The sequence below is a fragment of the Sphingobium sp. genome (assembly GCF_041987595.1).
GTDB lineage: Bacteria > Pseudomonadota > Alphaproteobacteria > Sphingomonadales > Sphingomonadaceae > Sphingobium.
The window spans coordinates 1-49,672 of record NZ_JBHIWJ010000026.1 but is presented as its reverse complement, the minus strand read 5'-3'; the positions used below and the strand labels follow the sequence as shown (position 1 = coordinate 49,672).

Here is a 49,672-nt window from a genome sequence, read left to right as displayed (position 1 = left end):
GGTTCGTCGCGCAGGCGACGGGCATAATCCGCCGTTACGGCGGTGGAGGAGACGATGGCGCCTGTCAGCGCCACCAGCAGAATTCCCCGGTCACGGCCGAAGCGGCGCGAAATGGCGTAACCGGCGAAGGACAGCCCCATCACGAACACGACCACCATCCAGATGGTGCGGGGATTCCAGGCGTCATAGGGGCCATAGGCGGCATCGGGCAGCAGCGGCAGGATGATGAGCGCCACCAGCAGGAAGCGGGATACGCTCTCTATCTCGCTTTCGTCCATGCCGCGCAGCAGGGCGTGCATCGATTGCCGCGCGCTCAGGATAGCGAAGATGGCTGCCCCCATTGCAAGGCCGAGGGTGGGCGAGACCCTCGTGGCGCAGAAGCCCGCCCCGAACGTCAGAAGGCCGGCCAGCGTGGTGGTCGCGGACAGATGGTCCTGGTCCGCGCTTCGGGAATAGCCGACCGTCAGAACGGCTGCGACCCCGGCCCCGAGGGCGGCGGCGACGATGTCCGGCGACAGCCCGCCCATCCCGCCGAGCAGGCCGATCAGCCCGAAAGTGCGGAAGCCGGCCACCCGGCGACCCTTGCCGAAATCCCGCTGGGCCCAGCCGCGCTCCAGCCCGACCAGCAGGCCAACTGCAATCGAGGCGATGAGGGACAGGTAGGGAAGGGCGACGTCAGGCATGGAGCGATTAACCTACAACGCCTCTTGGGGGACCGTCATAGGTATAAGCCACAATCAGGACAATCGTTTGAGAAGCGCGGTCTCGACCGGCTTTATTCTGCGGCCAAGCCGTGCGGGCCTGCCCGTCTATCGCAGATGGAGTGACGCTTCCGCTTCCCGGCGCAGGACGGAAATGATCTTGGCATAGGCGCGTGCCTGCTCCTCATGCCTGTTCTTCTCGACAGGGCAGATGGCGAGAGCGGCATGGTTGAGTTCGGCCTGTCTGCGGCGGGTGAGGGTATCGAAGCGGCCCATGGTCATTTCCGATGGTGGGAGGGAGCCCATTGCCGGGCCATGTGGGACGCGGATCGCTTGACGGTGCCCTCGATCAGCTTGCCCTTCATCAACGTGCGAAAGGCTTCGGCATCCCGCGGATCGAGCATCACCACCCTTGTGCCACCGGAAACCAGCGTTTCCACGGCGGATATGCGGAATGCATGTTTCGCGCACATCGCCTGGATGACATCCATGGCGGCCTGGACGTTGACGACCCTGCTCATGCGGCCCCTCCTTCAACATTGAAGGGGAAGGGGTTGAACGAGGCTGAACCGTCCGGCCGCCGGGAACGATAGGGATGCGGGTGACGGGAGATGCGGCCTGCATATCCCTGCGCCAGCCGTTGATGGGCGCTGCGCGCCGCGGGGCTGGGCGCGATCCGGGCGCGCAGCAATTCTTCCTGCTCGCGCTTCAGCAGGTAATTCAGGTCTTCCATGATGCGCTCCTTGGCTGGCAAGCGGGAGCACGATGGTCTCTCTGTCACGGCGAATGCTTGCAGCAAATTTCGCGCAATGCTGGCTCAGTAGCACAGATGACCCTTCCCGTCTCGCGGGAAAGAGCTTTGGGCCATGGAAAATTCCAATCCGGCCAATGCAAGCCTGACATCGAATATCACCGGATCCTGTTTGTACGACCTGTCGCGGATCGACTTGAACCCGGCTGAAAAGATGCTTGCCCGTCATGCAGGAGGACTGCCATCTTATCATATATGCACCGACCACAAGCGATGCAGCGACTGCTGAACCGACGCATATTCGGGAAAGCGCAGCCCAAAAGCAGCCTCGAAAACCGATCGCTCCAGATCATGATCGAAGATCATGACGATCCAGCCTCAACTCCAGCGGCGCCTTCACCTGCATATTGAAGGCGAAAGGCGTGAACGATCAGGGGATCATTCGGTCTTCCAGGCGCTGCCCCGCGGCGCGCAGGCCCTCGACACTCTCTATCGCCAGATCGAGCGGGCGGCCGCCGAGTTTCTCGTCATTGCCGTTGAGAAAGGCAATGGCGTCCTGCGCACCCAGCCGGGCGATCGCCAGCTGCGTGATGCGGCCTTGCCGCGCCGCCTGCTCCTGAGAAAGGCGGGGACCGTTTGAATGCCTGCCGGATTGTCTAGCCAAAGGGTCGCTCCTGATGGGCAGCCTTGTCGGCGGCCTGCTGCTTTCGGTCGGCCTCGCCCTTCAAGACTCTGTCGGCCATGGTTTGCCATGCCGCTTTCGCGCGTAGACAACGATCCCGGACATTGGTCAGATCGGTCTCGTTAGCCTCCCAGTCGCATTGGGCGACACGCGCCAGATAGAAATCGCTGGTGACGGACATGGACGGTCTCCGGAATGGAAATCGGGCGCGGCTGTTTCAGCCGAGCATTTCAGCGACGATGCGGCGCAGATCCGGGGCCGACAATGTGCCCGCGGACATGGGGCGATTTGCCTGACGACGCATCCGTCGCGCCAGATGAGACCCGTTATAAGGGTTGGAGATGTTCGGAAATTTAAAGTTCATGATGATCCTGTTGAGCGCCTATGGCGCATGATGATGGGGAGCGGGGCGCAAAGCCGCGCGCCTGCGCCGGCCCTGATGGGGCCGGGCCATGCTGCGAACAACTCTCGGTCATTCGGCACAGGGAATCCTCGGACCGGAACGGCCCGACAGACCGGAGGCCTTCATCGCCTCCTCTTCTTTGAACATTCCCGCCCCGAGCCATTCACTGGCAGGGCGGAGAATGTTCCCGGCATCGACAAGGTCGTGCCGGGAAATACCGGCTAAGGGCTGAAAATCAGCCCCGACCAGCTGTCAGACGGCTTCAAGATTGACAGCGGACTGCTTGCCGCGACGATCGGCTTCGACCTCGTAGCTCAGCCGCTGGTCCTGACGCAGCGTGACCATACCAGCGCGTTCGACCGCGGAGATATGCACGAAGCTGTCGCTGCCACCATCTTCGGGTGCGATGAAGCCATAGCCTTTGTCGGCGTTGAAGAATTTGACGGTGCCGATGGGCATGGGATGTTTCCTTTCACGAAAACAGAATATCCGCCCGCAAAAGCACGAGCGGAGCTGATAGCGCGAGAAGGGAAGGAGCACCCAATGGGGCAAATTCCGTCGCAAGCGACGTTAAGCCCCTCTTATATGGCAGGCGGGGGCGCAAAAGTCAATCTACCTTCTTTCGGCGATCTGAAGACCCCTAATTCAGGCGCCAGTCAGGCAGATTCATTAGAAAACTGCATGCTATTATTATGTGAGATGCCCAGCGCTTCGTTAAGCTGGCAGGCTTACTCAGCGGAAAGATCAAAGCCGTTTTCCAGTTTTTCTTTCGCAATTCTCAACAGAGCGGCAAGTCGATCAAGTTTCAGGAGCGAGCCGGCGTCGTCCGGTCCCAACGGCTGGGTTGAGCCGATCAGAACTTTCGTAAGGTCGATGCCTTTTGCGGCAGAAGCCATTATGCCCTCCCGCTTGATGAGGGAGCGCCCATGTCTCTCAGTCGCGCAACATGCGGCGATAGCTCAGCCTTACATGCGGCTGCCGCGACTTCCATTTGGGTGGCTATTTAATGTCGCCTATCCGCCTGACCCTGGCGCCGCCGGCTGTGCGTCGAAGGGCATCGATCGCATCACGGCAATCCTTCGCGTTGCTGTAGCTGCCGCTGGAAGCGCGGACATGACCATCCGCCGTGCAGAAGCGCCATCTCCAATCCTCGGATCCGGCGCGGTTGGTCAGCATATGCGCGGGTTTGACCCGATAATTTCAAAATAGGGTTCTGCGCGATCGTTGGAAACCCATAATAGGATGGAACGCCACGGAGCAGATCCCATCAGACCGACGTCATCTCGGGCCGATGAAGCGCGATCCGGTCCAGACTGTTGATCGGCCATATCCTGTCCGACGGACTTTTTGGAGAGAACCGCCAGGGCATCAAGAAATGGATGCAGATAAGCCGGCATAGTCATCCTCCTGCCGTTGCAAGCAAGCGGGAGCACAAAGTCTCTCTGTCACAGGAAGCTTGCGGAGAAAATCGCGTGATCATCTTCCATAACATGGTTTGCCATGAACCGTGCATCGAATCGCGACACGCCCGAGTCTCGGGCTGGCTTCATGTGCGCCGGTCCTGTATCGTCCCTGCATCGTTCGCGCGTTCCTGCAGGCTGCGAGCGGCTGAGAGACATGCTTGTGCTCCCGCTTGCCGGCGGGAGCATGAAAATGGCCGAACCTTCGTTCCATCAGAATATCATAGGAAGCTGGCACGAGTGGGAGATCGACGGACGCGAAAGATGTCTCATCCTGGTGATTGAAACCGATGTTGAGATGCGACCTGAAGCTGAGAACTATGACGCGGCCTTGCTGGAGGAGGTGCGGGCGGCAGCGGTTGCCATGCTGCGCGCAACGCCAAGCGCAATCGACAGGATACGGATCGTTCCGCCGCGCTCCTGATGCGCCGCAGCCCCCTCGTCACGGACGGGTTCGCAATCGGGCGGCATCGACCGTCCTTCAGGATCGAGACGATCTCGATCCATCCCTTCCCGTGCGATCGATCAGGCCTTCACCGGCTTGACCTTCCAGTAGGTCGCGTAGCGTTCATGCGCGATACGATGATAAGGGATCAGGCGCACCGCCGAGCCATCCTCGGCCCCAATGCTGAACTCCAGCGGCGCGCCGCCCGGTTTCACCTGCTGCGCCAGTTTCTCGGCATCGCCCGCGAGCATCGGCACGGCAACATCGGCCATGTTATATTCGCCATATTTGCGCTCGCTGACGACGATGTCCGCCCCCGGCACGAGCCCCTGGCGGCCCAGAGCGCCTGCCAGCACGATGGGACCATATGTAAAGGCGACAATGTCGGGCGCGGCGGGCGCACTCTCGACCGCCGGTTCCATGACAAGGCGCAGTTCGACGCGATCTCCGTCCCTCCACAGCCGCTCGACCTCGATATAGCGACCCGGCGCCGACGACCGGGCCACCTGCTCTCCATTCACCAGCACCTGCGCTGTCCGGCTCCAGCGCGGATGCCGCAATTGGAGTGCGACTTGCGTTGGCACGCGCAGTTTCCATTGCAGGCTGGTCGTCGGCGTTTCGGGGAAAGAAGTGGTCTGCACAAGTTCCGCGCCCCTTTCGCGCCAAACCACGGAAGACGGCAGGAACAGGTTCACATAAAGTGACCGGTCATCGTGGAAATAGATGGAGTCCCGATATTTGACATGATTTTCCATCCCCGTTCCGGTGCAGCACCAGAAACTGTCTTCCGGCGTGTGATAGAGCTTCATGTAACCTGGCCGCGCGCCCTGAAAGTAAGTCGCCATCCCGCTATCGGGATCCTGTGAGGCGAGAATACCGTTGTAGAGCGTCCGCTCATAATAGTCCGCATAGTCAGCCTGCGGGTCCTGCATGAACAGCAGGCGGGCGAGCTTCAGCATATTATGCTGGCAGCAGGTTTCCGACCCTTTCGCCGAAAAGACATGCTTGCCAAAATCGGCCATGGCGAAGAAATGCTCGTTGTCGCCGTGCCCGCCCGTTGCGAAGGAACGGGTATGCGCCACCGTACGGAAAAAGAAGTTGGCGGCCTGTGCATAGCGATCGTCCCCCGTGACTTCGTAGACGCGCTGGAAGCCGACGATCTTGGGTACCTGCGTGTTGGCGTGCATTCCGTCCAGCACATCGCGCGCCTTGACCAGCGGCTCCATCAACGCCTTGTGGGAAAAGCGCTGCGCGAGGATGCGATAATCCTCCTTGCCGGTCATGTCGTAGAGGTCGGCATAGACCTCGTTCATCCCGCCATGCTCCGTGACAAGCATCGCCTCGAACTGCGCGTCGTCGATCGGCCGCGTCGCCACCACGCCCCAGTCGGCGAGGCGTATCAGCACTTCCCGCGCTGCCACGCTGTCGGCAAGCAGCGCCCCGTCACGCAACCCGGCATAGATTTTGTGCAGCGCATACCAGGGGACCCCGGTGATCTTCTCGCCCCGTATATGGGCCGCGACCAGCGCCGGTCCATCGGGAAAGGCACAGACAAGACCGGAACCGGCAGCCTTCTGGCAAGCCGCCAGCTCGCTGGCGATATAGTCCACCCGCTGCCTGTAGCGCTTGTCCCGAGTCGACCGATATGCCAGCGCACACGCCGACAGATAGTGGCCCAGCGTGTGGCCATGGCAGTTGATTTCGGCCCATGTCGGCTCGGATTCCCAGCCGCCATAGACGGCCGCCTTGGGCTTCAGTCCTGCGTTGACGCGAAAATTATGCAACATCCGGTCCGGCTGGAGCCGCAGGAGATAGGCTTCCGTCATGCGCTGGGCATGGAGAAAGGGGCCATCGCGCAGGGTCACGTCCGCCATGTCGAATGGCTTGAGCCGCGCGCCCTTCGCAGGCGCCGCCGTCTGCGCGAAAGCCGTAGAGGAAGGCGATGTGGCACCGGCACCCGTCATGACAACCGCGACGCCGGCGCTGGCGAGAATATCCCTGCGGGAATGTCCGGTGCAGGGGCCTGTATGGGTCACGTCACTCTCCTCATGCTGGCGCCGAACGCCTTGTTGCTCCCGCCAGCCTAATGCTTTACTCCGACAAATGACAAGTCTGTTTCCGCCTCTCGGCCTTTCTTTTCAAGGTTCCATGAAGACGATCACCCGCGCCATGCGTGTGACGACGGCGTGTACCAGCAATGGTACGGCTTCGGTTGATGACATGCGCGGGAACGTGTGGACATCGACCGGATTTGCAAAAGCGGGCAAACCCGGCGGCGACCGGAAACCGGCTGCCTGCCGGAAGTTCCAGTCAAGCTTACCGGTCATGTGCCACCCGGCCTGATCCATCAGCACCACCGCATGGGCGCCCGGTGCGACGGCGAGCGCGATCTCGGCGAGGTACAGGGTCATGGCCTCGGTGTTGCAGAACGGCAGGACCAGCCCGGCGGCCTTCCCATGCTCCGGGCAGATTGCGCCGAAGATGTAGGCCGATTTCGTCCGCTGGTCCTTCGGCGCTGATGGATGTGATACGCGTCGCGCCCAACGCCGCGTGATCTTGTTCTTCTGGCCGACGCGGGCTTCGTTCTGGAACCAGATTTCTATGCGCCTGCCCTTCGGGAGGGGGCTCTGACCTTTGCCGGCTCGGCAGCAAAGCCCCCTTTTTGAAGGCCTCCTTCGCAAGCTCGTTCTGGGCGTGATGCCGCGGCCGGGCCGTGAGTTTGACGTAGCCAAGCTCCTTCAGCTCACGGCTGATGGTGGTCTCATCGAACGAGTCCGCAAACTCGTCATGGAGCCATTGCGCCAGATCGAAAAGACGCCAGCGCACCACCCCGTGGATCGCCGGAATCGGGCCGCTCTCGACAATATCGACCAGCGCCCGACGCTGCGCATCGTTCAGCCGCGAACGGGGGAGCGGGCGCCTTGCCGTCCAGAAGTCCATCGGGGCCGAGGGCATTGAACCGGATCACCCAGTCCCGCACGATCTAAAGCCCGACGCCGCCGATCCGAGCCACCACGCTCCGACTACCGCCGTCGTAAATCTCGGCCAAGGCCAGCCTGGTTCGCGCTCTTCGTGCTCCCTGACGCCAGGACAGAGCCACGACATTCAGGGTTATGACAAAGACCCCGCCAACTTCCTCGCTGCCATCAAACTCATCTGCGTACGCCTGTGGTGCACCTCGTAATGAGTCTAAGCACCATTCATCTGAATCCGAAGTTCGGTTCATTGTTTTTTGGCAGAAGCGTTTGACCGAGGCGAGGATCTCGTCGGCTGACTTCACCCATTTGTATGGCTTGGGATTTTCATTGTGGGCCGCAATGAATGCCGTGATGTCGGCTTCTAGTTCCGCCGTTGATCGGTGGACACCGCGCTGCAATCGCTTGCGCGTCAATTCGGCGAACCAGCGTTCGACCTGATTGATCCAGGAGGCCGATGTCGGTGTGAAGTGGACAGGAAGGCGGGCGGCTCGCGCGCCGTGGATCGGCGACGTGCGCAAGTAGGCGTAGGTCAATTTTAGAAAAAACCATCTGAAAATAGGGATTTATTTTTTCCATCGCATGTCAGGTGCACCGATCGTTTTTTTGCATATCGTTAACCATTTGCGCTGCACTTGCCCCCCCTCCACACAACAGGGGTGACGATCTTTGTCTCGTAATTTCAAGCATGTCGCTGCTATGGCAGGGGCACTTCTTCTCGGTTCAGTATCCACGCATGCCATTGCCGCCGATCAGGTTATCATCCTCAGCGAAACGGGGTGGCCAGCGACGGCCGCTACCGGGCTGCAGGACAGGCTTGTCGCTGCCGGCTATGATGTGACGATCACCAATGACGCATCCACTCTGACCGGCAATCTGGGCGGCATATCTCAGATTTGGGACGTGCGTCCCAATGTGGTGCTGTCGACCGCCGACAGAAGCAACTACCTGACCTACCTCAACGATGCCGGCGGCCTCTTCCTTCTTGGCGAGAATTCGGGCTTTGCGGCCCGCAACAATTCCCTGGTCGACTTCATCGTCGAAGCAGGTGGCGGGAGCATCACCTATGGCGGCCAGATGGTCCAGAACCAGTATGTAACCGACATCTTCAACGGCAGCGCGCTGATAACGGCGGACGCAGCGACCAGCTTCTACGTTCCGGCATCGGGCACCTTTTCCGATCCAGGAACCGGAACCTTCATCACGACGACCGGCCCCAATGGTACGGGCGAAGGCACTGGCGTTGCCTTTGGCGTCGGATCACTCGCCAATGCCGCCAACGGTCGTTTGCTGACTTACCTCGACGTGAACACGTTTCAGGCTGAATATTATGACGCGACGCCTGCATTGCGGTCGCTGGTCGACCGTATGATCAGCTTTGTCGCTGGCAGCTTCCAGGTCGATCCCAGTCTGCCAACTCCAGGTGGCTCCACCATCATCGACGGCAGCCAGCCCAGCTTCAACCTTGGAGATAGCGCAGCCACCGGGAGCACGATCAGCTTCGATGGCGGCATGCTCGACATGACGGGCGGCAATGTCCCGGACAATCTGGTTACGGCCGACATTTCCGTTAGCGACAACGGCGCCTTCATCAACACGGCGGGCGACAACAGCACCCTTTCCGGCGCGATCAGCGGCGATGGTGGCCTGGTCCTGTCCGGACAGGGGACGATCGCCCTCACGGGTGCCAATAGCTATGCGGGCGGCACGGTCGTCACCGACAGCACGACCCTTCAGATTAACGATGGCAGCGGTCTGGGCACTGGCGGTCTCGTTTTGATGGGCGGGCAGTTGCAGGTCCTGAACGATGCAGCAATCGGCGCTCCCGTCACGCTGATGAGCGGTCTCAATGCCGTCGACACGGGAAGCAATGATGTCACCCTTTCCGGGGGTCTTTCCGGATCCGGCGGCTTCGTCAAGACAGGCAGCGGAACCCTCTTCCTCACCGGATCCAGCAGCTATGCGGGCGATACGGTCATCGCGGCCGGTACACTTCAGGGCGATAGCAGCAGCATCGGCGGCAATGTTCTGAACGGCGGCATGCTGGTGATCGATCAGTCCACCGACGGCGCTTTTGCGGGCAGCATTTCTGGCACCGGATCGTTCACCAAAACCGGCGAAGGCCGGCTGAACCTTACCGGAACCAGCTCTTACACCGGCAATACGATTGTCGAGGCGGGCCGCCTTGCGGTCAACGGCTCGATCGCCAATTCGGGCGTCATCGTGGAAAGCGGCGGCTCGATCGGCGGCAATGGCGTCATCGGCGGCCTGATCGTACGCACCAACGCCACTGCGGCGCCGGGCAATTCGATCGGGCAGTTGCAGGCCGCAACGACCGTGCTGTTCGAAGCGGGGTCCATCTATGAGGTGGAGGCTGATGCCTCCGGTTCCAGCGACCGCATCCTTGCCTCGGGCACGGCAACCCTTCAGGGTGGCACGGTCGAGGTTTTGGCCGAAGCCGGCAATTATCGCCCCCAGACCAGCTACATGATCCTGTCCGCCGATGGCGGTGTCAGCGGCCAGTTTGCCGATGTGACGAGCAACCTCGCATTTCTGATGCCGACGCTCTCCTATGGCGCCAATAGCGTCACTCTGACGCTGACGCGTAACGATGTGCGCTTTGCCGATGTGGCGGTCACCGCCAACCAGCGCGCGACGGCAACGGCCCTAAACGCCAGCTTCGCTGCAACCAGCGATGTCTATTATGCCTTGGTGGGGCAGTCGGCGGAAGGGGCGCGCTTCGCCTTTGACCGACTTTCGGGCGAGGTTCACCCCTCGACCATGAGCGTCGCGGCGCAGCAGTCGGACGAGCTTCGGCGCGCCCTGCTCGACCGTCTCGCAGCACCCGGCAGCGACCGCCTGACGCTGTGGACGGATATCGTCGGCGGATCGAATACACTGGACGGCGACCGCAATGCGGGGCGCGTTTCCAACGACGCCCGCGGTTTCCGGGTCGGCCTGGAAACCGGCATTGGCCCCGTTCGTCTCGGCGTCGCTGGCGGCTATACCGATGGCGACCTGACCCTCAACGCCCGCGCGTCCAGCGGGGATATCGAAACGGTCAGCGGCGCTCTCTATGCCGGTGGCGACTTTGGCCGCCTTAGCCTGCGCGCAGGGGCGAGCTACAGCGACTTCGACATCAAGACGAACCGCACTGCGTCTGCGGGCGAGATGTCGCAGCAGTTGCAGGCCAGCTATGGTGGTCGCGCGATACAGGCCTTTGGCGAAGCGGGAATCAGCTTGCCGCTTGGCATCGGTGCGGTGCAGCCCTTCGCCGGGGTCAACGCAATCTGGCTGAAGAATGAGGCGTTCGTCGAGCAGGGCGGTTCGCTGGCCCTTCGCAGCCAGAAGGAAGATCGGGCACGCACCTGGTCGACGCTCGGCCTGAAAGCCAGCATCCCTCTGGGCGCAGGCTCACCCGCGAGCGCGAGCGTCAAGGCGGGCTGGCAGCATGCTCTGACGAAACGGTCAGTGAACTCGACGCTCGCCTTTGCAGCAGGTGGCCCCTCCTTTGTCGTAGAGGGCGCTCCCCTCGCCAAGGACGCCGCGCTGGTCGATGCAGGCGTGAACTGGGCCATATCGAAGGGCTTCAGCCTGGGCGTTGCCTATATGGGCAGCCTTGCCGATCAGGGCCAGTCCCATTCGGCAAAGGCCGTATTGGCGGTCCGCTTCTAAGGTCCAGGATTGGAGGCGCCCGCGTTCCAACCGGGAGCGCGGGCGCCTTGATCGACGGCAACCTGCAGAGGCCGCTTGCAACATAGCATAGGGACCCGCCGGACATAATCCTTCTGGGTGGGGGACCGCGACCCGCATCATCATGTCGTGCTGCATCCGTTGACGCAGCGGGCTGATCGGGGCGGTGTTGATCGAGACGGTCATGACAAGTGCCTCTTCACTCAAGGAACTGCCAGCCTCAGAGGGCAACCTCGCCCCGCTAAAGGCCCATATTTACCGCACTACCGCGCCCCAAGCGACCCTCCCGCGGAGCGGGTTCGTGCAAGGGCCGACGCCAGGCGCTGGGCATGGGGTGGGAGGTTAGCGCCAGTTGCCGATATTAAGAAGTCCAATTGCTTCGCCGCAAAATACCCTCGTTCAGGACTTCTTATGCTGGCTGTGGCGGGCAAGCGGCCGTTCGACCTATCGACAAGCCCGCTGGTCAGGAAACTCACTTACTGCTTTTGTGGCCTGGAAAGATGGGTTTTGACCGCCGCATAAGCCGCCCGCGCCTTTATCAAGGCGTCAAAATGCAACCGTTGCCATGTCGAGCCGATCGCCACGGCCCCATCGATGATCCTCCTATTGCTTCGCCACAGCCGATGACAATGGTTTGCGTCGCGTGGCACACAAGTGTCGAAGGACAGTGTGGGTCTGCGCCTGATCCCCTCGCTGATTTCCCGCATTAATAGCTGGCCGGGGGCATAGGCGCGATAGTCTTCATCGAAGCTCATCTTGAACCCGTGCCCCCAGGTCGCGGATTCAAACCAGCACGACATGGCGATCACGCGGCCGCCGGCTGACAAGCTGGACAGTCGCGCGCTACCATTGGCATGGCCGCGCGCGATGACAGTGCGAAACAGGGCCGCAGTGGCCGCGCTGCTGCCGAGCGCACTGCCCATGCGGCCCTTCCAGCCGGACGCTTCCATCACCAGAAAAGCGTCGATCCAGGACGCGCATGGCGCAACCGGATCGAGCATCGTGACCGCAACCGGCCCATGATCACTCTCCAGCCGCCGCGACAAGCTGCGCAGCCGGCTTTGCGTCTTGGCATCGCTGCGCGCTTCGGCCTCGTCGCCAGCGCGATGTGCCGGGCGCTCAACGCACTGGATGGCGTGAACCGCTCGCCCTGTCCGCCTGCAATGGTCGAACAGCGCGATGCTGATAGGATCATCTGCGTCGAATTTCTCGAAATGCAGCAATATCGCGCGATCAGCGCACGTATCGAGAAAGGCGAGCAAGGTTTCCCAGAAAATGTCGGCGGATTGCGTCGCCACCAATGGCGTACCCAAAAATTGGTTGGTTGCCGACCAACTGTGCCAGATGCGGGCAGGCCAGCGTCCGAATCGCCATTCGGCCATCAGCGGCATCACACCCAGCCACGGTCCATGCTCATGGCTGACGACCGCCAGCAACACGTCACAGCCATCGTGGGAATGACTTAACGCGGCCGTCATGAACCAGTCCTGCGCAAAGATGTTGGCATCCCCGGCCTGTGCGGACAGCACCGCCCAGCATGCCCGATCAAGTGCGGTCAGATCAGCGAAACGCAGCATGCGAACGGTTGGCCGGCTGGCACCTGCCACCGGCCATTCATGCCTGTTGCCCGCATGGAATGCGCTGGCCGGGGATAGACGGCTCATAACAGCCCCGCCCTGCGGGCGACACGGCAACCCAGCGACCGCCATTTCGGCGCCTTTGGCCATGCGGGCATGTCCCTGGCCGGCAATCCGAAGCGGCGCAGCAGCGGATTGATCTGCATGGCGGCTCCGACCGACTGGCTCCATGCACTTTGCCAGGTTATCGACAGCGAGATGGTCGGCTCCGCGCCTGCCTTCACCCAATGCGGCGACGCATAAGGAATGAAGAGCGCGTCGCCGGGCCGCAGCGGGTGAATATTCGCCTCTGCCTCATAGGCGTCGTTCCAGGGCAGCATATTGTCGCCCGCTCCATAATAGGCTTCATGCCGGTCGAAAGGCAGCCAGGGCGGCAGAGGCGGGTAGGTCGCGAACTGTTTGTCGCCCACGATCTGAAACAGGATATTATATTCGCAGTCGAAATGAAACGGCGTCAAAGTGCCTGGCGACGAAATGAAGATAAACCCTCTGACCGTCATGCCCTGACCAGTGGCTGGAAATATCGCAGGCCCGATCTCGTCCATCACACCGTCCAACAAGGTACGATAGGCCGGCAATTGCTCGACAAAGCGGAGCATGACCCAGTTGCCGCTTGTATGGATGGCGCGAATGACGCTTGCGGCATCGGCGTCGTCCGATCGGTCCATCGCGAAATCGCCGCCATTGGCGGCGTTCGAAATCCGGCGTTCGACATATTCCGATGGCAGTTCGAGCGCCGCCTTCGCCAGCGCCTCGATTGACAGGAGCGGTTGATCCATGAGGCTGTGCCGGAGCATCGCAGGCGACAGGGGATAGGCGCTGGCGAACGGGCCTAAACTGGACGAGGCGAGGAAGGTCATGGCAATTCTTCTGTGACGACGGAGCGATGGCCTCAGCGTTGCCGATGAAGGTTGAAAATCCAGTTAAATAGCCCGTGTTTGTTCTGGCGCACGCGTCAAACAAAACACCCCAAGCAGAATATTCGCATCTGGACAGTAGATCCTCGTAACTGATGATGGAGAAGAGGAGGCACCGACTCATGTGCCTTTACGACATCATGTCATGCCGACTCGGAGCCTGTCTTGAATCTCATGCGTGACGAGCGATTCGCCTGCTGAGGACGATGTCAGCAGCGGCATAGAGTAGTGCAGTTGCGGATTTGATGGTTCGCTCGAAAGTCCTTGTCCAAGCGGCGATTTCGATTGAGCCATGTGAAGGTCCGTTCGACCACCCACCGTCTGGGATGGACGACGAACCCGGTCTGGTCGGCAATTTTCCGGACGATCTCTGTCGTGATGGAGGTAGCGTCCCGGACGCGATCGCTGTTGTAGGCGCTGTCGGCGTAGGCGTGCTCGACCAAGGGGTGCCGCTGGCGTGATTGCCTGAGCAAAGGCACTGCGCCGTCTCGATCCTGCACATCAGCGCCATGGACCAGCAGTTCAAGCGCACGGCCATCGGTATCGGCCATGGCGTGGCGCTAGCGGCCCATGAATACGTAGAGCTACATCCGAATAAACGGTTTGCCGGCCCGTCTCAATCTTGACCTGCTGATCCGAAAGGAGAAGGCGGATCGGTGATTCATCTGATTTGTCGGGTAACGGGGGCAGTGCATTTGGCTTTACCCAATCCGGGACAGGCGCAATCACCGGTTTGTCGGCGGCGGCAACAGGGCAACAATCCCAGTAATTCGAGCTTTCGCATTCGTGGCATTGGCACCGCTGTCTTTGGCCAGGGTAATGAACCGTCGGTGTCGGCGGTTCTGGACGGCGTCGTTTTTGCTCGTCAGGCTCAGGGCTTTACCGATCTCGCCGACATCGAGCGGATCGAGGTGCTTCGCGGGCCGCAGGGGACACTCTTCGGAAAGAACGCGACAGGCGGCGTCATCAGCGTTGTGACAGCGCGCCCTTCCAAGCAGCTGACCGGTCGGATCAATGCGACGATCGCCGAGAAAGGTGAGTATCACCTCAATGGCACAGTCTCATCGCCTGTGACGGATACGCTGGGCGTACGTTTGACCGGCTTCTATAACAAGGACGATGGTTATATTCGTAACATTGTCCTTGATCGGAAAACGAACGGGTATGAATCCTGGGGTGTCAGAGGCAAGGCCGAATGGGACATCGGCGACCTCAACCTTCTTGCGACAGCGTCCTACAACAAGAACAACGCTTTCTGCTGCCAGCAGGTGCTGATCCGATCTGACAATCCCGATCTCACCAGCCTCGTTTCTCCAGTGGTTCCTGGACCACGAAACGAGCAGGTAGGCTCCAACCTCGACACGACCAGCGTCACCTCGCAGCAGCTCTATTCCCTCGAAGCCAATTACAAGCTGGGCGGTGCGACCGTCACTTCGATCACTGCCTATCAGAGATACAAGTTCAACAATAATGTCGATGTGGACGGGCTTTACACGCCACGCCCGATTTTCGCCGGGCTCAATGGCGAGGGGGCGGCCTATGGGCAGTTTGATGTCAACGGCGGTCCGATCGATCTCAAGCAGTTTTCACAGGAACTGCGCATTGCATCGTCGGGTGAGCATCGTTTCAATTATGTCGTGGGCGGATATTATTCGACCCTTGACCTCGACCGCGATTTCATAAGGCGGATTGCCACCTGCCCCACCACGGTCGCAGCCAATCAGGGGCTGGTCGTCGGCGCTGTTTGTCCTTCCCCAGTGTTCAGGTCAGGTCGGCATCACGCGCAGCTTGAGAATGAGCATTATGCCGCATTTGGGCAGGTCGACTATCGCCTGATCGGCGGCCTGAAGCTGATCGGTGGCTTGCGCGTGCAGCATGAATCGATCTCGGTGGAGGGCTATCAGGCGACTACGACGCCATTTGCTGGCGATAGCTTCCTCGCGGGCTTCCCGCAAACCAGTGGCCGCGCAACCGCCAAGGATACCGCTGTGACCGGCAAGGCAGGGCTGCAATATGAGTTCAGCCGCAACGCCCAGATCTACGGATCCTATACCAAGGGCTATAAGGGTCAGGGCTTCGGCACTGAATTCACGCAGACGTTCAACAACAATCCGGTAATCGAACCCGAGACGGTCAATGCCTATGAGTTTGGAGTCAAGGGCAGCACCGCTGACCAGACATTGTCGCTCTCCATCGCCTTCTTCCTGTCGAACTATAAGAATCTTCAGGTGCAGGCGAACCGGACGGACACCGTCACGGGCAACATTCTCTTCGTTACGACGAACGCTGGCAAAGCCCAAACAAAGGGCTTTGAAATCGAAGGTGTCGTGCGACCGGATGATCATTTTTCAATCGGTTTTGGAGCTGCTTACACCCATGCCCGGTTTGACAGCGATGGCATTGCCTGCCCGGTGCAGACCCAGGCGGCAGCGCCAACCATTGGCTTCGGCGGGACGCCCCCGATCAACAGCTGCTTCCGGGCGACGTCGGCAGGCGGCGTGGTCTCTGGCTTTAATCAGAATGTGCGTGGCGGCATCATGCCTAACACGCCGGAGTGGCGCATTACGCTGAGCCCTCGCTATGAGCGGGAAATCGGAAGGTTCGTCGGCTATGCGGAAGTCAATGTCGCTTTCCAGAGCGACGTGAACTTCTCGCTGGAGCAGGATCCAGTCCTGATTCAGGATGCCTATACCACAGTCGATGCCCGTATCGGTATCCGCCCTGCGGGGACAGGCCTGAGCGCCTCGCTCTGGGTTAAGAACCTGGGCGATCAACGCTACTACACGAACATGGGTCACAACAGCACGCTGACCACTCAGGCGGTTACGCCGAACAATCTGACGGCATTCCTTCCAAAGGGCGCATTCCGCTATTTCGGTGCGACCCTCGGCTACAGCTTTTGACGGAGAAGGTGGTGGGAACGCGATACGTTCGTTTGAAAGCCGCATCTCGCCGGTCGTTGATCCGGCGATGGATGGGAACGGTTCTGGGTTGCGCCCTGGCGGTCCAGCCCATGACAGCTGCCATCGCCGGGACGCCGGGCAAAATGAGAAGAGATCAGCGCCCTAATATCATCGTCATTCTGCTGGACGATTTGGGCTTTTCGGATTTCGGCTCTTACGGGTCTGAAATCCGGACGCCGAACATTGATGCGCTCGCCCAGGCTGGCTTACGGTATAATCGCTTCGACACCAAAGCCATATGTTCCGCGACGAGGGCAGCCTTGCTCACGGGGCGTAATAATCAGGCAGTAAGGATGGCGCGACTGCCGTCCCGATTGTTAAAGCCCGATCATGCGGACCAGAGCAAAGACAAGGGCGAACTACCCGCCAATGTCGAGTTGCTGCCCGCAGCCCTCGCCAAAACGGGATATGCGACATTCGCGGTCGGCAAGTGGCATCTCAGCCCGGCCTATGAGGGTGGGCCCGGTGGTCCAGCCGATCCCGGCGGCGCCAAAGCTTCCTGGCCTCTCCAACGCGGATTCCAGCATTATTACGGGTTTCTGGGCGGCTGGACTGATCAATATGCTCCTAAACTCATCGCGGACAACGCGCCGATAGCAACGCCTGTCCGGGCGGGTTATCATGTCACTGAGGATCTGGTCGATCATGCTATCGCCGATCTGAAGACCAATGAGGCAAGCGGCAAACCGGCCTTTCTCTATCTGGCCTTCGGGGCGACCCATACCCCCGTTCAGGTTCCGAAATCCTACATCGATGCTTATGCCGGCACATATGAAAAGGGGTGGGACAGTGTCCGCGCTGCGCGTTTTGAACGAATGAAGGCGATGGGCGTAATCCCTCGGAACACCGTCCTTCCGCCACGCGCAAAATCCGATCCCGCCTGGAATACGCTTAGTGCCGAGCAGCAGCAGGTCTATTCTCGTTTTATGGCGGCCTATGCAGGCTTCTTGACCCATACCGACGAACATATCGGCCGTCTGTTTGAGTATCTGCGGCGGAGCGGACAATATGATAACAGCCTGATCGTCATCATGTCTGACAACGGCGCCGCCGGAGAAGGCGGCCTCAAAGGTTTCTTCCGCAAAGCCTATTTCGATACGGCCACCTTCGAGGAGGCGCGCGATCATCTGGACGAACTGGGCGGCCCGACCACCCAGCCAATCTATCAGCGTCCATGGGCGATGAGCAGCAACACGCCATTCCGGCGCTACAAGAGCTGGCCCTATGCAGGTGGATCCCGCGTGCCATTGATCATAAGCTGGCCCGCGAAAATTCGCGATCCCGGCGCAATCCGGAGCAGCCATGTCGATGTCATAGACGTGGCGCCGACGTTGCTCGATGCCGCTGGAACCAGTTTCTTGAAAAAGATCGATGGCGCTGTGCAACTGCCGGTCGCAGGCCGATCCATTCTCCGCGGTGTTCTGGATCGTAGCGCAAAAGTCGGTCGTGCCCGGCAATATTTCGAACTGGACGGCAATCGGGCGATCCGGATCGGTGACTGGAAAGCGGTAGCCATTCACAGGAATGGAATGCCGTTCGAACAGGACGAATGGCGCCTGTTCGATCTGAACACCGACTTTGCCGAGGCGCATGATGTGGCCTCCAGCCATCCCGCGCTTCTCCAGAAGCTCAAGGCAGCGTGGGCGAGGGAGGCCAAGGCCAACGGTGGCTTGCCGCTGACCAAATATGGCGGGCCGTTCAGCAAGAGCGATGAATTCGACGAAGACTAAGTTGTCGACCCAAGCCCACATGAGAGGCGGGAGAGGCTCTACTGCCGCCCTCCGCGTCGATAGAGGACCAAATGCCTAACGAACCGCTCCATACCGTTTCGCGCCGCCGACTATTAGGCGGCGCAGCGGGACTTACAGCTGCCCTTACCACATCACGCTTGAGTGCTGCCTTGCCTGCACAAGGCAGAAGGCCCAATATCCTATGGCTTGTCAGCGAAGACAATAATCCCTTTATCGGCGCCTACGGTGACAAACTGGCTCATACACCCAATATCGACCGGCTGGCACGCGAAGGTGTGCTGTTCCGCAATGCCTATTCCAACGCACCGGTCTGTTCGCCCACACGCTTCACCATCCTGACCGGGGTCCATTCGCAAAGCTGCGCACCGGCGAATCAGATGCGCGCTATCGGCAAAGCTGCGGGCATCCTGCAGACATATCCGGAGGTGATGCGGGCGGCCGGCTATTACTGCACGAATAGCGGAAAGACCGACTACAACTGCGACATAGACGCGAACGCCATATGGGATGCCAATGGCAAGGATGCCCATTGGCGCAATCGCCCGGAAGGCAAACCCTTCCTTTCGGTCTTCAACTTCGGCATTACGCATGAATCCTCAATTTTCCAGCCGACCGCCGGAAAAGTGTCGCCAGCGGATGTGCGCGTTCCAGCATATCTCCCCGACACACCGGGCATCCGGCAGGATTGCGCCAGCTATTATAATCTCATCGAAAAAATGGATGGGCAGATTGGCGAAAAGCTCGCTGAGCTGGCCGATGCCGGTCTGGCCGACGATACGATCATCTTCTATTATTCGGACAATGGCGGCGTCTTGCCGAGATCGAAACGCTATTGCACGGACGAAGGGCTGCGCTGCGCCCTTGTCGTCTACCTGCCGCCCAAATGGGCGCATCTTGCGCCGGCAAAACCGGGGAGTGCGTTTGAGGCACCCGTCAGCTATGTCGACCTTGCCCCCACTATCATCGCAATCGCTGGTGCGCGTGCACCGGCGACCATGCAGGGCAAGCCTTTTCTCGGGCCATCTGTCGTCCGCCAGACCTACGCATTCGGAATGCGCAACCGAATGGATGAGCGCACCGACTTCGTGCGTAGCGTAACCGATGGCCGCTACCGCTACATCCGCAATTACATGCCGCATCTGCCGCTGGTACAGAATCAGGCGTTTGCCTGGCTCGCACGCGGCTATCAGGACTGGGATGCGCTCAACCGGCAAGGCAAATTGTCGCCTGTTCAGGCGAAAGCCTTTCAACCGCGCGTTTACGAGGAGTTCTACGATCTCCAGGTCGATCCGGATGGAGTTGACAATCTGATCGCCAATCAGGACCATTCGGGACGGATCGCCGCGATGCGCCGTGCCCTCGATACTGAAATACTGCGTATTGTCGACAATGGCTTCATTCCGGAGGGAGCCCCGCTGGAAGGCTATCTGCCGAGCCGGGCTGCCGGAGCCTATCCTCTGAAACGCATCATGGCGCTAGCTCAGGCTGCGGGTCGCCGCGACCAACGGAAAATCGCCCTGTTCGAGAGGGCTTTGGGTGACCCCAATGATGTCGTGCGCTATTGGGGCGCGATGGGTCTGCTCCTGCTGGGGGACGGTGCGCAGAAGGCGAGACCGGCGCTGGAGAACGTGATGCGTGCCGATCCGCTCAAGCAGGTCCGTATCGTCGCGGCGGAGGCATTGATCGCGTCGGGGCAGCCGGGTCACGGCATCGCCACACTCGGCGATCTCCTTGGTGAAACGGAGACTGTTCCCGTGCGCGTGCAGGCATTGAACGCTCTGACCCGCATCGGAGAGCCCGCGCGGGCAGTCCTGCCGCAGATTCGCGCCGCCTGTCGTGCTGAGGTGCGCTATGTCGCGGACATGGCGACCTATCTTGTTCAGGAACTTGAAGGGACGTTCGATCCACATAAGCCGGTGTTCGATCTGGAGAAACTGATGCAGGCAGTGCGGACCAGTGGTATGATATCCTGAGCCACATAAAACCGCTTCACCCTGATAGAATGGACCTCTCGACCTGAATGCCGAGCGACGACCCGACTGCGATGCGTTTCATTCCCGGCGGTGCATTCACCATGGGATCGAACCACCAATATCCGGAAGAGGCGCCTGCGCGCCGAGTGAAGGTCGACGCTTTCTGGATGGACGAAGCCCCGGTCACGAACCAGCAGTTCGCGCTGTTCGTCGATCAGACCGGCTATGTAACTGAGGCGGAGAAGGTTTCGGATCTTTTGCTTTATCCCGGCATGGCGGAAGAGGACGCTCGGGCCGGATCGCTCGTATTCTTCAAAACAAATGGCCCGGTCGACATGTTTGATCCCAGCCAGTGGCGGCGTTTCGCGGCTGGCGCGGACTGGAGGCATCCGATTGGGCCGGACAGTTCGACGGATGGCATCGACGATCATCCCGTCGTGCATGTCACGCACGGAGACGCGCTCGCCTATGCCAAGTGGGCTGGGAAAGCGCTTCCGACAGAGGCGGAATGGGAATTTGCAGCGTTTTTGATACCCAGAACGGCAGCTATGTTGGCAATACGGCGTTCGTTTGACTGGCATCCGAGCAGGCAGCGCTTGACCAGAATCGGCCGTTGCTGTCCGCACCGATGAACCTCCGGTCACGCCGGAAGCGGTCGATCGTATTGGTCGAAGCGGATGATCGGTAAAGCGCCATTTGTCGCCGGTTGATTGCAATTTCCTCGTGCTTGGAAGCGAACGTCCTCTTGCCGACATGACCACAGGATTGCCCGTTCAACGGCCAACGTATCGTGTGCAATTGATCTCAGCCACTAATCCAATTAGCTTCGAGGAAATGGGGGTGGCTGATGCAATTTCACGCGCATGACGATAACCGTTCGGATGAGGCCCTTCGCCATGTTCTCGATGGAACGGCCATGCTGTTCGTTGGCTCGGGCGTAGGGTTCTTATCGAAGACTGCGGATCAAAGCACCCTCCCAAACGGCAAGGCGCTAGCTGACATACTTCACCGGGAAGTCGATATCCCGCCAGGTCGTCACAGTCTGCAACGTATCGCGCAGCACGCCATAAAAAAGCTTGGACCCGATCACATTCTTGCGCTGTTGAAAAAAACGCTCTCGGTAAATGAGGTCGATACACGTTTGCAGTCAATATATCGTGCGCCGTGGCAACGAATTTATACCACTAACTACGACGACGCTATCGAATTGTCCCGTCGCGGAGAAGCTATCGTATCAACTTTCACATTGGACGATGATCCAATTTCGGCCCCACGGGGCGCGATATGCCATCTCAACGGATATATTGGCTCCATCAAGCCTTCATCTTTTGATGAAGATGCTGTTCTAACCGACACTAGCTATTCGATTAATGAGTTCTCTAACTCGCCTTGGGCGAGACAATTCTTGGTTGATATCAGGACTTCAAGAAGTATAGTTTTTCTCGGCTATAGCATGTCTGATCTTGATATCGTCAAGATTCTCCTTTCCGATCCTGACGTGCGCAATCGCACTCTTATATACGTTTCACCCGACACCGATGAAGTTGATATCGATACACTTTCATCATACGGAGCGGTAAGAACTGGAGGCTTCGACGATCTTTATGAGCGATTTAAATTGGTATCTGATACCTATACTCCGGTAACTAATGCGGTTTTCAACGAGCTTCGTCAGGTTGTCGTCGATGACTTCACGCATGAATTCTCATCTGCTACGTCTGTGTTTCGGCAATTGGTCTACGGGCAGGTCGCAGAGAGGGAGTTCTTGCTTTCCGAAGAGCCAATTGAAGGCGTTCAATATCTAGGCGCCCGGTCGCAACTGTCGTCAGCGTTAAACTTTATTAATGCTGGCAGAGGTAGAGACCTATTTATTCACGGAGAGCTAGCTTCAGGAAAGAGTTGCGCTTGTCTTTTGGCAGCCAAAAGCCTCATCGGGTCGGGACACGAAGTGTATATAGCGAGCCATGGTCCTCAACTCATTATGGACTTAGAAAGACTAGCCTACCTCGAGAAACCGGTATGTGTTATTTTCGATGGTTATGGATCGTTCATAGACGAGGTCAAAGCGTACGCCAGTCGTCGGCAGCCCACGCATAAGATGATCCTGACAGAGAAGACGATATCTCACGATCTGCTTGCGGGCGTTATAGAAAGCGCAGCGGGCTTCGGCCCGTCCGTTGAGTGCCATTTGCACCGCATTGAAGAGGCAGACTTAGCAAATTTTGCCGACCTAATAAACTTTGCCGGCCTGTGGGGTGAGAGAGCTGGCCTTAGCAAGGTCGGCAAGATTTCTTCGTTGCGTACTGATCTGAACGGATCTCTGTACCGAGCGCTCCTAGAAGTAATAAAGTCCGAGAAAGTTCAAGTTGAAATTAAGAGGTTATTGACACCTATTACGTTAGATAGAAAGGCGCTACTAGTTTTCGTAAGCGCATTCATAGTAAACGCACTTGGATTCAAGTTTGAGATAAATGATTGGCAAAATTTCTATAAGATAGACTCAATACGGAGGATTTTCCGGGTCTATGAAGAGCAGTTTGTAAACTTCATAAGCGTAAGGGGTGATGAGCTAGCGCCACGATCGGGTTTGCTTAGCTCGCACATACTTAAAGCTTTTGTAAGCGACACCGACATCGTGGATTGCCTACACTCCATGTACAAGGCGGCATATGAGGGAGAAAACTACGATCCCCATCTTGCCGACCTACGCATTGAATTGATGCGCTTTCGCTCCGTTGATCAAATGCTTAGTGGAAATAGCAATCACCGGATGATTATCGACTACTATAATAAAATCAGATCCGTCGGCAATACGGTCAATAATTCGGACTACTGGCTACAACTCGGTATTGCGAGCACTTCTTATAATGACCTTGGCGAGGCACAGAGAGCATTTGACAACGCCTACGAGAGGGAAAAGAAGAAAAAGAATCCGATGCTAAAGAGAATAGATAACTATTATTCTAGGTTCGAGATGAAGAAAGCCGTTGCGGAAACTGACAGCAGCAAAGCCTTTGATCTTTTTTATGCGGCCAACGATCGTCTTTCCAAGCAAATGCTAGCCGACAATAATAGGCATTACCCATTTAAAACGAGTCGAGAATATGTAGGCGTTGCAGCGCGGCACTTCGATAAGTGGAATGAGGATCAGCAATCATTATTTTTAGATATGTTGAAAGATGTGCGTCGCCGAGCGATCTCTTTCAGAGAGAGTAAGGGGGATGTGAGCCCAGACGTAGCATTTCTCATCAAAGAGTCCGCTGCGATCCTGAGTAAGCTCTCTGAAGGTTAGGACGCCGTGCTGGGTGGGGCGCATCTCAATGATGCTGTGATCGATGCTGCCCAATCGGCCATCAACGACCGCCGCTGTTTGAGGGGGGTGTGCGGGTGGTAGGGCGCGTCCACCTTCATGTCTGAACGCGCGCCAAGGCTTCCTCGGGGTAATAGATTTTAGCGACCGGCGCTGGTCGGGAGCCGACACCTCGCGAACGGCAGCTTTCCTCAAATCCCAACTCCGAACCGAACAGTCAGCTATCGGCCAGAGGCCGCCATCATCAGCCAATGAATGAAGGGTTGCTTCCGACGAATTGATCTGGGGCCGGAACGGCAGCTCTGTCGGCGACAGCGGACCCAGTTTCGGTGTCTTCCCAAGCCGGTCGCTTGCGACCAAAGCCGGTCAGCCTTTAGGCAAGCCATGAACATCGGCTTTCGCAGCCTAACTTGCCCCTACATGCGCATGCCATCATTGATTGGCCCGAACCCGCCAGTCTTGGCGGCATAGTCCTCATCCTCGATGACCATGCCGTGCATGTCGCCCATCTGACTTTCCAGGCTCTGGAGGCGCTTCCAGTTCACGACGAACGGGATCTGTTCCATGGCGATCCGCTCGATTTCGTCGACTGGTGCGTGGGCCTGCGGGTTGGGGATGATATGCTCTGGCTGACGCTGGACGATCACCAACTCGCCCACTTTGTCGGCGATGGCGGTCGCGACCTGCACGCCAGAACAGCCGGTGCCCACCAGCATCACCTTCTTTCCCTTCATATCCGCCGAATGGTTCCAGGCGACCGAATGGATTACCGGCCCCTTGAAGGCAGCAAGATTCTTCACATTCGGGTAGTTGGGGTTGTTGTTCGGACCGACCGCCCGCTTCGGAGCGCCATCATTTCGATAGCGGACAACAATCAACGCCTGATTGGGCCGTCCGTAGCCGTCCTGATGCCGAACATCGATCCCGAGGATTGCCATTGCCCATGAAAGAGCCATTTATGCGAGCGATAATCGCAACGGTTCGCTTCCACGCCGCCATGACGCTGCGGCTATCGGCGTTAGAACTCATTTACGTCATAGTTTTAAGCTCGGCAGATCCAAAGTCCTTCTCCATCTGCAATCCGGATTTTTTCAACGCGGCTATGAAGCGCAGTCCTAGTGTTGATAACGATACGCCCTTTCTCACCTTATACCCGATCTTGCGATAGCTTCCGTTTTCAAGCTTTATGACTTTGAATTGAGTAAGCGGCAGGCGCAATTGCACGGGTGAGACGAAAGTGATGTATTCGTTCGACGCAACCATCGCTTCGAGTAATTGCAGAGAGTTCACATAGAGCGCCTTTTTGGGCCAAGCCACGCCGCTTGTAAGAAACATGGATTCGATATGTCTCCTGTAGGTGCTACCGATGCGGGGAAGGAGCCAGGCGTCCTCGACAAGCTCTTCCAGGTTAACAGCATCCCGGGCGCCCAGTCGACTATGATGGCCGGCAGCAATGCAGAAACGGTCACGCAATAGCTCGTACTCGATAATATCCGGCGTTTGCGTGAAAGGCTCGTTCACCGGGGCAACGATGATATCGAGTTCTCCATTCCGCAGTTTGGGTCCCAGTGCCTGGTCGAGATCTTCAATCACTTCGATCAGATCGTTCCGGCCCTCCGACTGAAGACGGACCAGGGTACTCGACAATAGCGCAGGCAGTACGCTGGGCGTCGCACCGATCCGAAGCGGCCCGTTGATCGCCGCATCGAGGTTGCGCACTTCGAGTTCCGCGTCCTCCAGCATCGTGTGCAGGCCTTCTGCGCGCCGCACGAGTATCTCCCCATGGGGCGTCAACACCGACCCGCGCTTGCTGCGTTCGAGGACGCGGACGCCCAGACGACGTTCAAGCAACGCTATGTTGTTGGACAGCGTGGGCTGTGACTGGCCGAGTTCCAATGCAGCCCGGCTGAACGATCCCGTACGCGCAATGGCCAACAGGCACGAAAGTTGGTGAGCGTTCAATGTCATCGAGATTCTTTTGCACCTTGCCAAATTCCATTATTTGACTTGGGATCACGGCGAGTGTCAAGCAACAGCGCGCCCAACCGATGAAAAGCATAATGAAACGGGGCGCATCGCACATGGGAGAGTTTCAGAGCATGGACATTGAAGCGGAACTGCGTGGAGCGAAGCTGTCGTGGTTTCACATCCGTCTCGCGCTGGTCCTTGGCTGCGTTCTGTTCGTCGATGGCTATGACCTCTTCAACGGTGGCTATATCGCGCCCTATATTCGGCATGAATGGGGGCTGGGCGATCGACAGATCGGCTTCATGCTGTCGATAGGTATCGCCGGTCTGGCGATCGGCGCTTATCTTCAGGCACCGCTGGCCCGCCGGATCGGGCGGCGGGCCGCGGTTGCGGTTGGATGTATCATATTAGCACTGGCCAGCCTGACCATGGCGACGATCGTGAACGATTTCACCAGTTTTCTCGCGGTGCGGCTGGTCCTGGGGATCAGCCTTGGGATGCTGTCCCCGCTTGTGTTCGTCTATGTCAATGAATGGGCGCCGGGCCATTCGGCGAATCTGTTCGCGACGATCAGCTTCGTGTTGCCCTTCTCCCTCGGCGGCATAGCGGCGGGCGTGGCGGCGATGACGCTGGGTCCTGCCTATGGGTGGCGCGCGCTCTATATGGTCGCCGGCATTGGCCTGCCCATTGCGCTGCTGGCCTTTCTGGTCTTGCCGGAATCGCTGGTCCGCATCCTCAAACAGGGGCGGATGGACCAGGTCCGCTGCTATCTGAACGCCATTCGCCCCGACCGGCGGGCCATTTATGATGCGACCGCGCATTTCACCATGCCCGAACCCAGCCATGGCGCGACGGGGCTGGCACCGCTTTTCAGCGCCAGTTACCGGGTGCGCACGATCTGCATCTGGCTGGCCAGTGCGCTCAGCCTCGTTTGCCTGCATGGCATATCCGGCTGGCTACCCAGCCTGCTCGTAGCGAAGGGCACGGCTTTTTCGTCCGCATTTGGCTATGGCACCTTGTTGATGGCGATGCAGATCGTGGGTGGCGGCGTGGCCGGTGGACTGGCCGACCGCTATGGTCGCGCCCGCGTCATGACATGGGGCTTCTTTGGCAGCGCGATCGTCATGATCGGCATGATCTTCGCGCTGGACAATAGCTGGATGGCCCTCATGGTCGCCGGCGCGGGCTTCACCATCTTTGGCACGCAGGCGGTCATGAACAATTTCACCGCCCTGTCCTATGAGCCGGCCCTGCGCGGCACCGGCACTGGGGCGGCAGTGGCGTTCAGCCGCGTCGGCGGCTTTTTGGGACCATTGCTCATCGGTTGGTCGCAGTCGCTCGGCGAAGACCTGTGGGTAACATTCACCATGCTGGCGGCCACCCAATTGACGGCCGCAGGCATCATGATCGCTCTGCGGCGGCACCTCCTCTCGCACGAAAGACCCTATTGATGAAGTCTCGTCTCGTCCTTGCGGGTCTGCTGTCCTGCACCACCATCGCCCAGCCTTTGACGGCGGGTACGCCCACGGGCCAGCCTGTGATCGGGCATCGGGCCAAGGGCATCGTCACGGTCAAAGGCCTGCGTTTCCACGACCTGAACGGCGATGGGCAGCTGACCCCCTATGAGGATTGGCGTCTGTCGCCCCAAGCGCGCGCGACCGATCTGGTGGGACGGATGACGCTGCCGGAAAAGGCGGGGCTGTTGATGCATGCGATGCCGCGCACGGTCGATGGCAAGTTGACCAGCGGATGGGATCTGAACGCCACCGCCCCGCTGATCAAGGACCGGCACATCCGCTTCTTCATCAGCCGGTTGAGCGGCGACCCGGTCAAGCAGGCGACGGTCGCCAACAGCGTGCAGGAACTCGCCGAGCAAAGTCGGCTGGGCATCCCCATCGTCATCAGTTCCGACCCGCGCAACCAGGCCAATGCCGCGCTGGGCCTGAGTTCGGAAGCGGGCCGCTTCTCGCTTTGGCCCGAATTTCCCGGTTTCGGCGCGATCCGCGATACCGTGCTGATGGAGCAGGCCGCCCGCATCATGGCGCGCGAATATCGGGCCGTGGGCATCCGCATGGCGCTTTCGCCGATGGCGGATCTGGCGACCGAGCCGCAATGGCCACGCACCAACGGTACATTCGGCGATGATCCCAAAATCGTAGGCAGTCTGGCGGCCGCCTATGTCGTGGGCATGCAGGGCGGTCGATCCGGCGTCACGACGCAGGGCGTCGCGTCGGTGGTCAAACATTGGGTAGGCTATGGCGCCGAACCGGACGGGCTGGACGCGCATAATCCCTATGGACGCCATCTCAGCTTCTCCTCCAACGCTTCGCTGGCGACGCATATCGCGCCGTTCCTGCCGAGTTTCGCCGTCCATGCCGCGGGGGTGATGCCGACCTATGGCATATTGCCGGCCAATGTCACGATAGCGGGCAAGCCCGCCGAACCGGTTGGCGCAGGCTTCAACAAGCCGCTGCTGACGACATTGTTGCGCGGCCGATACCGGTTCGACGGCATCGTCCTGTCGGACTGGAAGATCACCGACAATTGCGATCGATCCTGCGAAGAGGGCACATTGGATCATGAGGCGGTGGGGATGCCGTGGGGTGTCGAAACGCTCAGCCCCGATGCGCGCTTCGCCAAAGCGATCGATGCCGGGGTGGATCAGTTCGGTGGCGTGACCGATGCCGACATCGTGATCCGGCTGGTACAATCGGGGCAGGTGACGCCGGCACGGCTGGATCGATCGGTCGAACGTCTGGCGATGCTGATGTTTCGTCTTGGCCTGTTTGAAAATGCCTATGTCAGTCCCGAAGACGCATCGCGCATCGTCGGCGCACCCGAAGCGCGTGCCGCCGGGCTGGCTGCGCAGAAGCGGTCGCTGACGCTGCTGGTCAACAAGCAGGCGACCCTGCCATTGTCCACAACGCGGCGGTACAAGGTCTGGCTGTCGAAGATTTCCGATGAGGCGGCCAGAGCGGCGGGCCTTGATCCGGTCGATCGTCCCGAAGATGCCGACATATCGATCCTGCGGATCAGCACGCCCTTTACGCAGCATAAAAATTTCTTCTTCGGCGCGCGCCATCATGAAGGCATGCCCGAATTTCTGGCCGACAATGCCGATGCGCAGGCCGTCGCCCGCGCTGCACGCGTCGGCAAGCCCGTGATCGTCAGCGTCTATCTGGACCGGCCGGCGATCCTGACGTCGATCATGCCCCATGTTTCCGCATTGATCGGTGATTATGGGGTCGAGGACACAGCCTTGCTGGATGTCATTACCGGCAGGGGCGCGCCGCAAGGCCGCCTGCCATTCGAACTGCCGCGTTCGGCGGAGGCGGTCGCAGCGCAAAAGCCCGACCTTCCTTCGGACTCCCGCAATCCGTTGTTCCCGCGCGGGTTCGGCCTGTCGTGGCCGACGCGTGGTCCGGTGAAATGACCGAAAATAATCTTATGACCATAGCAAGTATCATTATTTGACTGATAACTGACCAAGCGGCAGAGACGGCACGTCAAAATGAACGGCCGTCATCACGCGCGGCCGACAGTGGGAGGGAAAACACCATGAGTTCTGCCAACATCGTCCGGCTTCTTTCGGGCGCCGCCACCGCTGCGCTTTTGCTGCCCACCGCGACAGCTTTGGCGCAGGAATCGCCGCAGGATGTCGGCGAAATCGTCGTGACGGCCCAGAAGCGCTCCGAACGCCTGCAAGACGTGCCCGTCGCGGTCAGCGCCGTGGGCGGCGACGTCCTTTCCTCCGCCCAGGTGAACGGGTCAAGCGGCATCGCTGCCCTTGTGCCGTCGTTGACGTTCACGCAGAATACAAGCCCGCTCAACAACAATGTCCGCGTCCGCGGCATCGGCACCGTGCTCTTTTCGGCCGGTATCGAATCGTCGGTATCCTTCGTGATCGACGGCGTCGTCATGGCGCGTCAGGGCCAGGGCTTCAGCGACCTGATCGACGTCGAGCGCGTGGAAGTTCTGCGCGGCCCGCAAGGCACCCTGTTCGGCAAGAACGCGACGGCCGGCGTGGTCAACGTCGTCACCAAAGCACCGTCCAACACACTGGAAGGCAAGGTCGAGGCCACCGTCGCGGAAATGGGTGAATATCGCCTGCGCGGCACGGTATCCGGTCCCCTGAGCGACAGCATCCGCGCGCGACTGACCGGCTTTTACACTAATGACGATGGCTGGGCGCGCGACGCCTATAGCAAGAAGAGTATCTTCGGGTCCGAAGAATATGGCGTTCGCGGTAAGGTTGCGATCGACGTAGCCCCCGGCTTCGATTTGATGATCACCGGCGACTACAAGAAATCGGACAGCAGCTGCTGCCAGCCGCTGCCCTTCAAGACTACCAACACGCTGCTGCAACAGCTGCGCAGCCCGGTCGTCGCTTCGATCAGCAATCGCACGGTCAACACCACCACAGATACCTTCGCAAACGTGAAGACCGGCGGCGTTTCAGTCGAAGGCAACCTCGATCTGGGTCAGCACAAGCTGACGTCCATCACCGCCTGGCGCGAATGGAACTTCAAGAACAACGTCGATGTGGATGGCTACAATATCGCTGCGCCCGTCCGCGTTCCCTTTGGCTTCGGCTATTTTGGGATCAATGGCGGCGGCGTGGATGTGAAGCAGTTCAGCGAAGAACTGCGCCTCACCTCACCCACCGGCGGCCTGTTCGAATATACGATCGGCGGCATGTATTATAAGCTGGACCTGGATCGCGACTTCCAGCGCCGGGTCGGCGGCTGCACCGGCGATACATCGGTCGCCTTCGGAGCAGCATGCCCCAATCCGACCTACCAGTCGTCCGCCAGCACGGCCAATATGAAGACGGAGAATATCGCGCTCTTCGGCCAGGCTCAGGTGAACCTGACCGATAGCCTTTCGGCGCTGGGCGGTTTCCGCCTGCAACATGAAAAGAACGCCTATTCCGGCACGCGCAGCGGAACGGCCCCCTTTGCGGGCGACACCGCTTTGCTGGCGGGATCGACAGGCAGCAATTCGGTGTCGGACGACGATTTCTCAGGCAAGATCGGCCTCCAGTACAAGTTCAGCCGTCATGCGCAGATTTACGCCAACTGGTCGCGCGGCTATAAGGGCTATGGCTGGGACGTCGAATTCTCGGCGGATTTCGCAGGCCAGAAGCCCGTTCAGCCCGAGACGGTCAAGGCCTGGGAAGTCGGCTTCAAGGGACAGGCCCTGGACAACCGCCTGAACTTCAGTCTCGCGGCATTTCACGCCAAATATAACAACCTCCAAGTGCAGGCCACGCAGCAGGTAAACGGCGCGCCGTTGTCGATCCCGACCAACGCCGGTTCGTCGGTGACGAAGGGCATCGAAATGGAGTTCAACTATCGCCCCACCGATCAGCTGACGATCTTCGGCGGTGCGACCTATATGAAGGCCCGCTTCGACGCCGATGGTCTGCCGTGCCAGCTGGCCGCGCAGGCGACCGCCGTCACCGTGGGGGCAGGCGCAGCCGCGCCGACCAACACATGCTTCATTCTGAGCGGGTCGCGGGTCCAGAATATCCGTGGTGGGGCGCTGCCCAACTCGCCGGACTGGAAGGCCAACGCCAGCATCCGCTATGAAGACGATCTGACGCCCTCCTATGTCGGCTTTGTCCAGCTGAACGGCAATGTGCAGAGCCGCGTCCTGTTCGATCTGAACCAGGATCAGGCACTCGACCAGAAGGGCTATGGCACGATCGATTTCTCGTTCGGCGTGAAGACGGCGGACGACAAATATCAGCTCACCTTCTTCATCCGCAACCTGACCGACAAGCAATATGTGTCGGGCAAGCAGCGCGACAACATGCTGACCAATGCGGCGAACCCGGAGAACATCCTGTTCTTCACGTCGAAGGATGCGTCGCGCTATGTCGGCGCCACGGCGCGCGCCAGCTTCTAAGCCCTGCCCGATAGCCGTCCCTTGTCGGGGACGGCCATCGCTCCAACGGAAGATGACATGACCGATCCGACCGGGACTATATTCGATACCGTGATCGTTGGGTGCGGACCGGTCGGTGCGTTTGCGGCCAATCTTTTGGGCAAGGCCGGCTTGTCCGTCTTGGTCGTAGAAAAGGCCGCACACCCCTATCCCCTGCCCCGCGCTGTCCATCTCGACCATGAAATGATGCGTTTGTTTCAGTCGGTCGGCCTTGCCGACCGTGTCGCCACCGACATGCGCGATACCGAAGGCCATCTGCATGTCGGCGCGGATCATGGCGTGATCCGCTATATGGGCACAGTTGGTCGCCCCCGGCCGTTCAGCTGGTCGAACGACTATTTCTTTTACCAGCCCGAGTTGGAAAACCATCTGCGTGATGCGCTGAAAGCCTATCCCAACGTTACCCTTTCCCTCGGCACTGCATTGGAAGAGCTGGACCAGAGTGACGACGAAGCCGTCCTGACGCTTCGGTCCGGCGATGGGCAGGTCTGTCAGATGCGCGCCCGTTACGTCATCGGGTGCGACGGCGCGCGCAGTGTCGTGCGCAAGGCGCTGGACATCCAACTGGATGATCTCGATTTCGAAGAACCCTGGCTGGTGGTCGATGCGGAGGTCGATGGCCCGGTCAGCTTCCCCGATCTTTGGGGCGTCCCCCAAGGCGCCGATCTGCAAAAACTGTCCGTCATGATGTGCGATCCCGCGCGCCCCGCTACCGTGGTGCCGGGACGCGGCAATCATCGGCGCTGGGAATTCATGCTGCTGCCCGGTGAAGACGATCAGGCGATGATGGCCCCGGACGTCGTCGCACGCCTTGTCGAACCCTATCTGGCCGACGTGCCGCACAGGATCGTGCGCGCAGCCACTTACCGCTTCCACGGGCTGATCGCCAAACAATGGCGCGATGGCCGTATATTCCTGGCCGGAGATACCGCGCACCAGACGCCGCCATTCTTCGGACAAGGCATGTGCCATGGCCTGCGCGACGTCGCCAATCTGGCGTGGAAGCTCGAAGCCGTGCTGAAAGATCGCGCGCCCGACGCGCTGCTCGACAGCTATCAGCTCGAACGCGACGCCCATGTCCGCGCTGTGATCACTGCCGCGGTGAATGCGGGTCGCTATATCTGCGTCCTCGATGCCAACGCTGCGGCGCAGCGGGACGCCGGGATGCGCGAAGCCGCGAAAAATGCGCAGCACGGGACAGCCGCCGATCTCATTCCGGCGATCGCGGCGGGCATCGTCGCCGTAGGATCGCCGGGCGCAGGCGAGCGGTTCATCCAGCCCCGCGTCGACGGACGCTTGCTGGACGACGTGACCGGCGGTGGCTGGCGTCTCTTCACCCGCGAACCGATAGACAGCGACGGCGTGACGATAGTCCTGCTGGACCAACTGGCCGATGGCGGCGCGATCGGCGACTGGCTTGAAGCCAGACAAGCCGACGCGGTATTGGTGCGGCCCGATCATTATGTCTTTGGCACGGGCTGTGGCGAGGATCTGATCGCCGCGCGCGAGCGTCTGATCGCCGGGATCGATCTTCATGAGGATATTATGCTGTGACCCTGACGCTCTTGCATGCCCGCACCATCATCGAAAGCGCACTGGATCACGCACGGGCGCAGAGCGCGCAATCGCTTGCCGTCGTCGTGCTTGATGCGGGCGCGCATCCGGTCGCGTTTGCACGGGAAGACGGGGCCAGCCTGTACCGGTTCGAGATCGCCAAGGCCAAGGCGGCCGGTGCCCTTGGCATGGGCGCAGACACGCGCATCATCGCGGCTCGCGCGGCCAAGAACCCGCTGTTTTTCCAGAGCGTTGCGGCCGCAACCGGCGGCCAGCTGGCGCTGTCGCCCGGCGGCGTTCTGATCCTGGATCGGGACGGCCGGACGATCGGCGCGGTGGGTATCAGCGGCGACACCGGCGATATGGACGAAATCTGCGCCCAGGCCGGCATCGTCGCCGCAGGGCTGTTGCATGGAGACGCAAAATGAAGCTGCGTAGCATCGAACTGGCCGTGACTGGCGCGGAACAGGCCGCGACCTTCCTGACCGACATCTGGGGCATGGCCCCCGCACAGGTGCGCGACGGCATCCACTATCTGCGTGGTTCGGGTCGCTTCCCTTATCTGATAGCGCTGGAAGAATCGGCTGAAGCGTTCGTGCGCTCAACCACATTCATCTGTTCGGCCGATCGGCTCGCTGCCCTGAAACAGTCGGTGGCGGCCGCCGGGCTTGTGGCGGCGCCCACGGTATCCCAGGATCCCGGTGGTGGCCATGGCATCGTTGTCGAACTGGCCGAAGGCGAACTGTTGCGCTTCCTGGTCGACGCTGAAGAGGTTGCTCCGATCGAGGGCGCCGACCTGCCGGTTAAGCTGACCCATGTGGTGTTCAATTCGGCCGATGCCGAAGCCACTGGCCATCTGGTGGAAGACGCGCTCGGCTTTCGCGTGTCCGACCGGACGAAAGGCATGGTTTTCGTTCGCTGCAACGATTCCCACCATTCCACCGCCTTCGCCCGCGCAGGCTTCCCATCGCTCAACCATATCGCTTTCGAAATGCAGGATATCGACGCGGTGATGCGCGGCATTGGCCGACTGCGCGATCATGGCATGGTTCCCGCCTGGGGCCCGGGCCGCCATGGGCCGGGTGCGAACATCTTTGCCTATTTCATAGCGCCCTTCGGCCCGGTGATCGAATTTTCGACCGCCGTGGAGAAGGTTGCCGACGATTATAAGGCTGGCGCGCCAGAAGACTGGACATGGCCAGACGGCCGGATCGATCAGTGGGGCATGTCCGACAAGGATATGGCCGGCCTGCGTAAAGCAGAAGAGCGGTTCCGGCATCGCCGCCAATGGGAACCGGCATCGATCGATATGTAAGACTGGTCGGGGCGGATCCAAACGATATGCCCTGTCCGATCAGCAATAATCAATGTCGCCACGGCGGCACAGGAGACAGACAGATGACACAATATGTAAGCTTCCGTCGCGCGGACGGCGTCGCCAGCTTCGGTCGCCTGGAGGGTGCGAATATCGTCGAACTAGCCGCAGCGGGTCAGCCTTCCAGCCTGAAGGACGCGATCGCCGCCGATGTTCTGGCGACCCTGCCGGATGGTGCGGTCCACGCGGTTGCGGACGTCACCTTGTTGCCTGTCATTCCCGATCCGGCGAAGATCCTGTGCGTGGGCCTGAACTATGCCGAGCATGTCAAGGAAACCGGTCGCGAGCAGAAAGAGCATCCGGCCATTTTCGTGCGCTACGCCGACAGCCTAGTCGCGGATGGCGAAGCGATGCGCAAGCCGGCCGTCACCGAACGATTTGACTATGAAGGCGAACTGGCGGTCATCATCGGCAAGCCATGCTACAAGGTCGAACGCGCCGATGCGCTAAACTATATTGCCGGCTATGCCTGCTTCAACGATGGGTCGGCGCGCGACTGGCAACGGCATAATATCCAGTTCACGCCCGGCAAGACCTTTCCAGGCACTGGCGGCTTCGGTCCTGCCATGGTCACGCCTGATTCAATCGCCGATCTGGGCGCGCTACATGTCGTCACGCGCCTCAATGGAGAAGTTATGCAGGACCAGCCGATTTCGGACATGATCTGGGACATTCCCGCCGTCATCGAATATATCTCTGCATTTACGCCGCTGGCACCCGGCGACGTTATCGCAACCGGCACCCCTGGGGGCGTAGGCGACAAGCGCAAGCCACCGGTTTATATGTGGCCGGGCGATATCGTGGAGGTTGAGATTGGCAACATCGGCATTCTGACAAATGCCATAGTGAACGAATGATTTAAGCCTGTCTCCCGCCGCATCGCCATTCGTTACGACAAGCCCGCCAGGGACTTCCTCTCAACCGTGAGCCTCGCGGCTGCCGTCGTCTTCTGGCTCTGAAAGTGTTTCGACTCTAACACTACTTGGCAGGTTGAAGGAACCAGCTTGAAGCGTCGTTGATTCCTGTTTGTCAGTGTAAGCTGACGGACTTACGACGATGGCGGTGGACGAGAGCTGGCGGACCGATCTGTAGCGAAAGCTTGAGCCGTTTTTGGCGGGGCTGTCGCATCCAGCGCGGCGCAAGATGTGCCCGCAGTACATCGCCGGTCTGATTGGTCTTGGCGACCGCAAAAGCGTGCAGCCGATGGCTGCCCGTGGCGGCGAAGCCGGCTACGATCAGCTTCATCATTCCGTCGCAGCAGGCCAAGCTGCGTTGCTAAAGGAGGCCGACCGGCCGGTTGGTGGCACCGGTGCGTTTCTCGTCATCGATGACACGGCGATGCCGAAGAAGGGCCGTCACTCCGTCGGCGGGGCACCGCATATAGCGCACGCCGCCCCGCAAACTTTCACGTCGCAATTGGGCCAGTCTTGGCCTTCCACTTAAGGAAAGCGGACCGACCGCACTCTGACTGGCGGAAGAAGCGCCGCACCATAGCTTTGGTCATGACCTGATCAGACAGACCTGGTCGCTGACGCTGTGACGCCGGCTTCTGATTGCATGGGAACCCTCAATGCCCAATAAAAGGCATATGGGGGATGTTCATAAATTCAGGAAGCCGCCGAACGGCCGGCACCATACTTCCCAATCCAGGCAGTCGTACCTGTACAGGCCGAAACGCAGGCGGTGGACGCGCGGCCAAAGCATCCTCGTCGTCATCGGCCTGTTGCTTGGTGCGTCCCTGGGGTTGAAGCTGATTGGCGAGACCGGTTTCGCTTCGAAAGAAGTGAGCTTTCATTGTGGCAGCATTCACGTGATCGACGGGGACACGTTCGATTGCGGATCGACACGCATTCGCCTGTCAGGGATCGACGCGTCAGAACTGCCCGGACATTGCCGCCAAGGACGCCAATGCACGCCGGGCGATCCCTATGCGGCCACGCAAAATCTCCAAAACCTCGTTGCGGCCGGTGCGGTGCAGTGCCGCAAGACCGACACCGACAGATATGGCCGAACGGTCGCCAGATGCACGTCGAAGGGCGTGGACCTGTCCTGTGGCCAATTGAGCGCCGGACAGGCGGTGCGTCGCTACGGTTTTATCCTCTGCTTGTAAAAGCCGCCGTCTCAAAGGCATAGGGCGAGGATGTATCGGCCATTCAACATGCTAATCCTTGTCGCCGCTGGATTGACCGCGCCGTCGATTGCAGACCCCGGCATCGCGACCGCGCGCCCAGCCGCTAACCCGCAATCCGTCGCCGAGATCAGCACACTGCGGTACGAGATCAGAGAGGCCGCATCCGCGACCCAGGTGCTGGACCGCTGGTGCACCTCCCATCATATGGCGCCAGCAGGCGCAGTCATTGCCGAGAAAATCGCGAACAAGCCGGTCCCGGCCACCGCGCAATTGCGCCGCGCGTTGCAGCTCAAGGCGTCGGACCGCATTCAATTTCGGCACGTCCGCTTGCGCTGCAACGGGCATATCCTCTCCGTTGCACGGCTCTGGTATGTCCCTTCCCGCTTGCCCGCTTCGATGGAGGCAAGCCTTCAGCAGACCGGTACGCCGTTCGGCAAGGTGGTCGCGCCTTTGCATCTCGACCGGAAATCGGCAGGGTCGTCGTCAGCATGGTTGCCAAAGGAAGACGGGCCAATGGCCAAAACACCGCCGCGAATCCTGTTCTCCCAGCGCGCACTCATGAGCCGGGCAGATGGTCTGCCGATCGCCTATGTCGTCGAGGACTATCAACGCGGACTGCTCGGCTTCGCGCCCGATTGACGCTCAAGCCACTCGGTCCGGTATGAAGAAGCCGACGGCGCGGGATGCGGAAACTTCGGCCGGCAATCCGCTGTCCGCTCCCGAGCCGCACGCCCATCAGCGGTCGGCTAGACGCTTCATCGCATGATGCTGGCCCGTCGGAGAGCCTGTTCTATGATCGCTCCCACATCCAGCCGCCCGGACGCCTGGCGCGATTGGGTCGTACCGTTTTGCAATGGAAATGGGATAAGGTCTCGCACGCGCGCGATGGGGTCGCTCTGTACGCCAGCCTGAACTTCCACCGGCATAGACGCTTCTTCTTCGGCGAGACTCCAGAATGCCGCGATATGCCGGATCGCTTTTACAGTTACCGGCGCTGCTGCCATCGGGGCGAGGCGGATTATGGACGGCAGATATCAATGATTGCCTTGAGCCAATAGGACTTTGCCGTCAGGGGGTGTCTCGCTGGACTTTCAAGGCTGGTTGGCGAGTGCAATAAAAAACCCGGCGTGAAGCCGGGTTATTGTTGGTTGCGGGAGCAGGATTCCAAAAGCGCACGCACATCGCTGGATATTCAAAACAAGTTAATAACAGTAAGTGTCGAGACCAACAAAATAGCCAACAACTATATTGGACTCTTAACGACCTTATGAAGCCGCATGATACCAAAGTCAATATTTTCTCGTTCAGCGTTTTTCACGAATGGATTTTTGATATCCACCGATACTCAAAATCCGTCTCCCAATTTCTTTGATCGATTGCAAACCTCTGGATCGCAACGGCGCCCGGTTTGGAGATTTCAAGAGATCGCCTCGCCGGCACCCGCATGATCAGATGGCTTCCCACGACCCGCAGTTCGCCGCGATCCACACGCGACAATGTATCAAACCGCGAAAATTCGCCATGGCTCATCGCCACCACCGTCATAAGCGCGTCCTCCCGAACTGCCAGGAGGACCATGCCACCAAGCCCTGCTAAGGACGCCTCAGGATGTCATTTCTATCGGGGACAGAAAGTGTCTTTTCTAACCGGCCTTCAATGACAGCTGATACATCCCATGCTCAATGGCAGCCAGAATCCCACCAATGGCACGCTCAATCTTATCGAGACTCCGGCGATCAAGGTCTACCTACGCCCTATGCTCCCGCGTGGACGCGTTGATCTGCTCAATATAGGCCGCCACCGCCGTCTTGACCGCCTCTGCCGAAACCAGACGTTTCGAGATATCTTGTAGTGCTCGACGCTCCAAATCTACGCGACGGATTGTCCAACGGTTGGTGCACGTACCCTTGCGGAAATAGCTCGTGCATCTATAGCGATCATTCACGACGATGGCACAGTTTGCACCGCAGATACCGCATCACCATACACGACTCATCGGGCAAGGAGAGGAATGAGTAGCCGTTTTGGGGGCAGCATCGATCCACGCAGGGGTAGCTTTGGGTTGATCCTTGATGTTCCATTGCCTGAGGCTGTCGAAGCCGAGCCGGAACCATGATTTTTGGCGTCGACCATGGGTTTTGCGCGGAATTGCTTTCATGCCCATGGCGCGGGTGGCGCATCGATATGCCCAGATTATAGCGAGGATGACGACGACGAGCAGACAATCGAGCTTGCGTGGGTTTCTGATGCGGGTGCCTTCCAGATTGAGGCCGCGGGTTTTGGCGTCACCGAAGAGACAGTTGGCTCGATGCCAAGCTGCGCCGTACAGAGGATAACATCCATGACGAGCATCACGCTGTGACCACTCCAACCGGTAGCCAGCTTTTTTGGCGCTTTCGAGACAGCCTGTCATGCTGAAATATATTGTCGCGATTTACGGCTTATCGGGCACAATCTATGATCTGCGTGAGGCAGCAACGACGTTTCCCAGTTTGCATTTCCCACTTTGTCTCGTGATAGATATTGAGGCAAAGGTGACATTGGAGAAAATGGTAGCGTTAGCTCTATATTGAAAATAATCTGATAAAATAATATATATTCAATTATAATCAAAGAGGTAAATTCAATGTCAACTTGCGACTATGATCTCATTCCTCCCCATGTCCCCGAAGAAACGGCAATATCCCTTCGACTATTCGATCGGGTCACAATTTCGGAATGTCCGCAGGAAACCCTTATTCCCCAGATACATGAAACTTTAGGTCCTATTACTTGGGTAACCAATATCTTCATGGCCCATCAAGGGGGCTGGCTGCTGACCCGCATGGAGGACATACAGACAATTTTGCGGGATGGAGAGAATTTCACAAAGCGTGGGATGGGCAAGTTCGCGCAATCCATTGGCGAAGACTGGCTGGTCATCCCTACCGAGACAGACCCGCCCGCTCACGGGCAGTATCGCGAAGCGCTCAATCCCTATTTCGCGCCCCAACGCATGGCCGCGATGCGCGACAATCTGCACGAGCGTGCCATCACGCTGATCAACAGCTTCAAGGATCGCGGCCATTGCGATTTCGTGCATGAATTTTCCGAAAAATTTCCGATTTACATCGTGCTCGATTTACTCGGCTTGCCTCAAGAAAGATTGGAGGAGTTCCTTCAATGGGAGAAGGAGATTCTGCACACCAAAACGCTGGAAGCCCGTGCGAGCGGCGTGCGTAAGGTAAAGGCCTATCTTGAAGAACAAATCGCCGACCGGCGCGCTAATCCGCGCGATGATTATATCAGTCGCATTTTCGACTATGAGATAGACGGCCGGAAATGGAATGATGCCGAAATTTTCGGCCATTGTTTCAACCTTTTTATCGGTGGACTCGACACGGTTACCTCGATGCTCGGCAATATCTTCACCTTTCTTGCCCGTTATCCGGACCGGCAGGAAGAACTGCGTGAAAATCCAGGCAAGATCGTGCTCGCCGTCGAGGAGTTTTTCCGCGCCTTCGCACCGGTCAGCGTTTTCCGGATCGCGGCGCGCGAAATGGAAATCCACGGGCAAAAGATCATGCCGGGCGATTATGTGGCGGTTTCTACGCCCGTCGCGGGACGCGATCCAAACTTCTACGACAATCCCAATGAAATCCGCTTCGATCGCCGTGGTCAGCATATTTCATTGGGCTATGGCATCCACAAATGCCTGGGCATGCACCTCGCACGACTGGAGCTTCAAACCGCCCTTGAGGAATTTCTCAAGGCGATCCCACCATTCCGTATCAAGGACGGCTTCGAGGTCGGCTATTTCGTCGGAAACATTCTTCATGTCCCCGAGCTTCATCTTCAGTGGGACTGAAAGTGAGATAGCGATCATTCAAAATGAATAAAACGCTGCCGGCTTCATGGCCGGCAGCGTTTTATTCATTGAACGAAAACTCTCTAAATTCGCGGCCGATTTTGGTAAAATCTAGCTCTCGCAGATTGCAAGCAGCGTCTTCTTGAGCAGCGTCTTGGTATGGCTGGTGATCGGCGATACCGCATCGGCGCCCGCCGCCAGTTCTTCAGCCAGCGCGAGGTCCTTTTCGCCGATGCCGGCTTGGCTGGCGAAGAAGGCACGCCGGGCTGCATCCCCCGGATTATTGCGGAAGTCGACGAAACCCGCCATCGGCGGGGTGAGATTGCCGTTGCGCTTCATCACGGTGAGCAGCTTGTCCATCGGCACGCCCGACGCCTCCGCCACATTGGCAACCTCTATACCCAACATGATGCCGCCCCAGGAAACGAGGTTGTTGCAGATCTTGAGGGCCATTGCCGATCCGAGCGGACCGATATGCATCGTGTTCGTCGAAAAGGCGTTGAGCACCACCTGGACGCGGGCGGCGACGGATTCCTCGCCACCAGTCATGCAGAAGACGAAGGGACCGTCCTTGCTCATTTCGGTGCGCGTAACCGGAGCATCGATGACGTCGATACGCAGGGGGGCAGCGCGCTCGGCGATATGCTGCGCGGTCTTCGGCTTGATCGTGCTGTGGATGAGCAGGATCGCTCCCCGCTTCATCGCGGGCAGCAGTGCATCGACGCATTCCAGTACCTGCGTGTCGTCCCGCACGCAGATGCCGACGGCGTCGGCATCCTCGCCGACCTCCGCCATGGAAGCGGCGAGCTTCGCGCGGCCCTCGAATTTCGCCAGTGCCGCGGGAAACACGTCGTAAACGGTAAGGTCAAGCGGCAGTTTGGCAAGTTCCCGCGCCTGATCGCCGCCCATGCTGCCCAGACCGATGAAACCAATTTTCCTGATAGTATCTGTCATGAAATATCCCTCAGGCCTTCTCCAAGTTCGCGAATGAGGTAACCACTCCGAACGACCTTCGTAAATCCCAAACGGGGGCTGCATGAATGCCAAACCATTGCGGAAGCGCCAAAGCCGGTCGCTCCGGGACTAGCTTTTCGGTCCGAAACGAAAGGTCGCGCCGATACCCCACGTAAAGGGATCACCGATATAATCGATCGCCGTGCCCAGTGTCGGCAACTGATCGGCGAAGGCACGGGTTACATATTTCTTTCCGCCAATATTGCGGCCGAAGATCGACAGCTCAAGATTGGGATCTTCGATCTGCAAGGCGATGCGCCCACTCAAAAGCCCATATCCCGGAATGCTATTGATCCGGTTGGCAATGGCAACCGCATCACGATAGGCTTGCGGACGCCGCGGATCGGCGGTGAACAGACCGAAATTCTGTTTGCCGATATAGGCGTAGTTTGCGTAGATCGAGAGTTCGCCAAATGGGGTCGGCACCTTCTGCGTGGCCGATATGCCGAACTGCTTCTTGGGCATTTGCGGCAGAGCCTCGCCGCTGCGATCGACCGAACAGCGGACCGAACCTGCGGCGGTGCCGGCGACGCAATCCGACACGTTGGCGCCGGCGACGGGAACGAACTGCTGCTGTTCGACGAAAGTGCCGGAGACATATTTGCCGTCGAGCAGGGCGAGATTGCCGGAGAGCAGCATCCCTTCCCAGGGAACGGCGCTTATTTCAAGTTCGCCGCCATAGACACGCGCATCGCCCGAGTTGCGGAGGAATTGCGTGGTTGCACAGGCAAGCGCGCCCGGTGGGGTGATGCAGTCGGAAGCATTGCGCTGAACGTCCGACTGCCAGGAATGGAAAGCGGCGGCATTGATGCGCAACCGGTTATCCAATGTGCTGAACTTGACGCCGAGTTCAACGTCCCTGACCTTCTCCGGCTTGAACGGCGGTGTCGCGGCCGAACCATTGCGCATATTGAAGCCGCCGGCCTTGGATGCGGCGCTCGTCTTTACATAAGCAAAAAGGCTGTCGGTGATTTCCACATCGATACCCGCCGTCCAGGCGGGGTAATTATATTTGACCGAACGTGGCAGGCTGCAAGGCGCAACGAAGTCGGGATTCGAGACCAGTTCGGGCGCGCAGGTGTTGGCGGCAAGGTTCGTTCTGTTCATCAGAACAACCTCTCGCTTATCCCATGTCCAGCGGACGCCGCCGGTGAGACGGATCTTGTCGGTCAGACGGTAATAGCCCTGGCTGAACAGGCCGACCGAGACATTCTTCACTGTGCCGTAATTCAGGCCGAAACCGAAATTGGGTGCGGGGGCTGCGGGCGCAAACGACCCGAAGGTCTGCGATACGGACGATTCACGGCCGCTTTCCGTCGAATAATAGCCACCGAGAATATAGCTGAAGCGGTCGCCCAATTCCCCAGAGAACTGAAGTTCCTGCGAATATTGATCGGACTTGTAGGCGCTTTCGGCCGCCAGAATCTGGGCAGGAGTGCCATCAAGTTCGTTCAGGCCGATCGCATTGCTGTAGCGATAGGCAGAGATCGATTTCACGGTGACGGAACCGATTTCGCCATCGATCGTGAGATTGCCGCCATAGGCTTCCAGCCTGTTATAGGCGTTTCGGCCGCCTGCGGTCAGAAAACCGTAATTGGACCCGACCGGCGGATTGGTGCTGAATGGAATGCCATAGGCATCGTACCAATGGGCTTTGCTGTGCAGATAGGGCGCGAGGGGGGTTGCGGCGTTGATGGCGCTGATCGCCGCGCTCGCGCCCGGATTGACCGCTGCAAGACCGACGAACTGGCCATGATCCTTGATGATATTATAATCGCCGCTGAGCGTGGCGGACCAGTTGCTGCCGGCGGGCGCCCAACGTAATTTGGCGCGGGCATAATGGCTGTTGCGGTCCTTAAGTTCGCTGTTCGAGGTCAAATTCCGGGCATAGCCGTCGTGATCCACGAAATCATAGACGAAGCGCGCCGCCAGCTCCTCGCCCATCAATGGCACGTTGAGAACCGCGTCGACATTGCGATAATCATAGTTGCCGCCCTGAATGCGGAACTGCCCTTCAAAATCGCCCGTAGGATTGGCCGTGACGATGTTGAGCGCGCCTCCGGTGGTGTTGCGGCCGAACAACGTGCCTTGGGGGCCACGCAGAACCTCGACCCGCTGCAGGTCGATGAGATCGGCCGAACCCTGCGAGGGACGCGGAATATAAACGCCGTCGACATAGGTTGCGACGGAAGGATCGTTGGCGACGCCCGGATTCAATGCCGGCATGCCGCGGATGGAGATATAGACGAAGCCCGAACCGCCCGGGGCGCCGGTCGCGATCGACAGGCTCGGCGCGGTGCGCTGCAGGCCCGCCACATCGCCGACCTGCGCCTGTTTGATCATTTCGGTCGACAGTGCGGTGACGGCGACCGGCGTGGTCTGAATATTTTCTTCGGTCCGCCTGGCGGTGACCACAATGTCCTCGATTCCCACAGGTCCGGTCTGGTCCGCCGCCATTGCCGGCACGCTAGCCGCGAAAACCGACAAGCTCGCCAATGCGGTCGTCTGGAACCATTTACCTGAAGCCATTTCATCCCCTCCCTGAGCGTTGAATTCGGGCAGGATGCTTTTCACCTCATGCCCATGCGACAGAGCGCTAACATCAGGAACCGGCGCGGAGAACGGGCTTGAGCGCCATGTCATGCCGGCGATCAAACTAATGTCCTCTTCGCGATGTTTTGGAGATTTTCCGACCGGTCGGCCATGAACGCAATGACGGTTTCGCGATGGGATGTCCGGTTTGCGCGATATGATTGCGAGTCGACGTGCTGCGGACAAGGCCCCATAATGTCCGCTCATGACCGGGGTCAATGACCAGCATGGAAGGCAAGCTCTGAACGCAGGCGCGACACACATGGATCGGGTGCAGTCGCCTTTGCATGCTCCGTGTTCGAACCTGCCGATTTTGTCATATCCTGCTTTGCGGCGCAAACAGGCGCGAATGGAAAGGGACGGAAGGTGCAATGGCAGGCGGGCGACCTATGATGCAGTCAACGGGCACCATCCTTCCATGCCAGCCGCTCACCGTCTCCTATTTCCATGTCGAGAACAGCATCATCGCGAACGGCATTCGTGCCGATATCCGGCATTTTGCGTGGGAACGCAGCTGTGACGCCAGGTTCGAGCCGAACAGTCACTATCTCGACTATTCGCTCGGCCCGCGCGCGCGCGGGGCGCGTCTGCTGCCCGACGGCAAGCGCCATGCGCCACCCTTTGGCGAGGTTTCCTACCTGCCAAAGGGGAGCCAGTTTGAAGCGCGCTGCGAACCCAGCGAATATCGCATATTCTGTTTGACCTTCGAAAGCCTGACAGCCGATCAGCTCTTTCAGAATGAGGTAATGCCTTCGTCATTGCCCCCCTGTTTCGACGTCAAGGCGCCGTGGGTCCGTCAGGGCCTCGCCCGCCTCGCCCAGGAAGTGCGCAATCCCGGTTTCGCGCCCGACATCATGGTCGAAACCATTGCGTTGTCGCTGGTCATCGACCTGTCTCGTCATCTTCAGATCGCTCACAAATGCGATGACACCGCCGATCCGCGCATGGCGGGCTGGCGCCTGCGCCGCCTTCAGGAGCGTATCGAGGCGGGACTGGCGGGACCATTGTCGATCGTCGATCTGGCCGAAGAATGCGGCGTCAGTTCACGGCATCTGATGCGGACCTTCAAGAACACGGTCGGGAAGACCCTGGGCAGTTACATTGCCGATGCGCGGATTGCGCAGGCCAAGCGAGAACTGGTTCAGGATGGCGCCCTTATCAAGGTCGTCGCGGGCAATTGCGGTTTCCAAAGCGTCGCGGCCTTCAGTGCCGCCTTCCGCAAGGCGACCGGCCTCAGCCCCCGGGGTTTCCGGAACGAGATGATGCGCGGCTGACGCTGGAGCGGTTATCCGATGCAATCAGATAACCGCTCCAGAACCAATTTGACCGGTCAGACCTCATGCGCCCACAGATCACAGTCCCGGGCCATGGGAATATTCAGTCCCATTGCAGGTGGAGATCCGGCACATGCAGAATATTGCCCACGAAATACGGCACTTTGAAGCCGTCCTTGATCCGGAATTCCGGCAAAGTCGTGACGAATTCCTCGACCGCGATTTGCAGTTCCAGCCGCGCGAGATGCATCCCCAGACATTTGTGAATACCGCTGCCCAGCGACATATGCGGCGCCTTACGGTCGAAGCGAATGGCCTGAGGATCATCGTAGAAGGCCGGATCGCGACCAACCACGGGTGAGCTGAAGGCCACATAATCCCCAGGCATAATCTTCTGCCCCTGAATTTCGATGACCTTCGTCGCGATGCGGAAGGCCGTGACCGGCGCGAAGGCGCGGAGGAATTCTTCGACCGCGAGGACGATCAGCGACGGATCAGCGCGCAGTTCGTTCTGCTTGTCCGGGTGAGACGCCAGATAGTTGAAGATATTGCCGAGCAGCGACGTAACCGTGTCCAGTCCACCGATATACAGGTTGAAACAGTGCCCCAGAACCTCGTCATCATTCCACAGGCGGTCATCCACCTCAAAGGTCAGGACCTTGCTGATATAGTCATCGCGCGGCTGCTGGCGGCGGGCCTCAATCTCCTCCAGTAGATAGTCTTTCACACAGCGCACGGCGTTGCCGCGGACTTCCCAGTCATTGGAGTGGAGCATTTCCTTTTCCCATTTGAGGAATTGCGCCATTCTTTCCTGTGGTAGCCCAAGCAGATCGAGGACGATGAAGATAGGGAATTTCTCCGAAAATTCCTCGATGAAATCGCACTGCCCCCGATCCTTGAAGGCATCGATCAAGGTCCGCGCACGCTCGCGCACCTGTTCCTTCATCGCGAACATCTTCTGCGGCGCGAAATGACTGTTCAGCGCCTTGCGGTAACTGGTGTGAATGGGCGGGTCGGCTTCGGTCGGAATGACCAACCAGTTCTCGCCGATATTCTGCGCCCATTTGCCCATGCCGTTCTTGGTAAAATTGTCAGCGTCGCGCAGCATCGCCTGCACGTCCTCGGCATTTTTGAGCAGCCAGCCGGGCTGGTCACCGGGAAAGATGTTGGTGACATAGGTGATCGGCGGCAGGTCCGCATGCATGGCCGGGATCAGCACCTCCTGCGGATTGTCGTAGATCACCTGCCGGGAAAAGAGCGGCAGCGCCATCGCCAGTTCGGGCGGCACATGATCCGGAAGGGGCTGTTGCGCAGGTTTGGTCATCATATTCTCCGAAGCAAAAAGAGATAATTTCCACCCTTGCCAAAGACAGGTGCGGTCCTGTTCATCCGATCGAGACTGGCGGCCATGCGGATGATCCGCAATGACAGGAGGCGATGGGCATGAGCGAGGCAGAGGTGCCGGATCTGGAACAGGCGATCCGCGACAATTACCGGCTGTGGAACGAGGGAAAGCGTGACGAACTCGACCGGCTTTTCCGGGCGCTGGGACCCCAAGGCTTTACGATCGAATATGTCGGCTCGCCTGCCGTCGACGGTAGCACTGCGATGGCGGAGATGTGGGCGGAATATGGCGGAAAGTGCACGACCGAGCCGCTGGAGGTGATCGTCAACGGATCGGAGGGCGCGGCCTATGTAGCCAATCGTCTGCAAACCAAGGATGGCATTGTGACGCTGCCGAGCCTCGAAACCTACAAGGTTGCCGATGGCCGGCTGACGATCCGCTATTTTCATCGGACCGCTCATTAACCCCTCAAGATCCGAAGTGCAGGCGTTGGACACAGCTTAGTCCTTCGCCTGCATGAAGGCCAGCAAATCGGCATAATGGGGCTGGTGGACAAGGCCGCCGCCAGAGATGGATATATTCTCACCCGTGATGTAGCGCGCCTCGTCCGAAGCAAGAAAGGCGACCAACGCGGCGATATCATCGGGCGTACCGAATTCGGGCGTCAATATATGCCGTTGAATAATCTCCTTCAGGCCCGGCACGGTTTTTTCGAGGGCTTCAGTCAGCACCACGCCCGGCGCGATGCTGTTGCAGCGGATATTTTGCCGCCCATGCTGGGTCGCCACATATTTGGTGAGGCCGATGATCGCCGCCTTGGACGAACCATAGGCAATGCGCGCAAGATCCCCGGCGGTGCCCGAATTGGACGCGGTATTGATGATCGAACCGCCACCACCGGCGACCATATGCGGGATCGCATATTTGCATCCCAGCAAATAGCCGGTGAGATTGACGTCGAGAATCTCGCGCCAGATCCCGATCGGAATGTCGACGGCGGTGGTGTCCTGCGGACTTTTGTCCGGATCGGTCATCGCCGCATTATTATGTAATATGTCGAGCCTGCCGAAATGGTCGACGGCGCGATCAACCATCGCCTTTACCGACTGCGGATCGGCGGCATCGAACTGGACCGCCAGCGCCTTGTCCCCCAACGGGGCGGCCGCACGGACGGCCGCCTCCTCGAACAGATCGGCGATTACGACGCGAGCCCCCTCCGCAACGAGGCGCCGCGCGACGGCGGCACCGATACCACCGCCGCCGCCGGTGACGATCGCCACCCTGTCTACCAACCTCATCATCTTTCAAGTTCCCCGGTCATGGGCTGGCGGGAAAAAGCCGTACTGGCCATAGCTTCTCCCGCCATCCGCGTTATCCGATCAGAATTTAAACGTCGTTTCCACGCCATAGGTGGCCGGCTGACCAACATAGGCGGCTGTGATGCCCAATGTCCGATAGAGATCGGGGAAGCGCCGCAGCAGATACTTCTTGTTCGTGATGTTGCGACCATAGACGGCGATTTCAACATTGGGATTTTCAAGCTGGAAAGCGATACGGCCGTTGAAAATGCCATAGCCGGGCACACGACCAAAGCGGTTTTCCGTATCATAGGCGGCCTTGGTCGCAGCCGACGCCTGGTCCGCCGCCCTGACGGCATCGAAATGCTGAGCGCCGACATAGGAATAGGCGCCGGTGACAGCAAGCGTGCCCGCTCCCAACGGAATTTTCTGCGTGGCGCTGATATTGAGCTGCTTCTTGGGCAATTGCAGCAGCGGCAAACCACTCAGATCGACGACGCAGCCATTGACGACCCCAGCGCCGTTCGTGCAGCCGCTGCCAGCCACCACCTGAATTTCGCTGAAGCTACCCTTCACATATTTACCGTTTTGCAGCGAACCGTTGACGCTGAGCGTCATGCCTTCCCACGGCACAGCCGTGATTTCATTTTCCATGCCCCAGATACGGACCTTGCCGTTATTCTGAATATATTGGGTGACGCCGATGCCGGTGACGAAGCTGTTGACGATCGCCTGATTGTCATCCTTCCACGTGTGGAAGACCGCGGTGTTGAAACGCAGCCGGCGGTCGAAGAGATCGACCTTCAGGCCGGCTTCGACGTCTTTCACCTTTTCGGGGGCGAAGGCGGGCAGCCCCCCTGCCCGCAGGTTCCAGCCACCGGCCTTGGCCGCGCCACGGGTCGCGAGATAGAGGAAGAGATTGTCGCTGGCCTGCCAGTCGAGACCCAGATTCCAGGCCGGATAATTGAACTTGGCATTCTGCGCCTGATTACAGGTGGTGGCCGTAACCGGTTCCGTCGGGGTCACCGTACAGTTGATGCCGGTCGGCGTCCCCGCCACGGCGACATTATAGGGTCGGCCATATATCTGCGCATTATGCAGCAGGCTGTCGCGGGTGTCCCAGGTATAGCGGAAACCGCCCACCGCGCGCAGCTTCGGCGTCAATTCATAATAGGCCTGGGCAAACAGGCCGAAGGTCTTGTTGGTGACATCGGCGTTCGAATCACGGATGAGACCGCCGAAAATCTGCGACCGACTGAATTCGTAGCCGCTCTCCTTGCCCGCATAGGCGCCCGTGATGAAGCTCAGGCTGTCGGTGATATTGCCGGAAAGCTGAAATTCCTGAGAAATATAATAGGAACCAGACCCCGCGAAGGTCGCCAGCAACGGGACGGCGGTGCCATCCGTGTCGTTCTGACCATAGTTCATCGAGTGGCGATAGCCGGTGATGGACTTGAAGTTCAGGCCGCCCAATTCAACATTCAGGGTGCCGGAAAAACCGTATACTTCGAGCGTATTAAATGGCCGCACGCCATAGAGTGCCTGCGCCTCTGGAGTCAGCGTACCGATGGTGGCCGGGATCGACGTGCCGGTCGTTGTATTGCCCCACCAGTTTTCCTTGGTCAGCAGGCCCGCGGTGAGCCCCGGCTGGAAGGCCGCAGGAA

At 59.2% G+C, this 49,672-nt stretch carries 41 protein-coding genes and 6 pseudogenes; 21 read left to right on the top strand and 26 right to left on the bottom strand.

Annotated features, from left to right (window positions below; all coding sequences use genetic code 11):
• The 10 genes from ACFC3J_RS09245 to ACFC3J_RS09200 form a co-directional block, all read right to left on the bottom strand.
• A partial coding sequence (locus ACFC3J_RS09245) for an MgtC/SapB family protein (protein WP_375195882.1) occupies positions 1-683 on the bottom strand: 683 nt, incomplete at its 3' end.
• Between the two features lie 126 nt (positions 684-809).
• Positions 810-977 carry a hypothetical protein gene (locus ACFC3J_RS09240; RefSeq protein WP_375195881.1) on the bottom strand — a complete coding sequence of 56 codons (168 nt, stop codon included), beginning with the start codon at positions 975-977 and terminating at the stop codon, positions 810-812.
• Between the two features lie 2 nt (positions 978-979).
• Positions 980-1,222 carry a hypothetical protein gene (locus tag ACFC3J_RS09235; protein WP_375195880.1) on the bottom strand — a complete coding sequence of 81 codons (243 nt, stop codon included), beginning with the start codon at positions 1,220-1,222 and terminating at the stop codon, positions 980-982.
• A complete protein-coding gene (locus ACFC3J_RS09230) occupies positions 1,219-1,434 on the bottom strand; it encodes a hypothetical protein (RefSeq protein ID WP_375195879.1) in 216 nt (71 codons plus the stop codon). The genes ACFC3J_RS09235 and ACFC3J_RS09230 overlap by 4 nt, the downstream gene beginning before the upstream one ends.
• A 448-nt stretch (positions 1,435-1,882) precedes the next feature.
• Positions 1,883-2,116 (bottom strand): hypothetical protein, encoded by a 234-nt coding sequence (locus ACFC3J_RS09225; protein ID WP_375195878.1) that lies wholly within the window; start codon positions 2,114-2,116, stop codon positions 1,883-1,885.
• Complete coding sequence (locus ACFC3J_RS09220; RefSeq protein WP_375195877.1) at positions 2,109-2,315, bottom strand: hypothetical protein; 207 nt, start codon at positions 2,313-2,315, stop codon at positions 2,109-2,111. The genes ACFC3J_RS09225 and ACFC3J_RS09220 overlap by 8 nt, the downstream gene beginning before the upstream one ends.
• A 474-nt stretch (positions 2,316-2,789) precedes the next feature.
• Entirely contained in the window at positions 2,790-2,996 is a 207-nt protein-coding gene (locus tag ACFC3J_RS09215; protein WP_375195876.1) for a cold-shock protein, read from the bottom strand.
• A 269-nt stretch (positions 2,997-3,265) separates the two neighbouring features.
• On the bottom strand, positions 3,266-3,433 hold the full coding sequence (locus ACFC3J_RS09210) for a hypothetical protein (RefSeq protein ID WP_375195875.1): 168 nt from the start codon (positions 3,431-3,433) through the stop codon (positions 3,266-3,268).
• A 103-nt stretch (positions 3,434-3,536) separates the two neighbouring features.
• On the bottom strand, positions 3,537-3,713 hold the full coding sequence (locus ACFC3J_RS09205) for a YegP family protein (RefSeq protein WP_375195874.1): 177 nt from the start codon (positions 3,711-3,713) through the stop codon (positions 3,537-3,539).
• Positions 3,707-3,934: a hypothetical protein gene (locus tag ACFC3J_RS09200; protein ID WP_375195873.1), complete on the bottom strand. Its 228-nt coding sequence runs from the start codon at positions 3,932-3,934 to the stop codon at positions 3,707-3,709. Before ACFC3J_RS09200 ends, ACFC3J_RS09205 begins: the two co-directional genes overlap by 7 nt.
• Before the next feature lie 256 nt (positions 3,935-4,190).
• Here ACFC3J_RS09200 and ACFC3J_RS09195 point away from each other — a divergent pair, with 256 nt between their 5' ends.
• The gene (locus tag ACFC3J_RS09195; RefSeq protein WP_375195872.1) at positions 4,191-4,421 is read left to right on the top strand and encodes a hypothetical protein; all 231 of its coding nucleotides are present in this window, start codon (positions 4,191-4,193) and stop codon (positions 4,419-4,421) included.
• 101 nt (positions 4,422-4,522) lie between these two features.
• Here the strand turns inward: ACFC3J_RS09195 and ACFC3J_RS09190 are convergent, their stop codons facing one another.
• The 3 genes and pseudogenes from ACFC3J_RS09190 to ACFC3J_RS09180 form a co-directional block, all read right to left on the bottom strand.
• The gene (locus ACFC3J_RS09190) at positions 4,523-6,316 is read right to left on the bottom strand and encodes a beta-L-arabinofuranosidase domain-containing protein (RefSeq protein ID WP_375195885.1); all 1,794 of its coding nucleotides are present in this window, start codon (positions 6,314-6,316) and stop codon (positions 4,523-4,525) included.
• A gap of 438 nt (positions 6,317-6,754) precedes the next feature.
• Positions 6,755-7,512 (bottom strand): annotated as a pseudogene (locus ACFC3J_RS09185) (IS630 family transposase); the annotation flags it as partial.
• Between the two features lie 159 nt (positions 7,513-7,671).
• Positions 7,672-7,896 (bottom strand): annotated as a pseudogene (locus ACFC3J_RS09180) (IS630 family transposase); the annotation flags it as partial.
• Positions 7,897-8,116: 220 nt separating this feature from the next.
• Here ACFC3J_RS09180 and ACFC3J_RS09175 point away from each other — a divergent pair.
• Positions 8,117-11,092 carry an autotransporter domain-containing protein gene (locus tag ACFC3J_RS09175; RefSeq protein ID WP_375195871.1) on the top strand — a complete coding sequence of 992 codons (2,976 nt, stop codon included), beginning with the start codon at positions 8,117-8,119 and terminating at the stop codon, positions 11,090-11,092.
• A 494-nt stretch (positions 11,093-11,586) separates the two neighbouring features.
• Here ACFC3J_RS09175 and ACFC3J_RS09170 read toward each other — a convergent pair whose 3' ends face one another.
• The 3 genes and pseudogenes from ACFC3J_RS09170 to ACFC3J_RS09160 all read right to left on the bottom strand — a co-directional run.
• Positions 11,587-12,639 carry a GNAT family N-acetyltransferase gene (locus tag ACFC3J_RS09170; RefSeq protein ID WP_375195870.1) on the bottom strand — a complete coding sequence of 351 codons (1,053 nt, stop codon included), beginning with the start codon at positions 12,637-12,639 and terminating at the stop codon, positions 11,587-11,589.
• Positions 12,640-12,770: 131 nt separating this feature from the next.
• Complete coding sequence (locus tag ACFC3J_RS09165) at positions 12,771-13,607, bottom strand: transcription factor jumonji, JmjC (protein WP_375195869.1); 837 nt, start codon at positions 13,605-13,607, stop codon at positions 12,771-12,773.
• A gap of 229 nt (positions 13,608-13,836) precedes the next feature.
• Positions 13,837-14,224: pseudogene (locus ACFC3J_RS09160) on the bottom strand (transposase); the annotation flags it as partial.
• A gap of 96 nt (positions 14,225-14,320) precedes the next feature.
• Between ACFC3J_RS09160 and ACFC3J_RS09155 the strand changes: the two are divergent.
• The 5 genes and pseudogenes from ACFC3J_RS09155 (at position 14,321) to ACFC3J_RS09135 (ending at position 23,643) form a co-directional block, all read left to right on the top strand.
• Positions 14,321-16,567 carry a TonB-dependent receptor gene (locus ACFC3J_RS09155; protein ID WP_375195868.1) on the top strand — a complete coding sequence of 749 codons (2,247 nt, stop codon included), beginning with the start codon at positions 14,321-14,323 and terminating at the stop codon, positions 16,565-16,567.
• A 71-nt stretch (positions 16,568-16,638) separates the two neighbouring features.
• Positions 16,639-18,357 (top strand): arylsulfatase, encoded by a 1,719-nt coding sequence (locus tag ACFC3J_RS09150; protein WP_375195867.1) that lies wholly within the window; start codon positions 16,639-16,641, stop codon positions 18,355-18,357.
• 158 nt (positions 18,358-18,515) lie between these two features.
• On the top strand, positions 18,516-20,351 hold the full coding sequence (locus ACFC3J_RS09145; protein WP_375195866.1) for a sulfatase-like hydrolase/transferase: 1,836 nt from the start codon (positions 18,516-18,518) through the stop codon (positions 20,349-20,351).
• 71 nt (positions 20,352-20,422) lie between these two features.
• A pseudogene (locus ACFC3J_RS09140) lies at positions 20,423-20,875 on the top strand (SUMF1/EgtB/PvdO family nonheme iron enzyme); the annotation flags it as partial.
• Positions 20,876-21,198: 323 nt separating this feature from the next.
• Positions 21,199-23,643 carry an SIR2 family protein gene (locus ACFC3J_RS09135; protein ID WP_375195865.1) on the top strand — a complete coding sequence of 815 codons (2,445 nt, stop codon included), beginning with the start codon at positions 21,199-21,201 and terminating at the stop codon, positions 23,641-23,643.
• Between the two features lie 434 nt (positions 23,644-24,077).
• Here ACFC3J_RS09135 and ACFC3J_RS09130 read toward each other — a convergent pair whose 3' ends face one another.
• Both ACFC3J_RS09130 and ACFC3J_RS09125 read right to left on the bottom strand, forming a co-directional pair.
• On the bottom strand, positions 24,078-24,599 hold the full coding sequence (locus ACFC3J_RS09130; RefSeq protein ID WP_375195864.1) for a hypothetical protein: 522 nt from the start codon (positions 24,597-24,599) through the stop codon (positions 24,078-24,080).
• Positions 24,600-24,690: 91 nt separating this feature from the next.
• A complete protein-coding gene (locus ACFC3J_RS09125; protein WP_375195863.1) occupies positions 24,691-25,629 on the bottom strand; it encodes a LysR family transcriptional regulator in 939 nt (312 codons plus the stop codon).
• 131 nt (positions 25,630-25,760) lie between these two features.
• Here ACFC3J_RS09125 and ACFC3J_RS09120 point away from each other — a divergent pair, with 131 nt between their 5' ends.
• From ACFC3J_RS09120 to ACFC3J_RS09070, 11 genes and pseudogenes are all read left to right on the top strand, one after another.
• On the top strand, positions 25,761-27,080 hold the full coding sequence (locus ACFC3J_RS09120) for an MFS transporter (RefSeq protein WP_375195862.1): 1,320 nt from the start codon (positions 25,761-25,763) through the stop codon (positions 27,078-27,080).
• Positions 27,080-29,062 (top strand): glycoside hydrolase family 3 N-terminal domain-containing protein, encoded by a 1,983-nt coding sequence (locus tag ACFC3J_RS09115; protein ID WP_375195861.1) that lies wholly within the window; start codon positions 27,080-27,082, stop codon positions 29,060-29,062. The genes ACFC3J_RS09120 and ACFC3J_RS09115 overlap by 1 nt, the downstream gene beginning before the upstream one ends.
• Positions 29,063-29,187: 125 nt before the next feature.
• Positions 29,188-31,539 carry a TonB-dependent receptor gene (locus tag ACFC3J_RS09110; RefSeq protein WP_375195860.1) on the top strand — a complete coding sequence of 784 codons (2,352 nt, stop codon included), beginning with the start codon at positions 29,188-29,190 and terminating at the stop codon, positions 31,537-31,539.
• A 78-nt stretch (positions 31,540-31,617) separates the two neighbouring features.
• Entirely contained in the window at positions 31,618-33,132 is a 1,515-nt protein-coding gene (locus ACFC3J_RS09105; RefSeq protein ID WP_375195884.1) for a bifunctional 3-(3-hydroxy-phenyl)propionate/3-hydroxycinnamic acid hydroxylase, read from the top strand.
• The gene (locus ACFC3J_RS09100; protein ID WP_375195859.1) at positions 33,129-33,560 is read left to right on the top strand and encodes a heme-binding protein; all 432 of its coding nucleotides are present in this window, start codon (positions 33,129-33,131) and stop codon (positions 33,558-33,560) included. The genes ACFC3J_RS09105 and ACFC3J_RS09100 overlap by 4 nt, the downstream gene beginning before the upstream one ends.
• Positions 33,557-34,447 carry a VOC family protein gene (locus ACFC3J_RS09095; protein WP_375195858.1) on the top strand — a complete coding sequence of 297 codons (891 nt, stop codon included), beginning with the start codon at positions 33,557-33,559 and terminating at the stop codon, positions 34,445-34,447. Before ACFC3J_RS09100 ends, ACFC3J_RS09095 begins: the two co-directional genes overlap by 4 nt.
• Before the next feature lie 83 nt (positions 34,448-34,530).
• The gene (locus ACFC3J_RS09090; protein WP_375195857.1) at positions 34,531-35,364 is read left to right on the top strand and encodes a fumarylacetoacetate hydrolase family protein; all 834 of its coding nucleotides are present in this window, start codon (positions 34,531-34,533) and stop codon (positions 35,362-35,364) included.
• Positions 35,365-35,617: 253 nt separating this feature from the next.
• Positions 35,618-35,923: pseudogene (locus ACFC3J_RS09085) on the top strand (transposase); the annotation flags it as partial.
• Between the two features lie 172 nt (positions 35,924-36,095).
• Entirely contained in the window at positions 36,096-36,617 is a 522-nt protein-coding gene (locus tag ACFC3J_RS09080) for a thermonuclease family protein (protein ID WP_375195856.1), read from the top strand.
• A 48-nt stretch (positions 36,618-36,665) separates the two neighbouring features.
• Positions 36,666-37,277 (top strand): hypothetical protein, encoded by a 612-nt coding sequence (locus tag ACFC3J_RS09075; RefSeq protein WP_375195855.1) that lies wholly within the window; start codon positions 36,666-36,668, stop codon positions 37,275-37,277.
• Between the two features lie 329 nt (positions 37,278-37,606).
• Positions 37,607-37,696 (top strand): annotated as a pseudogene (locus ACFC3J_RS09070) (polyphenol oxidase); the annotation flags it as partial.
• A 256-nt stretch (positions 37,697-37,952) separates the two neighbouring features.
• Here ACFC3J_RS09070 and ACFC3J_RS09065 read toward each other — a convergent pair.
• The 3 genes from ACFC3J_RS09065 to ACFC3J_RS09055 form a co-directional block, all read right to left on the bottom strand.
• The gene (locus ACFC3J_RS09065) at positions 37,953-38,183 is read right to left on the bottom strand and encodes a hypothetical protein (RefSeq protein WP_375195854.1); all 231 of its coding nucleotides are present in this window, start codon (positions 38,181-38,183) and stop codon (positions 37,953-37,955) included.
• Positions 38,184-38,385: 202 nt separating this feature from the next.
• The gene (locus ACFC3J_RS09060) at positions 38,386-38,610 is read right to left on the bottom strand and encodes a hypothetical protein (protein WP_375195883.1); all 225 of its coding nucleotides are present in this window, start codon (positions 38,608-38,610) and stop codon (positions 38,386-38,388) included.
• A gap of 6 nt (positions 38,611-38,616) precedes the next feature.
• Entirely contained in the window at positions 38,617-39,051 is a 435-nt protein-coding gene (locus ACFC3J_RS09055) for a hypothetical protein (RefSeq protein ID WP_375195853.1), read from the bottom strand.
• Between the two features lie 213 nt (positions 39,052-39,264).
• On the opposite strand from ACFC3J_RS09055, the gene ACFC3J_RS09050 reads away from it, so the two are divergent.
• Positions 39,265-40,485 (top strand): cytochrome P450, encoded by a 1,221-nt coding sequence (locus ACFC3J_RS09050; RefSeq protein WP_375195852.1) that lies wholly within the window; start codon positions 39,265-39,267, stop codon positions 40,483-40,485.
• 111 nt (positions 40,486-40,596) lie between these two features.
• On the opposite strand, the gene ACFC3J_RS09045 is transcribed toward ACFC3J_RS09050, so the two are convergent.
• Entirely contained in the window at positions 40,597-41,439 is an 843-nt protein-coding gene (locus ACFC3J_RS09045; RefSeq protein ID WP_375195851.1) for an NAD(P)-dependent oxidoreductase, read from the bottom strand.
• Positions 41,440-41,568: 129 nt separating this feature from the next.
• A complete protein-coding gene (locus tag ACFC3J_RS09040) occupies positions 41,569-44,028 on the bottom strand; it encodes a TonB-dependent receptor (protein ID WP_375195850.1) in 2,460 nt (819 codons plus the stop codon).
• Between the two features lie 452 nt (positions 44,029-44,480).
• Here ACFC3J_RS09040 and ACFC3J_RS09035 point away from each other — a divergent pair, with 452 nt between their 5' ends.
• Positions 44,481-45,365: a helix-turn-helix domain-containing protein gene (locus ACFC3J_RS09035; protein ID WP_375195849.1), complete on the top strand. Its 885-nt coding sequence runs from the start codon at positions 44,481-44,483 to the stop codon at positions 45,363-45,365.
• 103 nt (positions 45,366-45,468) lie between these two features.
• Here ACFC3J_RS09035 and ACFC3J_RS09030 read toward each other — a convergent pair whose 3' ends face one another.
• Entirely contained in the window at positions 45,469-46,692 is a 1,224-nt protein-coding gene (locus tag ACFC3J_RS09030) for a cytochrome P450 (RefSeq protein ID WP_375195848.1), read from the bottom strand.
• A gap of 116 nt (positions 46,693-46,808) precedes the next feature.
• On the opposite strand from ACFC3J_RS09030, the gene ACFC3J_RS09025 reads away from it, so the two are divergent.
• On the top strand, positions 46,809-47,174 hold the full coding sequence (locus ACFC3J_RS09025; RefSeq protein WP_375195847.1) for a hypothetical protein: 366 nt from the start codon (positions 46,809-46,811) through the stop codon (positions 47,172-47,174).
• Between the two features lie 36 nt (positions 47,175-47,210).
• Here ACFC3J_RS09025 and ACFC3J_RS09020 read toward each other — a convergent pair whose 3' ends face one another.
• Positions 47,211-48,011, bottom strand: a complete 801-nt coding sequence (locus tag ACFC3J_RS09020) for an SDR family NAD(P)-dependent oxidoreductase (protein ID WP_082749133.1) — start codon at positions 48,009-48,011, stop codon at positions 47,211-47,213.
• Positions 48,012-48,089: 78 nt separating this feature from the next.
• Positions 48,090-49,672 (bottom strand): TonB-dependent receptor domain-containing protein (locus ACFC3J_RS09015; protein ID WP_375195846.1); only part of this gene is annotated, 1,583 nt, incomplete at its 5' end.

What these genes read in the sequence shown, in the direction of transcription:
- ACFC3J_RS09240 (WP_375195881.1), bottom strand. Translation starts at nt 977, where the DNA reads ATGGGCCGCTTCGATACCCTCACCCGCCGCAGACAGGCCGAACTCAAC.
- ACFC3J_RS09235 (WP_375195880.1), bottom strand. Translation starts at nt 1,222, where the DNA reads ATGAGCAGGGTCGTCAACGTCCAGGCCGCCATGGATGTCATCCAGGCG.
- ACFC3J_RS09230 (WP_375195879.1), bottom strand. Translation starts at nt 1,434, where the DNA reads ATGGAAGACCTGAATTACCTGCTGAAGCGCGAGCAGGAAGAATTGCTG.
- ACFC3J_RS09220 (WP_375195877.1), bottom strand. Translation starts at nt 2,315, where the DNA reads ATGTCCGTCACCAGCGATTTCTATCTGGCGCGTGTCGCCCAATGCGAC.
- ACFC3J_RS09215 (WP_375195876.1), bottom strand. Translation starts at nt 2,996, where the DNA reads ATGCCCATCGGCACCGTCAAATTCTTCAACGCCGACAAAGGCTATGGC.
- ACFC3J_RS09210 (WP_375195875.1), bottom strand. Translation starts at nt 3,433, where the DNA reads ATGGCTTCTGCCGCAAAAGGCATCGACCTTACGAAAGTTCTGATCGGC.
- ACFC3J_RS09205 (WP_375195874.1), bottom strand. Translation starts at nt 3,713, where the DNA reads ATGCTGACCAACCGCGCCGGATCCGAGGATTGGAGATGGCGCTTCTGC.
- ACFC3J_RS09200 (WP_375195873.1), bottom strand. Translation starts at nt 3,934, where the DNA reads ATGCCGGCTTATCTGCATCCATTTCTTGATGCCCTGGCGGTTCTCTCC.
- ACFC3J_RS09195 (WP_375195872.1), top strand. Translation starts at nt 4,191, where the DNA reads ATGGCCGAACCTTCGTTCCATCAGAATATCATAGGAAGCTGGCACGAG.
- ACFC3J_RS09190 (WP_375195885.1), bottom strand. Translation starts at nt 6,316, where the DNA reads ATGGCGGACGTGACCCTGCGCGATGGCCCCTTTCTCCATGCCCAGCGC.
- ACFC3J_RS09175 (WP_375195871.1), top strand. Translation starts at nt 8,117, where the DNA reads ATGGCAGGGGCACTTCTTCTCGGTTCAGTATCCACGCATGCCATTGCC.
- ACFC3J_RS09165 (WP_375195869.1), bottom strand. Translation starts at nt 13,607, where the DNA reads ATGACCTTCCTCGCCTCGTCCAGTTTAGGCCCGTTCGCCAGCGCCTAT.
- ACFC3J_RS09150 (WP_375195867.1), top strand. Translation starts at nt 16,639, where the DNA reads ATGGGAACGGTTCTGGGTTGCGCCCTGGCGGTCCAGCCCATGACAGCT.
- ACFC3J_RS09135 (WP_375195865.1), top strand. Translation starts at nt 21,199, where the DNA reads ATGCAATTTCACGCGCATGACGATAACCGTTCGGATGAGGCCCTTCGC.
- ACFC3J_RS09130 (WP_375195864.1), bottom strand. Translation starts at nt 24,599, where the DNA reads ATGGCAATCCTCGGGATCGATGTTCGGCATCAGGACGGCTACGGACGG.
- ACFC3J_RS09125 (WP_375195863.1), bottom strand. Translation starts at nt 25,629, where the DNA reads ATGACATTGAACGCTCACCAACTTTCGTGCCTGTTGGCCATTGCGCGT.
- ACFC3J_RS09120 (WP_375195862.1), top strand. Translation starts at nt 25,761, where the DNA reads ATGGACATTGAAGCGGAACTGCGTGGAGCGAAGCTGTCGTGGTTTCAC.
- ACFC3J_RS09115 (WP_375195861.1), top strand. Translation starts at nt 27,080, where the DNA reads ATGAAGTCTCGTCTCGTCCTTGCGGGTCTGCTGTCCTGCACCACCATC.
- ACFC3J_RS09110 (WP_375195860.1), top strand. Translation starts at nt 29,188, where the DNA reads ATGAGTTCTGCCAACATCGTCCGGCTTCTTTCGGGCGCCGCCACCGCT.
- ACFC3J_RS09095 (WP_375195858.1), top strand. Translation starts at nt 33,557, where the DNA reads ATGAAGCTGCGTAGCATCGAACTGGCCGTGACTGGCGCGGAACAGGCC.
- ACFC3J_RS09090 (WP_375195857.1), top strand. Translation starts at nt 34,531, where the DNA reads ATGACACAATATGTAAGCTTCCGTCGCGCGGACGGCGTCGCCAGCTTC.
- ACFC3J_RS09080 (WP_375195856.1), top strand. Translation starts at nt 36,096, where the DNA reads ATGGGGGATGTTCATAAATTCAGGAAGCCGCCGAACGGCCGGCACCAT.
- ACFC3J_RS09075 (WP_375195855.1), top strand. Translation starts at nt 36,666, where the DNA reads ATGCTAATCCTTGTCGCCGCTGGATTGACCGCGCCGTCGATTGCAGAC.
- ACFC3J_RS09065 (WP_375195854.1), bottom strand. Translation starts at nt 38,183, where the DNA reads ATGACGGTGGTGGCGATGAGCCATGGCGAATTTTCGCGGTTTGATACA.
- ACFC3J_RS09055 (WP_375195853.1), bottom strand. Translation starts at nt 39,051, where the DNA reads ATGACAGGCTGTCTCGAAAGCGCCAAAAAAGCTGGCTACCGGTTGGAG.
- ACFC3J_RS09050 (WP_375195852.1), top strand. Translation starts at nt 39,265, where the DNA reads ATGTCAACTTGCGACTATGATCTCATTCCTCCCCATGTCCCCGAAGAA.
- ACFC3J_RS09045 (WP_375195851.1), bottom strand. Translation starts at nt 41,439, where the DNA reads ATGACAGATACTATCAGGAAAATTGGTTTCATCGGTCTGGGCAGCATG.
- ACFC3J_RS09040 (WP_375195850.1), bottom strand. Translation starts at nt 44,028, where the DNA reads ATGGCTTCAGGTAAATGGTTCCAGACGACCGCATTGGCGAGCTTGTCG.
- ACFC3J_RS09035 (WP_375195849.1), top strand. Translation starts at nt 44,481, where the DNA reads ATGATGCAGTCAACGGGCACCATCCTTCCATGCCAGCCGCTCACCGTC.
- ACFC3J_RS09030 (WP_375195848.1), bottom strand. Translation starts at nt 46,692, where the DNA reads ATGATGACCAAACCTGCGCAACAGCCCCTTCCGGATCATGTGCCGCCC.
- ACFC3J_RS09025 (WP_375195847.1), top strand. Translation starts at nt 46,809, where the DNA reads ATGAGCGAGGCAGAGGTGCCGGATCTGGAACAGGCGATCCGCGACAAT.
- ACFC3J_RS09020 (WP_082749133.1), bottom strand. Translation starts at nt 48,011, where the DNA reads ATGATGAGGTTGGTAGACAGGGTGGCGATCGTCACCGGCGGCGGCGGT.